At 62.8% G+C, this 57,490-nt stretch carries 51 protein-coding genes and 1 other RNA gene (1 of these 52 cut by a window edge); 12 read left to right on the top strand and 40 right to left on the bottom strand.

Features of this window, described 5'->3' with window-relative positions:
• The 5 genes from EPN80_RS04895 to tyrS all read right to left on the bottom strand — a co-directional run.
• Positions 1-1,849, bottom strand: the 5' portion of a protein-coding gene (locus tag EPN80_RS04895) for an RNB domain-containing ribonuclease (RefSeq protein ID WP_293024413.1). It extends 248 nt beyond the left edge of the window; 1,849 of the gene's 2,097 nt are visible here — the first part of the coding sequence; the start codon lies at positions 1,847-1,849; its stop codon lies off the left edge, out of view.
• 46 nt (positions 1,850-1,895) lie between these two features.
• Positions 1,896-2,591: a histidine phosphatase family protein gene (locus tag EPN80_RS04890; RefSeq protein WP_293024411.1), complete on the bottom strand. Its 696-nt coding sequence runs from the start codon at positions 2,589-2,591 to the stop codon at positions 1,896-1,898.
• Positions 2,592-2,658: 67 nt separating this feature from the next.
• A complete protein-coding gene (locus EPN80_RS04885; protein WP_293024409.1) occupies positions 2,659-3,285 on the bottom strand; it encodes a YbhB/YbcL family Raf kinase inhibitor-like protein in 627 nt (208 codons plus the stop codon).
• A gap of 193 nt (positions 3,286-3,478) precedes the next feature.
• On the bottom strand, positions 3,479-3,937 hold the full coding sequence (gene dtd, locus EPN80_RS04880) for a D-aminoacyl-tRNA deacylase (RefSeq protein ID WP_293024407.1): 459 nt from the start codon (positions 3,935-3,937) through the stop codon (positions 3,479-3,481).
• Positions 3,934-5,187 carry a tyrosine--tRNA ligase gene (gene tyrS / locus EPN80_RS04875; RefSeq protein ID WP_293024405.1) on the bottom strand — a complete coding sequence of 418 codons (1,254 nt, stop codon included), beginning with the start codon at positions 5,185-5,187 and terminating at the stop codon, positions 3,934-3,936. Before tyrS ends, dtd begins: the two co-directional genes overlap by 4 nt.
• A 142-nt stretch (positions 5,188-5,329) precedes the next feature.
• On the opposite strand from tyrS, the gene EPN80_RS04870 reads away from it, so the two are divergent.
• Together EPN80_RS04870 and EPN80_RS04865 are read left to right on the top strand one after the other, a co-directional pair.
• Positions 5,330-6,700 (top strand): M23 family metallopeptidase, encoded by a 1,371-nt coding sequence (locus EPN80_RS04870; RefSeq protein WP_293024403.1) that lies wholly within the window; start codon positions 5,330-5,332, stop codon positions 6,698-6,700.
• Positions 6,701-6,702: 2 nt separating this feature from the next.
• Positions 6,703-7,881 carry an anhydro-N-acetylmuramic acid kinase gene (locus tag EPN80_RS04865; protein ID WP_293024401.1) on the top strand — a complete coding sequence of 393 codons (1,179 nt, stop codon included), beginning with the start codon at positions 6,703-6,705 and terminating at the stop codon, positions 7,879-7,881.
• A gap of 73 nt (positions 7,882-7,954) precedes the next feature.
• On the opposite strand, the gene erpA is transcribed toward EPN80_RS04865, so the two are convergent.
• The 3 genes from erpA to rplM form a co-directional block, all read right to left on the bottom strand.
• Positions 7,955-8,320: an iron-sulfur cluster insertion protein ErpA gene (gene erpA, locus EPN80_RS04860; protein WP_047215007.1), complete on the bottom strand. Its 366-nt coding sequence runs from the start codon at positions 8,318-8,320 to the stop codon at positions 7,955-7,957.
• A gap of 179 nt (positions 8,321-8,499) precedes the next feature.
• Positions 8,500-8,892 carry a 30S ribosomal protein S9 gene (gene rpsI, locus EPN80_RS04855; RefSeq protein ID WP_293024397.1) on the bottom strand — a complete coding sequence of 131 codons (393 nt, stop codon included), beginning with the start codon at positions 8,890-8,892 and terminating at the stop codon, positions 8,500-8,502.
• A 10-nt stretch (positions 8,893-8,902) separates the two neighbouring features.
• Complete coding sequence (gene rplM / locus EPN80_RS04850) at positions 8,903-9,331, bottom strand: 50S ribosomal protein L13 (RefSeq protein ID WP_047215009.1); 429 nt, start codon at positions 9,329-9,331, stop codon at positions 8,903-8,905.
• Positions 9,332-9,933: 602 nt separating this feature from the next.
• On the opposite strand from rplM, the gene EPN80_RS04845 reads away from it, so the two are divergent.
• A complete protein-coding gene (locus EPN80_RS04845; RefSeq protein ID WP_047215010.1) occupies positions 9,934-10,356 on the top strand; it encodes an OsmC family protein in 423 nt (140 codons plus the stop codon).
• Between the two features lie 23 nt (positions 10,357-10,379).
• On the opposite strand, the gene rnpB is transcribed toward EPN80_RS04845, so the two are convergent.
• The 3 genes from rnpB to pyrC all read right to left on the bottom strand — a co-directional run bounded on the left by rnpB (position 10,380) and on the right by pyrC (position 12,665).
• An RNA gene (gene rnpB / locus EPN80_RS04840) (RNase P RNA component class A) lies at positions 10,380-10,789 on the bottom strand.
• Between the two features lie 11 nt (positions 10,790-10,800).
• Positions 10,801-11,631, bottom strand: a complete 831-nt coding sequence (locus tag EPN80_RS04835) for a DUF3025 domain-containing protein (protein WP_293024393.1) — start codon at positions 11,629-11,631, stop codon at positions 10,801-10,803.
• Entirely contained in the window at positions 11,628-12,665 is a 1,038-nt protein-coding gene (gene pyrC, locus EPN80_RS04830) for a dihydroorotase (protein ID WP_293024391.1), read from the bottom strand. The genes EPN80_RS04835 and pyrC overlap by 4 nt, the downstream gene beginning before the upstream one ends.
• A 170-nt stretch (positions 12,666-12,835) precedes the next feature.
• Between pyrC and EPN80_RS04825 the strand changes: the two genes are divergently transcribed.
• Complete coding sequence (locus EPN80_RS04825) at positions 12,836-13,666, top strand: class II glutamine amidotransferase (RefSeq protein ID WP_293024389.1); 831 nt, start codon at positions 12,836-12,838, stop codon at positions 13,664-13,666.
• 57 nt (positions 13,667-13,723) lie between these two features.
• On the opposite strand, the gene EPN80_RS04820 is transcribed toward EPN80_RS04825, so the two are convergent.
• The 4 genes from EPN80_RS04820 to EPN80_RS04805 all read right to left on the bottom strand — a co-directional run bounded on the left by EPN80_RS04820 (position 13,724) and on the right by EPN80_RS04805 (position 19,128).
• The gene (locus EPN80_RS04820; protein ID WP_047215013.1) at positions 13,724-14,449 is read right to left on the bottom strand and encodes an amino acid ABC transporter ATP-binding protein; all 726 of its coding nucleotides are present in this window, start codon (positions 14,447-14,449) and stop codon (positions 13,724-13,726) included.
• A 272-nt stretch (positions 14,450-14,721) separates the two neighbouring features.
• Positions 14,722-16,008, bottom strand: coding sequence for a Glu/Leu/Phe/Val dehydrogenase (locus EPN80_RS04815; protein ID WP_293024384.1), 1,287 nt, complete (start codon positions 16,006-16,008; stop codon positions 14,722-14,724).
• A gap of 174 nt (positions 16,009-16,182) precedes the next feature.
• Complete coding sequence (locus EPN80_RS04810) at positions 16,183-17,196, bottom strand: LysR family transcriptional regulator (protein ID WP_047215015.1); 1,014 nt, start codon at positions 17,194-17,196, stop codon at positions 16,183-16,185.
• Positions 17,197-17,220: 24 nt separating this feature from the next.
• Entirely contained in the window at positions 17,221-19,128 is a 1,908-nt protein-coding gene (locus tag EPN80_RS04805; protein ID WP_293024379.1) for an ABC transporter ATP-binding protein/permease, read from the bottom strand.
• 107 nt (positions 19,129-19,235) lie between these two features.
• On the opposite strand from EPN80_RS04805, the gene EPN80_RS04800 reads away from it, so the two are divergent.
• A complete protein-coding gene (locus tag EPN80_RS04800; RefSeq protein ID WP_293024377.1) occupies positions 19,236-19,637 on the top strand; it encodes an acyl-CoA thioesterase in 402 nt (133 codons plus the stop codon).
• A gap of 34 nt (positions 19,638-19,671) precedes the next feature.
• On the opposite strand, the gene EPN80_RS04795 is transcribed toward EPN80_RS04800, so the two are convergent.
• The 21 genes from EPN80_RS04795 to EPN80_RS04695 form a co-directional block, all read right to left on the bottom strand.
• Positions 19,672-20,103 (bottom strand): MAPEG family protein, encoded by a 432-nt coding sequence (locus EPN80_RS04795; protein WP_293024375.1) that lies wholly within the window; start codon positions 20,101-20,103, stop codon positions 19,672-19,674.
• Positions 20,104-20,151: 48 nt separating this feature from the next.
• Positions 20,152-20,916, bottom strand: a complete 765-nt coding sequence (locus EPN80_RS04790) for an enoyl-CoA hydratase (protein WP_293024373.1) — start codon at positions 20,914-20,916, stop codon at positions 20,152-20,154.
• Positions 20,917-20,990: 74 nt separating this feature from the next.
• Positions 20,991-22,190 (bottom strand): acetyl-CoA C-acyltransferase, encoded by a 1,200-nt coding sequence (locus EPN80_RS04785; protein ID WP_293024371.1) that lies wholly within the window; start codon positions 22,188-22,190, stop codon positions 20,991-20,993.
• Positions 22,191-22,212: 22 nt separating this feature from the next.
• Positions 22,213-24,645: a 3-hydroxyacyl-CoA dehydrogenase NAD-binding domain-containing protein gene (locus EPN80_RS04780; RefSeq protein WP_293024369.1), complete on the bottom strand. Its 2,433-nt coding sequence runs from the start codon at positions 24,643-24,645 to the stop codon at positions 22,213-22,215.
• Positions 24,646-24,717: 72 nt separating this feature from the next.
• Positions 24,718-26,502, bottom strand: a complete 1,785-nt coding sequence (locus EPN80_RS04775; protein WP_293024368.1) for an acyl-CoA dehydrogenase C-terminal domain-containing protein — start codon at positions 26,500-26,502, stop codon at positions 24,718-24,720.
• 89 nt (positions 26,503-26,591) lie between these two features.
• Entirely contained in the window at positions 26,592-27,185 is a 594-nt protein-coding gene (locus EPN80_RS04770; protein ID WP_293024367.1) for a TetR/AcrR family transcriptional regulator, read from the bottom strand.
• 148 nt (positions 27,186-27,333) lie between these two features.
• The gene (clsB, locus tag EPN80_RS04765) at positions 27,334-28,473 is read right to left on the bottom strand and encodes a cardiolipin synthase ClsB (RefSeq protein WP_293024365.1); all 1,140 of its coding nucleotides are present in this window, start codon (positions 28,471-28,473) and stop codon (positions 27,334-27,336) included.
• A gap of 18 nt (positions 28,474-28,491) precedes the next feature.
• Positions 28,492-28,953: a dihydroneopterin triphosphate diphosphatase gene (gene nudB, locus EPN80_RS04760; protein WP_293024363.1), complete on the bottom strand. Its 462-nt coding sequence runs from the start codon at positions 28,951-28,953 to the stop codon at positions 28,492-28,494.
• Between the two features lie 110 nt (positions 28,954-29,063).
• A complete protein-coding gene (aspS, locus tag EPN80_RS04755) occupies positions 29,064-30,866 on the bottom strand; it encodes an aspartate--tRNA ligase (protein WP_293024361.1) in 1,803 nt (600 codons plus the stop codon).
• Positions 30,867-30,917: 51 nt separating this feature from the next.
• A complete protein-coding gene (locus tag EPN80_RS04750; RefSeq protein ID WP_293024359.1) occupies positions 30,918-31,559 on the bottom strand; it encodes a DUF502 domain-containing protein in 642 nt (213 codons plus the stop codon).
• Positions 31,560-31,600: 41 nt separating this feature from the next.
• A complete protein-coding gene (locus tag EPN80_RS04745) occupies positions 31,601-31,912 on the bottom strand; it encodes an FmdB family zinc ribbon protein (protein WP_293024357.1) in 312 nt (103 codons plus the stop codon).
• 133 nt (positions 31,913-32,045) lie between these two features.
• A complete protein-coding gene (gene ltrA, locus EPN80_RS04740) occupies positions 32,046-33,740 on the bottom strand; it encodes a group II intron reverse transcriptase/maturase (RefSeq protein ID WP_293024355.1) in 1,695 nt (564 codons plus the stop codon).
• Positions 33,741-34,850: 1,110 nt separating this feature from the next.
• Positions 34,851-35,456, bottom strand: a complete 606-nt coding sequence (locus tag EPN80_RS04735; RefSeq protein WP_293024353.1) for a methyltransferase domain-containing protein — start codon at positions 35,454-35,456, stop codon at positions 34,851-34,853.
• Positions 35,453-37,012, bottom strand: a complete 1,560-nt coding sequence (gene ubiB, locus EPN80_RS04730; protein ID WP_293024352.1) for a ubiquinone biosynthesis regulatory protein kinase UbiB — start codon at positions 37,010-37,012, stop codon at positions 35,453-35,455. Before ubiB ends, EPN80_RS04735 begins: the two co-directional genes overlap by 4 nt.
• A gap of 5 nt (positions 37,013-37,017) precedes the next feature.
• Positions 37,018-37,668, bottom strand: a complete 651-nt coding sequence (locus tag EPN80_RS04725) for an SCP2 sterol-binding domain-containing protein (RefSeq protein WP_293024350.1) — start codon at positions 37,666-37,668, stop codon at positions 37,018-37,020.
• A 108-nt stretch (positions 37,669-37,776) separates the two neighbouring features.
• Positions 37,777-38,706 carry a Tim44 domain-containing protein gene (locus EPN80_RS04720; protein ID WP_293024348.1) on the bottom strand — a complete coding sequence of 310 codons (930 nt, stop codon included), beginning with the start codon at positions 38,704-38,706 and terminating at the stop codon, positions 37,777-37,779.
• Positions 38,707-38,759: 53 nt separating this feature from the next.
• A complete protein-coding gene (ubiE, locus tag EPN80_RS04715; RefSeq protein WP_293024346.1) occupies positions 38,760-39,491 on the bottom strand; it encodes a bifunctional demethylmenaquinone methyltransferase/2-methoxy-6-polyprenyl-1,4-benzoquinol methylase UbiE in 732 nt (243 codons plus the stop codon).
• Positions 39,492-39,522: 31 nt separating this feature from the next.
• On the bottom strand, positions 39,523-39,918 hold the full coding sequence (locus tag EPN80_RS04710; protein ID WP_293024345.1) for a DUF971 domain-containing protein: 396 nt from the start codon (positions 39,916-39,918) through the stop codon (positions 39,523-39,525).
• 44 nt (positions 39,919-39,962) lie between these two features.
• Complete coding sequence (locus EPN80_RS04705; protein ID WP_293024343.1) at positions 39,963-40,406, bottom strand: HIT family protein; 444 nt, start codon at positions 40,404-40,406, stop codon at positions 39,963-39,965.
• Between the two features lie 14 nt (positions 40,407-40,420).
• Entirely contained in the window at positions 40,421-42,076 is a 1,656-nt protein-coding gene (locus EPN80_RS04700) for a Na+/H+ antiporter (RefSeq protein WP_293024341.1), read from the bottom strand.
• A gap of 39 nt (positions 42,077-42,115) precedes the next feature.
• Complete coding sequence (locus tag EPN80_RS04695) at positions 42,116-46,108, bottom strand: FAD/FMN-binding oxidoreductase (protein ID WP_293024339.1); 3,993 nt, start codon at positions 46,106-46,108, stop codon at positions 42,116-42,118.
• Between the two features lie 400 nt (positions 46,109-46,508).
• Between EPN80_RS04695 and EPN80_RS04690 the strand changes: the two genes are divergently transcribed.
• Complete coding sequence (locus EPN80_RS04690) at positions 46,509-46,967, top strand: (2Fe-2S)-binding protein (protein WP_293024337.1); 459 nt, start codon at positions 46,509-46,511, stop codon at positions 46,965-46,967.
• Positions 46,968-46,983: 16 nt separating this feature from the next.
• Positions 46,984-49,218, top strand: coding sequence for a xanthine dehydrogenase family protein molybdopterin-binding subunit (locus EPN80_RS04685; RefSeq protein WP_293024335.1), 2,235 nt, complete (start codon positions 46,984-46,986; stop codon positions 49,216-49,218).
• A 7-nt stretch (positions 49,219-49,225) separates the two neighbouring features.
• On the opposite strand, the gene EPN80_RS04680 is transcribed toward EPN80_RS04685, so the two are convergent.
• Positions 49,226-49,798 carry a YqaA family protein gene (locus tag EPN80_RS04680; protein WP_293024333.1) on the bottom strand — a complete coding sequence of 191 codons (573 nt, stop codon included), beginning with the start codon at positions 49,796-49,798 and terminating at the stop codon, positions 49,226-49,228.
• A gap of 146 nt (positions 49,799-49,944) precedes the next feature.
• Between EPN80_RS04680 and EPN80_RS04675 the strand changes: the two genes are divergently transcribed.
• Positions 49,945-50,577: a nucleotidyltransferase family protein gene (locus EPN80_RS04675; RefSeq protein WP_293024331.1), complete on the top strand. Its 633-nt coding sequence runs from the start codon at positions 49,945-49,947 to the stop codon at positions 50,575-50,577.
• Between the two features lie 55 nt (positions 50,578-50,632).
• Here EPN80_RS04675 and EPN80_RS04670 read toward each other — a convergent pair whose 3' ends face one another.
• Positions 50,633-51,154, bottom strand: coding sequence for a YMGG-like glycine zipper-containing protein (locus EPN80_RS04670; protein WP_293024329.1), 522 nt, complete (start codon positions 51,152-51,154; stop codon positions 50,633-50,635).
• A gap of 26 nt (positions 51,155-51,180) precedes the next feature.
• Positions 51,181-51,525 (bottom strand): hypothetical protein, encoded by a 345-nt coding sequence (locus EPN80_RS04665; RefSeq protein WP_293024327.1) that lies wholly within the window; start codon positions 51,523-51,525, stop codon positions 51,181-51,183.
• A 372-nt stretch (positions 51,526-51,897) separates the two neighbouring features.
• Here EPN80_RS04665 and ilvA point away from each other — a divergent pair, with 372 nt between their 5' ends.
• The 4 genes from ilvA to EPN80_RS04645 are packed head-to-tail and all read left to right on the top strand — an operon-like array spanning position 51,898 to position 56,538.
• Positions 51,898-53,427, top strand: coding sequence for a threonine ammonia-lyase, biosynthetic (gene ilvA / locus EPN80_RS04660; RefSeq protein WP_293024325.1), 1,530 nt, complete (start codon positions 51,898-51,900; stop codon positions 53,425-53,427).
• Positions 53,428-53,487: 60 nt separating this feature from the next.
• Entirely contained in the window at positions 53,488-54,396 is a 909-nt protein-coding gene (locus EPN80_RS04655) for a 5'-nucleotidase (protein WP_293024323.1), read from the top strand.
• A complete protein-coding gene (queF, locus tag EPN80_RS04650) occupies positions 54,386-55,210 on the top strand; it encodes an NADPH-dependent 7-cyano-7-deazaguanine reductase QueF (protein WP_293024321.1) in 825 nt (274 codons plus the stop codon). Before EPN80_RS04655 ends, queF begins: the two co-directional genes overlap by 11 nt.
• 56 nt (positions 55,211-55,266) lie before the next feature.
• Positions 55,267-56,538, top strand: coding sequence for an amino acid deaminase (locus EPN80_RS04645; RefSeq protein ID WP_293024319.1), 1,272 nt, complete (start codon positions 55,267-55,269; stop codon positions 56,536-56,538).
• 30 nt (positions 56,539-56,568) lie between these two features.
• On the opposite strand, the gene EPN80_RS04640 is transcribed toward EPN80_RS04645, so the two are convergent.
• The coding region (locus tag EPN80_RS04640; RefSeq protein ID WP_293024317.1) for an AMP-binding protein at positions 56,569-57,490 on the bottom strand (922 nt) is incomplete at its 5' end.

Raw genomic sequence — 57,490 nt, 5'->3', positions numbered from 1 at the left:
TGACGTCGTCGACCGAGAGGATATCGAGCAATACCTGCGTGCCCCTGGCTTGCACGCCAAGCCCCGGCACAATCACGGTCAGTGGTATGTCGTTCAGGCGCACCAGATCGCCCTTGAGCACGCTTGCCTGGATCTGCCGCTTGTTTTCCTGTTGCAGCCAGCGCAGGCACCAGAACCGTTCCATGCGCCCCTGATGCTCCGCGTAGGCCGCATGCGCCGCCTCGAAATTGGAAACGGTCGCATACAGGTCGGCATCCTTTGGCTTGAAGGGTGCGGCAAGCTTGGCGGTGACGCCGTACTGCACGCAGGCGAGCAGTTGCCATTGATTGACCAGGTCGACGTAACGACGCAGCGGCGACGTGCTCCACGCGTACTGCTCCACGCCCAGCCCCTCGTGCGGCGCCGGCGTGGTCTGCATGCGCGTGCGATTCACGCCGTACGCGCGCTGCGCACGGTAGATGCCGGGCACGCCGCATTCGGCCAGCAACCGGCCCCAGGTACTGTTGGCCAGGATAGCCATCTCGGCAACGATCAGATCCAGCGGTGCGCCGCGGCGACGCGGCAGGATCGTCACGCGTTCGCCATCGACGTAAAAACTGTAATCCGTCTTGTTTTGCACTTCCGGCTTGAGACCGTACCCCTCGCGGGCGGCCTGCCGCTTGCCGTACAGCGCTTGCGCAAGCGGCCACAGGCAGGCGATCTGCTCTTTGTGCGGGTAGTCGCCCGTGCCGGCAGCCAGCGCCTCGGCCGTCACGATGTCGTCCAGCTCGTTATGGCGCAAATTCGTGGCGATCGGCACCAATTCGGCACGCGTCTCGGTGGCGATCACGTCATAGCTGGTCGCATCGACAATCACATACAGCGACAATGCCGGGCGGGGAGCGCCTTCCTTGAGCGTGTAGGCGTCGACTACCGCGTCCGGCAGCATGGTGATTTTGTCGCCCGGCACGTACACGGTGGACATGCGCTCGCGGGCGATCGCGTCGATCGGATCGCCCCGTACGATGCCAAGGCCGGGCGCCGCGATGTGAATGCCGATGCGCAGCCTGCCGTCAGCCAGCGCCTGTACCGACAGCGCGTCGTCGATCTCGGTGGTGGTCACGTCATCGATCGAAAACGCCGCCACGTCGGCCAGCGGCAGTTCGATGCCGGGCTGCGGGGGTTCTTCGATCGGCGGGAAAGCCGTGCCGCGCGGGAAATATTCGAACAGGAATCCGGCCTCGTGCAATGCCCGCGGCGATGCGATACCGCCGCACGCCAGCAGCACTTTGGCGTGGGTCGTGCCCAGCGCCGCGGCGGCGGCGTCCAGCGCCTTCCATTCGATGGTATTTTTGTCAGCCTTGAACAGCAGCTGCAGCTCCTTGCCGCGCAACGCATCCGGCAGACGATGCGCGACCAGTTCGGCTTGATATTGCGCCTGCAACTCTATCTGCTGCTGCTTGCGCGCCAGGCCCGCCAATGCCGCTTGCAGTTGCTCTTGCGGCGCGCGCTGATATTGACCGCGCCCCCGGCGCCGGAAGTACACCGGCGCGCCATGCAGACGCAACACCAGCGCAGCTTGCTGGACCGCCGATGCGTTGTCGCCGAAATACTCCGTCGCCAGCGCGGCGAAGGCAAACTCCTCGTCTGTGGCGCACTCCCACAAAAACGGCAGATCGATCTCTTCGCCCAGCGCTTCGGCCTGGTGCATAAACTCGGTCGGCGTCGGCGCCTCGAAGCGCAACAGCACGTCACGCCCCTTGATCTTGCTGCGTCGCCCGCCCGGCAGCTCGACCTGGTACGACTCCGCCTGCTGGCTCAGGATCGTACCCGCCTTGAAACTGCCGGATTCCTCAAAAAAAATATTCATGAAACTGCCATTATCCGCAAGAGGCGCTATTGTAAACCCGCCATACTCAAACGACGCGGGGATCGACCCGGTCGGCGACCGCGCACTCGTCCAGCTCGTCGCGGGCATCGCTCTCGAGGTGGGCAATATCGCCCCATTGCCTGACGCGACGAATCGCGCCATCCACTCCGATGCAGTTGATACTGGCATTGAGCAGCGGGTAGGTTCGCGGTGCATCGAGCGGCAGGCCCGCGGCCCAGCGGTAGAGACAGTCGAGCACCCCGCCGTGCGCCACGCAGGCGATGTGCGCGCCGACGTGGCGGTCCACCAGTTGCTGCACGCCTTCGACGATGCGCCGATAGAAGCCACTCAGCGACTCGCCGTCGGGCATCGCGTAATGAATGTCGCGGCTTTGCCAGCGCACGTAGGACTCGGGATACGCGGCATGAATTTCATCGGCTGTCAGCCCCTCGAACGCGCCGTAGGAGCGCTCGCGCAGATGTTTCGTCTGCACCACTGGCAAGCCGCACACATCCCCCAGCGGCGCTGCGGTCTGCGCGGCGCGCGACAGGTCGCTGCTGTACAGGACGTCGATGCGGCCCCCACCGGCCGTGCGCGCATGCTGAAACCGGCGTGCCAGTCGGGCCGCCTGTGCCAGCCCGACTTCGGACAACGGAATATCGAGATGCCCCTGGATGCGCTTGTCGCGATTCCAGGCGGTCTCGCCATGGCGAATCAGAATCAACGTTGTGGATGCTGGCATAACGGCAGAAAGTCGTTGCCGCGCCGCTTGCCCCGGCAGGCCAGGGAGAGTGACGCGGCAATAAGTGTCAAAGCAGGTTGGGGTTGAGCGTGTAGACGCCGGTCAGGTGAGCCTCGGCCAGCACATGGCCAGCCATTGCCTGGCGCACCTGCGCGCCGTCGAACCGCCCCTCGACCGGCAAGCGCTCGACATCCAGCGCGTACACGGTAAACACGTAATGATGCAGCAGCGTGTCGTTCCACGGCGGGCAGGGGCCGTCGTAACCGTAGTAATCGCCGGCCATGTCCGGATCGTTGGCGAACCACCCCGTGTAATCGTTGATCCCGTGCCTCATGTTGTGCAGCGCTTCAGGCCCGAACTTGCCGTGCGGCGTGATGCCATGACTGTGGCTGGTCGCGGCAATCTCGCGAACGTCGGCGGGAATGTCGATCAGCACCCAGTGGAAGAAGTCCACGCGCGGCAAATCGGCTGGCACCGTGCGCCCCTCCTGGTTGACGTCGTCGCCCTTGCTGGGCACGTCGACGTCGTGACAAATCACGACGAACGATTTGGCCCCGTCCGGCACATCGTTCCACGCCAGATGCGGGTTCTTGTTCTGCGATAGTTTGACGTGCTGTTCCGGGTCAATGACACCGAATGCGAATTCGCCGGGAATCGTGGCATTGTCGGCAAATGAATCACTCCAGATTTTCATACGGATCTCCTAAGGGAAAAGAGGGAGAATCGCGACGCCCCTGCAACGGCAAGAGCGGTCGATCAGCGCTGACAAACTACGGAAATGGCGGCAGGACACAAGCCGCGACGCACGCGTCGGGCGCCCGGCTTCATCCAGGACACCCCGTATTGTGACGAAATTCTTGAGAATTGTCCGGGAACCGCGCGAGAAGCTAACCGGCCGAGCGCAACCAGAACGTGACCGGCCCGTCATTGACCAGGCTGACTTGCATATACGCTCCGAATTCGCCCGTTTGCACGACCGGATGGCGCGCGCATGCCTGCGCGACGAAGTAATCGAACAAGCGCCGCCCCTCGTCTGGCGTTGCCGCGGGAGTGAAACTCGGTCGCGTGCCGCTGGTGGTATCGGCCGCGAGCGTGAATTGGGGCACCAGCAAAAGCCCGCCGGCCCGACCGGCGCCGTCGATATTCTGCACGCTCAGATTCATCTTGCCCTGTGCGTCGGAGAATACGCGATAGGCGAGCAATTTGTTCAGCAATTTGTCGGCCACTGCCTGCGTGTCGCCGCGCTCGGCACAGACCAGCGCCAGCAGCCCGGGGCCGATTTCGCCGACGGTGCGCCCGTCGACGTCGACCTTGGCCTTCAATACCCGCTGTATCAGTGCAATCATGCGCCCTGCGTCAGCGTCACGCGCGCGAAACGCCGCTTGCCGACCTGCACGACGTAGGTCCCCGCATCGATTTTGAGGCCTTTGTCGGTCACCACGGTGCCATCGATGCGCACACCGCCCTGCTCGACATTGCGCAGCGCCTCGGACGTCGACGGCGCCAGTCCAGCCTGCTTGAGCAACTGGCCAATGGCCAGCGGCGCGCCACCGAGCGACACCTCGGGGATGTCGTCCGGCACGCCGCCACGCGCGCGCAGATTGAAGTCTTCCAGCGCGTGCTCGGCATCGGCGATCGAGTGAAAGCGCGCCACGATCTCCTGCGCCAGCAGAACCTTGATGTCGCGCGGATTGCGGCCCTGGTCCACCTCCCGCTGCAATTGCGCGATTTCAGCCAGGGGGCGGAACGACAGCAACTCGTAATAGCGCCACATCAATTCATCGGAGATGCTCATCAATTTGCCGAACATATCAGCCGGCTTCTCGCTGATACCAATGTAGTTGCCCTTGGATTTGGACATCTTCTCCACGCCGTCGAGCCCCTCGAGCAGCGGCATGGTGAGAATGCACTGCGGCTCCTGGCCGTACTGCTTCTGCAACTCACGGCCGACCAGCAGATTGAATTTCTGATCGGTGCCGCCCAGTTCGAGATCGGCCTTGAGCGCGACCGAATCGTAACCCTGCATCAGCGGATACAGAAATTCGTGAATGGCAATCGGAATGCCGCTTTGAAAGCGCTTGGTGAAGTCCTCGCGCTCGAGCATGCGCGCCATCGTGTAATGCGACGCCAGTTTGATCATGCCGTCGGCGCCAAGCGCCATCGACCACTCGCTGTTGTAGCGGATTTCCGTTTTGCTGCGATCGAGCACCAGCGCAGCCTGCTCGAAGTAGGTTTTCGCGTTGGTCTCGATCTGTTCGCGCGTGAGCGGCGGGCGCGTGCTGTTGCGCCCGGAGGGGTCGCCGATCAACGAAGTGAAATCCCCGATCAGGAAGATCACGGTGTGGCCGAGATCCTGCAATTGCCGCATCTTGTTGAGCACGACCGTGTGGCCGATATGAATGTCCGGGGCGGTCGGATCCAGGCCAAGCTTGATGCGCAAAGGTACGCCAGTCGCTTCGCTGCGCGCCAGCTTTTGCAGAAACTCTTCCTCGACCAGCAATTCGTCGCACCCGCGCTTGGCCACCGCCAATGCGTCACGTGTCGCGTCGGTCACCCGGTAGGCCGCAGGTTTTGCCGGTGTGTGTTCAATCGTCATAAAAATCGCCCGCACTGATTTGGGATTTACCTTACCGGTCCCGGCGGCGACCCTTGTTACAATGCCGCCTGAACCTCGAGTTCGGGCCGCGCAAGGTGCGCGACCGAACGTTTTCTCCTTGAGTTGCGCAGAATTTTACGTGATGTGGCCAAAACTCCGTGATTTTTTTGCGCGCGAGCTGCTTATTCTGATCGACCCAACGCACGACCTGCATCGCCGCCGCAAGCGGCAGATCGTCAGCGTCGTCGGGTCGGTGTTGACCTTGGGAATGGTGACCGCGTTCGGCATCGCCCCGATGGTGCCCGACGCCGCCCTGCGCGGCGATCGCGTACAAATGCCCATCGCCTTCCCCGACCTGACACCGCAGATCCGCCAGATCGACGCGCACGAGCAAACCTTCGTCAGCCAGGCCAGCCTGCAGCGGGGCGATACCGTCGACGGCCTGCTGCAACGCCTGTCGATCAACGACCCACAGGCCGAGCGGTTCATCCAGGCGGACCGCCACGCTCGGGCGCTGTTTCGCCTGCCGTCGGAGCAGCTGATCAGCGCCGTGACCGACGATGCGGGCAAGTTGCTCTCGCTCACGGCGATGCTCTCGTTCGACGCCGAGCAGTCGCGCGAGCTAAAGATCTCCCGTAACGCGCAGAACAGGCTGGGTTCGAGTGTGAATGTGCTGCCCAACGAAACGCAATGGGATATGCGTTCAGGCACCATCGACGATAATTTTTTCCGCGCCATGGACGACGCCGGCGTACCCGAGAGCGTCGTGGCGCAAATGGTGCGCATCTTCTCCGGAGTCGTGAATTTTCACAAGGACGTGCGCCGCGGCGACCGCTTCCGGCTGGTATTCGAGAACATCCAGCAGCAGGGCCGTACGGTCCGATATGGACGCGTGCTGGCAGTCGAGTTCGTCAATCGCGGCAAGACCTATCAGACCGTCTGGTATGCCGAGCCCGGCCAGGCATCGAACGGCACCTACTATACCTTCGACGGCAAGCACCTCAGGCAGGCCTTCTTGCGCACCCCGGTCGAGTTTTCCCGCCTGACGTCCGGTTTCGGCACTCGCAACCACCCGCTTTTCCAGGACTGGCGGCAACACAACGGCGTCGACTTCGCCGCGCCGGTCGGCACGCGCGTGTTCGCCGCGGGCGACGGCACCGTGAGTTTCGTCGGCCAACAGAACGGCTACGGGAATATCGTCATGATCAATCATGCCGGCGGCTATTCGACGCGCTATGCTCATCTGTCGGGATTCGCGCCCGGTGTGCGCGCCGGCCAGCGCGTCGCCCAGGGCGCGGTGATCGGCTTCGTCGGGCAAACCGGTTGGGCTACCGGGCCGCATCTTCATTACGAGTTGCGCTATCGTGGGCAGCCGCTCAATCCGTTCGCGACGTCGTTCGCCGCCGCCCCGCCGCTGGATGGCAAGCGCCTGGAGCGGTTCAACCTGTACACTACGCATTTGCTCAAGCGCATCGATCTCATGCGCACCGTGCACATCGCGCAAATCAGCTGACCATGCCAAACGTCGACGAGTCTTCTGCCCCTCCGCCCGTATCGTCCGACGTCGGGCCCTGGTACATCGGACTCATGTCGGGCACGAGCCTGGACGGCGTCGATGGCATCCTGGTCCGATTCGACGCCCGTACCGGTCGGCAACAGATCGGCGCCGAAGCCTACGTGCCGTTTCCGCAGACGCTGCGGGCTGAATTGCTGACGCTACAGGCACCGGACGCGAACGAAATCCATCGAGAAGCGCTAGCCGCCAATCGACTGGCGCAACTATACGCCGCGTGCTGCCGCCAGTTGCTCGAGCGAGCACAACTCACCGCAGGACAAATTCGGGCGATCGGGGTGCACGGCCAGACGATCCGGCATCGACCTGGGGAATTCGACGGCATTGGTTACACCCGTCAGATCAACCAGCCGGCGCTGCTGGCGGAACTGACCGGGATCGACGTCGTCGCGGACTTTCGTAGCCGCGATGTCGCCGCCGGCGGCCAGGGGGCTCCGCTGGTGCCGGCTTTTCATGCGTCGGTCTTCGGCAGCCCCAGCGAGACCCGGGTTATCTGCAACATCGGCGGCATCAGCAATCTGACGATCCTGCCAGCGGCCAGCGCGAGCGCCGCAGGACACGCCATCGGCTTCGACTGCGGCCCCGGCAACGCATTGCTCGACGGCTGGGCCATGCAGCACCTCGGCACCCCTTACGATGCGAACGGTCAGTGGGCCGCCACCGGCAAGGTCGCTCCGTCACTGCTCGCCGACTTGCTGGCCGATCCTTATTTTGTCGCACCGCCGCCCAAGAGCACCGGACGCGACTTGTTCAACGCAACCTGGTTGACTGGCAAATTATCCGCTTTTGGGGCAGTCGCACCGGCCGACGTGCAAGCCACCCTGCTCGCACTGACCGTGCGCGGCATCGCTGACGCGACTCGGCGATACGCACCTGATTGCCGCACTCTTTTTGTTTGCGGCGGCGGCGCCCACAACACCAGCCTGATGGCGGCGTTGCGGCAAGACCTTGCGCCTTGCGCGATCGACACGACTGGCGCACTCGGTATTCCGCCCCAGCAGGTCGAGGCGCTGGCTTTCGCCTGGCTGGCGCAGCGCTGCGTCGAGCGGCAGCCCGGCAATTTGCCGCGGGTCACCGGCGCGTCGGGCCCGCGCGTGCTGGGCGCCATCTACCCCGCCTAGTGCGCCGCCTCGATACTCGGCGCCCATGAAAAAAGGACCCCGCGGGGTCCTCTCGATAGGCCGACAGTCGACTTCAGACGGAAAACGACGAGCCGCAACCGCATGTCGTCGTAGCTTGCGGATTCTTGATAACGAACTGTGCGCCGTTGATATCTTCCTTGTAATCGATTTCCGCGCCGACCAGGTATTGGTAGCTCATCGAATCGATCAGCAACTTCACACCGTTCTTGTCCATCACGGTGTCGTCTTCGTTGATATCCTCGTCAAAGGTAAAGCCATACTGGAAACCTGAGCAGCCGCCGCCTTGCACGAACACGCGCAGCTTCAGTCCAGGGTTACCTTCTTCGTCGATCAACTGTTTGACCTTGTCGGCCGCGCTGTCAGTGAACAGCAGCGGAGCGGGCATGTCGGTTACAGCGGTCTCTGCCAGAGCACTCATCAGCATTCTCCAAAAAACGTTTCGATCCTATTGTAGGCCTGATTCGAAGATCGTGCAGATACCCCTAAAGAATCAAGGCATTATCGGGATCGGCGGCAAACAGGCAGCCGCACCGCTCCACCGGGAAAAGAAAAAGCCGCACAAGGCGGCTTTTTCCAGGCGAACCAGCGCTCGCGCGATTAACGCTTCGAGAACTGTTTGCGCCGGCGTGCTTTGTGCAGACCGACTTTCTTACGCTCGACTTCACGCGCATCGCGGGTCACCAGACCAGCGCCGGACAGCGTGGGCTTGAGCGTCGCGTCGTAATCGATCAGCGCACGGGTGATGCCGTGACGCACCGCGCCGGCTTGACCGGTCTCGCCACCACCGGACACGTTGACTTTGATGTCGAACGTGGTGCCGTTGTTGGTCAGTTCGAGCGGCTGGCGCACGATCATCAGCGAGGTTTCGCGAGCGAAGTATTCGCTGATCGGCTTGCCGTTGACGACGATGTCGCCCTTGCCCGCCTTGATGAAGACGCGGGCCACGGCGCTTTTGCGGCGGCCGGTGCCGTAGTTCCAATTTCCAATCATGGCTGGCCCCTTAGATCTCGAGCGACTTCGGTTGTTGCGCTTCGTGCGGATGATTGCCGTCGGCGTAAACCTTCAGCTTCTTGATCATCGCATAGCCCAACGGACCTTTCGGCAGCATGCCCTTGACCGCTTTTTCCAGCGCGCGGCCCGGGAAACGCTCTTGCATCTTGCCGAACGTCGTTTCGTAAATACCCCCCGGGTAGCCGGAGTGGCGATAGTATTTCTTGTCGGTGACCTTGGCGCCAGTCACTTTCAATTTCGCCGCGTTGACGATGATGATGTAATCACCGGTATCAACGTGCGGGGTGAATTCAGGTTTATGCTTGCCGCGCAAACGGCGTGCCACTTCGCTGGCGACACGGCCGAGGACTTTGTCCGTCGCGTCAATCACGTACCATTCGCGCTTCACCTCATGCGGCTTTGCGGAAAACGTCTTCATGATCGATCCAAATTTGACCTGCCCAATCTTTTGTCTTCCTGCTTATTGGTTGCTGCAGGCTCTCCCAGTTCTTTTCCGCGGGCATTTCCGGAAAAGCCGTTGATTATACAGAAATTTGCTGCGACAAGGAAAACAAATGGGGCGCGGCTTGCAATTTCCGTTGGGGCTTTGGAAACGGCCATAAAAAAACCCGAACCGCCAGGGGTTCGGGTTAAATCCACCAAAGGAGGAGGGTGGAGGAGACACCTGCTGATTGCACTACCGCTGCAATCCATGAAAACCATTATAGGCACATCGTTTGTGCAATGCAAGAAATTTACACTGCGAAATGCAAGACCATATTGTGAAATTCCCGCCAGTTCCAACGATTTCGTCAATTTATTCAATGAATTAGCTATTCACTCCAGAATCGTCCATTTGGCTTTAGAGCCATTACTCTAACCGTGTTGGTGGATCTCGCAGGGAATATGCGGATATCAGCCCCTATTGCATCGCAGCATAATAGTCGCTGATCGTTGCTCTGACACGGACCAAGGCACGTCCGACCGACATCACGAATCGTCTGTACAATTTTCATTTAAGCAGCAAAATCGGAGCAAGCAATGGAATGCAAGGTAAGTTGGCTGGGGCAGGACGGCATGGGATTCGTGGCCGAAACCGGCAGCGGCCATATCGTCGCGATGGATGGCGCGCCGGAGGGCGGCGGGCATAACCTGGCCCCGCGTCCGATGGAAATGGTGCTGCTGGGTACGGGCGGCTGCACCGCCTACGACGTCGTCCTGATTCTGAAGAAGAGCCGCCAGGAGGTTCATGGCTGCAGCGTGGTGCTCAAGGCGGAGCGCGCGAGCGAGGATCCCAAGGTATTTACCAAGATCCATTTTCAATTTACCGTCACGGGCCGGAATCTGAATCCGGCGACGGTCGAACGAGCGATCAAGCTGTCCCACGACAAATACTGCTCAGCTTCGATCATGCTGAGCAAGACGGCCGAATTGACTCACGGGTTCGATATCGTCGACGCCTGAGTCCGCGTCGCGCGAGCTTAAAGTGGCAGAGCCGGCCGATAAGCCGGATTCTGTGCCCGCGCCGAAGCGCGGTTGACAGTCATTCCTCTAGGCGGCGCATTGCTGCGCCGCTCAAGCTTCCTACCCGCAAGCTCACGTGAGCCCCGTTGTGTCCCGCATCGCACGAAGCCATGCGGGACGCGCTTGCCTATTTGGAATTGCTCCGGGTGGAGGTTACCGTGCCGTGTGCGTTGCCGCACGCCGCGGTGCGCTCTTACCGCACCGTTTCACCCTTACCTGAGCCGCCGGCTTGCGCCGGGCGGCCATCGGCGGTTTGTTTTCTGTGGCCCTGTTCCGCGTGTCGCCACGGATGGCCGTTAGCCATCACCCTGCTCTGTGGAGTCCGGACTTTCCTCCCCTTTCCGAAGAAAGCGGCGACTGTCTGGCCGACTCTGCGGGCGTAGTCTAGCACGCAGCGACGGTGCGGCGCCGGCCGGTGCGGAACACCGACGTATCGGCGTAGAAACTGGCATCCTCGTTGGCCGGCCACCAGCCGGGAATCCCCAGCACGGGAAGCGGAGCGAACATTGCGCTGTGCAACGGCGAGTCTCGCAGGCTCGCCGCCACCCGTCGGTCGAGCTCGCTGATCCGCTCTGCCGGTGCGAGTGAAAAGAACTCGCCGTCGACCGGCACCACCCAGGCATGCGCGGTAATCGATTTATAGGGCCACACCAGCTTTTCCAATAACGCGTGGCCGAAAACCAGCGCCTCGCAGCATTGCCCCCAGTCGGCGCGCCGGCCAAGCATCAGGTCGTGCCAATCGAAGCGTCCCAATGTGTCGGCCATCGTCATATCGCTACAGGCAAACAACACGGCATTCTCGTCGAAGAGCGTTGCAGCATCGCGGGCCCGCCCGCGCTCGGCGCCGATGCCGGCGCGCGCGATCTCCGCTGCCTGACGGGCATTCAGGCATGCCTTGATGCGCGGAAAAGCCAACCAAATCAGAGCGTTGAAAAAGTCATGCGGGTTGATTCGCGTGGGCACTTCACCGCTCGCGTGGATGTGCGCCTCATAAGCGCATCCGGCCGGCAAGCTCGCCTGCGGCACGAATCGGATCGGTTTGCCGGCCGCGTTGCACAGGCTGCGGCGACCAGCCTCGAGATCAAGCGCCGCACGCCAATCGCTGGCGCCGGCGGCATATCGCCCGAGCGTCGCGGTGGTGGAAAACCAGGGGCGAGCCCAGTCGATGGCAGCCAGCACGGCACCGACATCCGTCTGATCGGGCAAAGACGTCAAGCCCGCAACTTCCACGGCAGAACTTCGCCACCTCGCAGCGGGACGACCGTCGCACCGTCGCCCAGCGGCAACTCCGCAGGTAACGTCCATGGTTCGCGGACCAGCACGATTTTGTCCGTATTGCGCGGCAACCCATAGAAATCAGGCCCGTGAAAACTGGCAAAGCCTTCGAGCTTGTCCAGCGCGCCGGCCGCCTCGAACGCCTCGGCGTAAAGCTCGATGGCGTGCAGCGCGGTGTAGCATCCGGCGCAGCCGCAGGCATGCTCTTTCAGGCCGCGCGGATGCGGAGCGCTGTCCGTGCCGAGGAAAAAACGCGGACTGCCGGAGGTCGCCGCCGACACCAATGCCTGGCGGTGCGCCTCGCGCTTGAGCACCGGCAGGCAATAATAATGCGGGCGGATACCGCCGGTGAAGATGGCATTGCGGTTGTAGAGCAGGTGATGAGCGGTGATGGTCGCGGCGATCGGCCCCTCGGCTTGCCGCACGTAGTCAGCGGCGTCGCGCGTGGTGATGTGCTCGAAAACCACCTTGAGTGCCGGAAACCGGCGCCGCAACGGCAACATCACCTGATCGATAAACACTTTCTCGCGATCGAAAATATCGATCGCCGAGTCGGTGACCTCGCCATGCATCAGCAGCGGCACGCCGACTTCCTGCATGGCCTCCAGCGTCCTGGCGCATTTGCCCAGATCGGTGACGCCGGCGTCGGAGTTGGTGGTCGCTCCGGCCGGGTAGAGCTTCACGCCATGCACGATGCCCGAGTCCCGCGCGCGCCTGATTTCGTCCGGCGGCGTATTGTCGGTCAGATACAGCGTCATCAGCGGCTCGAAAGCGCAGCCGGCGGGCAGCGCCGCCAGGATGCGCTCCCGGTATGCCTGCGCCTGGGCCGTGGTCGTCACCGGCGGCTTGAGGTTGGGCATGATAATGGCGCGGGCGAATTGACGGGCGCTGTCGGGCAGCACGCTGCGCAGCGTGGCGCCGTCGCGCACGTGCAAATGCCAGTCGTCGGGCCGCGTGAGAGTAAGCTGGGTCATGATCGGTACCAGTGAGGCCGGCTGCCGCCGGCGGCGGCCGGCGCCATGTACGGCGAGGAACGTGAGTGCTATGCTTGAACAGCCTTTTATTGTAACGGCTGTTGGCGCCGCCGCATCATTGCCGCGGCAGCAGGGGCGACACAGCCGGGATTCGCCTACCGGGTCAGCACATGTGCCAATTGCTGGGGATGAACTGCGCCACCCCAACCGACATCACGTTTTCGTTTACCGGCTTCGCCGCGCGCGGAGGCGTCACCGATCACCATGCCGATGGCTGGGGCATTGCCTTTTTCGAAGACAAGGCATGCCGCCTGTTTATCGATCATCAGTCAGCCGCGACGTCGCCCATCGCGGAGCTGGTCAAAAGCTACCCGATCAAATCGAAAAACGTCATCGCCCATATCCGCAAGGCAACGCAAGGCCGCATCGAGCTGGAGAATTGCCATCCGTTCCAGCGTGAGCTGTGGGGCCGGCACTGGATCTTCGCTCACAACGGTGATCTGAAGGACTACCAGCCCTTCCTGAGCGGCGTCTATCAGCCGGTCGGCACCACCGACAGCGAGCTGGCCTTTTGCGACATCATGCAGGGCCTGCGCAAGCGATTTCCCGGCTCGCAGCCGCCGCTCAACGAGTTATTCCATACGCTCGAGGAGATCACGCGCTCCATTACCCGGCACGGCGTCTTCAACTACATGCTGTCGAACGGTCAGGCCCTGTTTGCCCATTGCTCGACCCGCCTGCACTATATCGTGCGCCAATGGCCCTTTCAGGCCGCGCACCTGATCGACTCCGACATGACCATCGATTTCGCTCAGTACACGACCGAGGCCGACCGCGTGTCGGTCATCGCCACCGCGCCTCTGACCGACAATGAAACCTGGACCGGCTTTGCCCCCGGCGAACTGATCCTGTTCGAGGCCGGTCAGCCCACGCTGAAAACCGTGGTGCCGATACCCGACGAGGTCCGGCTGAAAAACGCGCAAAACGCCGCCTGCCTCTAGACCTTCCAAAATAAAAAAGCGCGCCGCGGCGCGCTTTGACGTTCGCTCACGTCCAGCTCAGTGCAGGATCTTGGCAAGGAAATCCTTGGCCCGGTCCGACTTCGGGTTGGCGAAGAAATCTTCCTTGCGGTCATCTTCGACGATTGCGCCGTGATCCATGAAAATTACGCGGTGCGCGACCTTCCTGGCAAAGCCCATCTCGTGCGTGACGACCATCATCGTCATCCCTTCCCTGGCCAGCTCCACCATCACATCGAGAACCTCGTTGATCATTTCCGGATCGAGCGCCGAGGTCGGCTCGTCGAACAGCATCGCAATCGGCTCCATGCATAATGCGCGCGCAATCGCCACGCGCTGCTGCTGGCCACCCGACAGTTGCCCCGGATATTTGCCCGCGTGCGCCTTGAGCCCGACCCGGTCGAGGAGCTTCATGCCCTTCTCCATCGCCTCGTCCTTGCTGCGCCCCAGCACCTTGATTTGCGCGAGCGTCAGGTTCTCGGTGATCGACAGATGCGGGAACAGCTCGAAATGCTGGAAAACCATGCCCACGCGCGAGCGCAGCTTGGCCAGGTTCGTCTTGGGCGCGCCCACGGAAATGCCGTCGACGATGATTTCCCCTTGCTGAAACGGCTCCAGACCGTTGACGGTTTTGATCAAGGTCGATTTGCCCGACCCCGACGGCCCGCACACCACGACCACCTCGCCTTTTTTCACTTCAGTGGTGCAATCGGTCAGCACCTGAAACTGACCGTACCACTTCGAGACGTTCTTGAGTGAAATCATTTCACAATCCTTTGTTGAAGACTTCTCGTCCGCCGCGTATCCCGCCGGTCCGGACGATCCCGGCATGATACGCCGCCTGTGCCCGCATGCAGGCTGAGGGCGGCATATCTGTCGGCCCGTGGCACACACGAACGGCTCGGATCGCCCTTCAACAAACACAGAGGGGGCTGTGAAAGCCCCCTTGAATGATCATTCAAAGTCCGCCGCAACACGCAATTCTCGGACGGAGCCAACGCTGGGGCGATGGCTCCGGCATGCCGGCGAAATACAACTCAGGGATACAGGCCGCGCATCTGACGCGCCTGCAGGATTCGTGTACAGGCCACGATAAAGGCAGCGGTACGCAGCGATACCTTGTGGTCCTGGGCCACGTGCCACACCCCGTCGAACGCTTCACGCATGATGCGCTCCAGGCGGTGGTTGATCTCCTCTTCGGTCCAGAAGAAGCTGGAGAAATCCTGCACCCATTCGAAATAGCTGACCGTGACGCCCCCCGCGTTGGCGACCACGTCCGGCACCACCAGCGTGCCGTTTTCGTGCAGGATGTCGTCCGCCTCGGGCGTGGTCGGGCCATTGGCCCCTTCGACCACGATCTTGGCGCGAATCTGCCCGGCATTATGTCGGGTAATCTGCCCTTCGAGCGCGGCCGGAACCAGAAACTCGCAGTCCAGCCCCCAAAATTCGCTGTCCGGAATCTTGTCGGCGCGAGCGAAGCCGCCGACCCCGCCGGTCTCGGCCACGTGCGCGAGCAGCGCCGGCACGTCGAGGCCGCCGCCGTTGTAGATCGTACCGGTGTGATCCTGCACGCCGACCACCTGCGCCCCGGCCTCATGGAACAGGCGGGCGGCAATGCCACCCACGTTGCCGAAGCCCTGCACGATGACGCGCGCACCCTTCACTTCCAGGCCAATATGCCGGGCCGCCTCGCAACTCACCACGAACACGCCGCGGCCGGTCGCTTCACGACGCCCCAGGCTGCCGCCCAGCGAAATCGGCTTGCCGGTGACGACCCCGCTGGCGGTGGATCCCTCGTTCATCGAATAGGTATCCATCATCCACGCCATGATCTGCTCATTGGTGTTGACGTCGGGCGCGGGAATATCCTTGGTCGGCCCGATGATGATATTGATTTCGCTGGTGTAGCGGCGCGTCACGCGCTCGAGTTCGGCCATCGACAGCTTGCGCGGATCCAGCCGGATGCCGCCCTTGGCGCCGCCATACGGCACGTTGACCGCGGCATTCTTGACCGACATCCAGGCCGACAGCGCCATCACTTCCGACAGCGTCACATCCTGGTGAAAGCGCACGCCGCCCTTGCCCGGGCCGCGCGAGGTGTTGTGCTGCACTCGATAGCCTTCGAAGTGGGCGATCGTGCCGTTGTCCAGCTCGATCGGCACATCGACGATCAGAATGCGCTTGGGACGCTTGAGGGTCTCGACCCAGCGCGACAACGAACCAAGATAGGGGGTGACGCGATCGACCTGTTGCAGGTAAATCCCCCACGGACCCAGGTCGTCGGGTCGCAGGTAGGAAGGCAAGGCATGGGTGGTTTGGGACATCGGTGATCTCCAGCATCTGGGTTACCGCGACAGCCCCCGCCATCCAGGAGATGGCAAAGGGCCGGGACTCGTGATCCTGATTCGCGTTGCCGCATCGACGCTGTGTTTGTCGATACGACTGGGCGCACTTTAAAAAAACCCAGCCCAAGAATCCAATGCCAATTTCACATGCTTTTATGCAATTTTTGCATAATCATTCGACGATTCCGCGCTACCGGCCATGCCGCTAACGGCTTCCCATAACGCCTGCATTGCGTCGCGCTTGGCGCGATCGCGCCGGCTGCGCGCTTCGCCGAACGCCAGGCGGTCCCGATACAGGCGAATCTCCATCTCCAGATGCAGGTCGCCAGCGTTCGCTGTCCGTTCTTTAGGTGCGATGCGCGTCGCGCCATCGAGCCGTACCAATTGGCCCTGTTTCACCTCATCGGTCACGGCACTGTGCGGCAGGAAGGCCACGCCGTGTCCGGCCAGCGCCATCGATTTGAGCGCTTCGGCCATATCGGTTTCGTAGCACTTGTCCAGATGCGGCGCCGCGGCCGCATCGGCCAGCAACAAATCGGCCATGCGCCCCAAATACGCGTTCGGCGTATAGGCCAGATACGGCACCGGCGCGGCGGACGTACCCGGCAGACGGTACAAGGGCTTGCCTTGCGCATTCGTTGCGCTGTAGGGGTCGAAGGACTCGGCGCCGAGGATCAGCTTGTCGTAGCGGGCCGCATCGAGCTGCAGCGGCTGGCGCGGGTGGTAGTAGCACATCAGCAGATCGCACCCGCCGTCGGTCAGCGACATTGCCGCGTCGTGCACATTCAGCGCCCGCAGCCGGCAGCGCAGCTTGCCTACGCGCTGTTCCAGGGTCTCGAGCCAGCGGGGGAAGAAGGTCAGCGACAGCGTGTGCGGCACGGCAAAATCGATCACCGAGGCATCGGCCGAGCGCTGCTCGCGCAGCAGCGCTCGTGCCTCCTGGGCCTGCGCCAGCAGGGTGAGCGCCTGCTCGTAGAACACTTCGCCGGCTGGCGTCAGATTGGTCGGGTAACTGGAGCGATCGATCAATTCGCTGCCAAGCCATGCCTCGAGCGCCTGGATGCGCCGCGAGAACGCCGGCTGAGTCACGTGCCGAAGTTCGGCAGAGCGGCTGAAACTGCGTGTCTTCGCCAGCGACACGAAATCCTCTAGCCATTTGATTTCCATGGTGCCCCTTCCCCGGTTGCAGGCTCAAGCCGATGCGGCTACCGCCGGCGCTACATCGGCTGCCATCTCGTCATCCCGATCGTCGCGCCGTTGCTGCAGCCACCACATTTGCGCATACAGCCCGCCGGCCTGCAGCAATGATTCGTGCGTGCCGCGCTCGACAATGCGCCCCTTGTCCAGCACGAGAATCTGCTGGGCATGCACCACGGTCGAGAGCCGATGCGCAATCACCAGCGTGGTGCGCTCTTGCGCGATTTGCCGCAACTCCGCCTGGATCGCCTGCTCCGAGCGCGAGTCGAGCGCCGACGTTGCCTCATCGAAAATCAGGATATGCGGGTTCTTCAGGATCGTTCGCGCGATCGCGACCCGCTGCTTTTCGCCTCCGGAGAGCTTCAGGCCGCGCTCGCCGACCATTGACTCATAGCCGGCGGGCAGGCTCTCGATAAAGTCGTGAATGTGAGCAGCGCGCGCCGCGGCGATGACCGCCTCGCGATCGGCCGCCGGATTGCCATAGGCGATGTTGTAGTAGATCGTGTCGTTGAAGAGCACGGTGTCCTGAGGCACGATCCCAATCGTCGCGCGCAGCGAATCCTGCGTCACTTCGCGAATATCTTGCCCGTCGATCGTGATGCGGCCGGCGTTGGCCCCGCCGGCGTATCCGACATCGTAGAAGCGGAACAACAGCCGCGACAGCGTCGACTTGCCCGACCCGCTGTGACCGACCACCGCCGTGGTGGTGCCGGCCTGGATCCTGAAATCGACGTCGAACAATATCTGCCGTGCCGGCTCATAACCAAAATTGACATGCTCGAAACGCACCTCTCCGCCGCGGCAAATCAGCGGCTGCGCGCCGGGGGCGTCCGCCACCTCGCGATTGGCGTCGAGCAGCGAAAACATCCGATCCATGTCGGTCAAAGCCTGCTTGAGCTCGCGGTAGATCACACCCAGAAAATTCAGCGGGATGTACAGCTGCAGCATGAAAGTATTGACCAGCACCAGGTCGCCCAGCGTCATGCGCCCGCTCATCACCTCCCCGGTCGCATGCCAGAGAATCAGCACCAGTCCGCCGGCAATGATCACCTGCTGGCCAAAATTGAGCACCGACAGGGAATTCTGCGAGCGTATCGCGGCGTTGCGATAACGCTTGAGATTTTCGTCGTAGCGGCGCGCCTCGAAGTCTTCGTTACTGAAATACTTGACGGTCTCGTAGTTGATCAGCGAATCGATCGCCCGCGTATTGGCCTTCGAGTCGAGTTCGTTCATGGTGCGGCGAAAATGCGTGCGCCACTCGGTCACCCGCACGGTGAAAGCAATATAGAGCGCCAGCGCCACCAGTGTCACCACGACATAAAAAATGTCGTAATGAATAAAAAAGTAGCCCAGCACCAATCCGACTTCGATCAAGGTCGGCAAGATGCTGTAAAGCGAATAGGAAATGATCGATTGGATGCCGCGCGTGCCCCGCTCGATATCGCGGCTCATGCCGCCGGTCTGCCGCTCCAGATGAAAGCGCAGCGAGAGCGAATGCAGATGCCGGAATACCTTGAGCGCGATTTGCCGCACCGCGCTCTCCGTGACCTTGGAAAATAGAATTTCCCGCAATTCAGTAAACAGCGAAGTCGACAGCCGCAGCACGCCGTAAGCGACCACCAGCAGCCCGACACCACCGACCATCACAAGGGCCGGCGTTTGCTGTGCGCGCGCCAGCGTCGACAGTTGGGCGAAGCCGGTCAGATGATCGACGATGTGCTTCATAAGCACGGGCACGCCGAGATTGGCAACCTTGGCCCCAATCAGGCACAGTAAAGCAAAGCCTACCCGCCCCTTGAAATCGATCAGGTAGGGAAACAGCGAGCGAAGAATCTGCCAATCGCTGCGCGACTTGCTACGCGACGAGGGAAGCGGCGAATCGGCGTGGGCGTACCGGCGCATGGATTTATCGAGTCGGGATTTTGAGATGAGAAACGGGTATATTCTCGCAGAAGCCGGAGCCTCGCGCTGACGGCCCCCGCAACCGCCTCTGAATCAGGATCCCCCCTATGGAATCGACCAACCTCCCTTCCCTGCCCGAGAACAAGCTGCCCACGCTGCGAGTCATGCCGATGCCGGCCGACGCCAACGTCCATGGCGACGTTTTCGGTGGTTGGATCATGGCCCAGGTCGACATCGCCGGCTCGATTCCGGCCACCGAACGCGCCAACGGACGCGTCGCGACGATCGCGGTGAATTCATTTCTGTTCAAGCAGCCGGTCTTCGTCGGCGACCTGCTCAGTTTCTACGCGCAAATCATCAAGACCGGCACCACCTCGATTACCGTCGACGTCGAGGTTTATGCGCAGCGCACCCGTTTGTCGCATGAAATCGTCAAGGTAACCGAAGCCACCCTGACCTATGTCGCCACCGACGAGCACCGCAAGCGCCGTCCGCTGCCGCCGCTGTAACGCCGCTATAAGCCCGCACCCGGCGCGGTGGCGACTAGCTCGCCGCGTCCGACAACCAGTGCAGCGCCAGTGTCGCCCACATCGCCCATAGCACCAGCATGCTGGTGCCGTACGCCCAGAAGCGGTGCATCACATTGTTGTAGGTGAGGTGAATCGCGCTGTGCGCATAGCGCAGCGCTACATACAGCCACGCCATCAGCAACAGCCAGTGATCGGCCTGATGCGTTACATAGGCCGCCAGCGCTGCGGCGATGAACAATACCGGTGCTTCGAACAGATTCTGGTAGTTGTCGGCAGCCTGGGTGTGGAGCATTGCCTTGGCCATATTGGCGCGACTTGCCGCCGTTTGCGGGTTCAACCGACGCGCGGCGAACTCCGTGAAGCGCTCGCGCAACAGCGCTGCGCAAACGATCATATTGAGCAACACGAGGGCGGCCACCGGCCACAATATCGCTTGATGATTCATCGAGTGATTCCCGGTCAGGTTCAGGTATGCCGCTATCGGCAAACGCATTCAGACAAAACGCGAGAAATCAGGCCGGCGCTTTTCGAAAAATGCCGTGAATGCCTCGCGCGCCTCGGGTGCCTGCAAGCGTCGGCCGAACTCCAGCGCCTCCTCGGCGATGCGCTCGTCCACCATGGCGTGCTGATCGCCCTTCATAAGGCGCTTGGTCGCGCGCAGCGACGCGGCTGGCAGTTGGACCAGTTTGGCCGCCTGGGCCTGGGCAAACGACAGCAGGTCGGCAGCCGGCAGGATGCGATTGACCAGCCCCATCGCATGCGCGTCGAGCGCATCGAAGGGCTCGCCGAGCAGGAGTTTTTCGGCGGCGCGCTGGTAGCCCGTCAAGCGCGGCAGCAGCAGGCTCGAGGCGGCTTCGGGGCATAACCCGAGTTGCGTGAACGGCAGCGAGAATCTGGCGTTGTCGGCCGCATAGACCAAATCGCAATGCAGCAGCAACGTAGTGCCCACGCCGACCGCCGGGCCTGCCACCGCGGCGACGATCGGCTTGCTGGCGTGACTGATGTGATGCAGGAACTGGAATACCGGAGCATCCTGGCTGGTCGGCGGGTGCTTCATGAAATCTTCCAGGTCGTTTCCCGCGGTAAAGACATCCGCCTGGCCCTGGATCAGGATCGCGCGTATGTCGCCGTCGGCCTCGGCCTCGGTCAGCGCGTCGGCCAGGGCCTGGTACATGGCGGCGGTGATGGCGTTCTTCTTGTGGGCCCGGTTGAAGGTCATACTCAGCACGTGATGGCTGCGCTCGATAAGGATGTCCATGCTGTCCCTCGTTATTGTTCCAGAAGCGTCAACGGCCCGCGCGAGCGAGCCGTTGACGTCGATGCGAAATGCGCTCAGACGCGCTCGAAAATACCGGCGGCTCCCATGCCGGTTCCCACGCACATCGTCACCATCCCGTATTTGAGGTTATGCCGCCGCAAGGCGTGCACCACGGTGGCCGAGCGCACCGCACCCGTGGCGCCCAGCGGATGCCCCAATGCGATGGCGCCACCGACCGGGTTGACTTTGCTCGCATCGAGGCCGAGGTCCTTGATCACCGCCAGCGACTGCGCGGCAAACGCCTCGTTCAACTCGATCCAGCCCATATCATCGAGCGACAGGCCGGCGGCGCGCAGGGCGGCGGGGATTGCCTCCTTGGGGCCAATGCCCATGATCTCCGGCGGCACGCCCCGCACCGCGAACGAGACGAAGCGCGCCAGCGGCGTCAGATTGAATTGCTTGAGGATTTTTTCGCTGACGATAATCAACGCGCCAGCGCCGTCCGACGTCTGCGAGCTATTGCCCGCCGTGACCGAGCCTTTGTTGGCGAACACCGGCCGCAGCTTGGCCAACCCTTCGAGCGAGGTATCCGCGCGCGGCCCCTCGTCGAGCGACAGCAGCCGTTTCTTGAGATCGATCTGCCCGCTGGCCAGATTGGGGAATTTCTCGATGACTTCGATCGGCGTGATTTCGTCGTTGAATTCGCCCGCCTGCTGCGCCTTGAGCGCTTTCTGGTGGGAGGCCAGCGAAAACTCGTCCTGCGCCTCGCGGCTGATCTGCCATTGCTGCGCCACCTTCTCGGCCGTCAGGCCCATGCCGTAGGCAATGCCGACGTTCTCGTCGCGCTCGAAAATCGACGGCGACAACGACGGGGTATTGCCCATCATCGGTACCATGCTCATGCTCTCGACGCCGGCCGCGATCATCACGTCGGCCTGGCCGACGCGGATGCGGTCTGCGGCCATCGCCACGGCCGTCAAGCCGGAGGCGCAAAAGCGATTGACCGTGACACCTGCCACGCTGGTCGGCAAGCCCGACAGCAACGCGCCGATGCGCGCCACGTTCAGGCCCTGCTGCGCCTCGGGAATCGCGCAGCCAACGATGATGTCCTCGATCAGCTTGGTGTCGAGCTCCGGCACCTGGCCGACGGCGCTGCGCAAAATCGTTGCCAGCAGGTCGTCCGGACGCAGATGCTTGAAGCTGCCCTTGGGGGCCTTGCCGATCGGCGCACGCGTGGCGGCAACGATATAGGCGTCTTGCAGTTGTTTGCTCATGACTGTCTCCAATGGGCGGGGCTCAGTTGCGCACCGGCTTGCCGGTCTGCAACATGCCCATGATGCGTTCCTGGGTTTTGGGCATTCCCAGCAAATCGATAAAGGCACGGCGCTCCAGGGCGAGCAGCCAGTCTTCGTCGACCAGGCTGCCGGCCTCGACGTCGCCGCCGCATACGATTTCGGCAATGCGCGAGGCGATCAGGAAGTCGTGCGCCGAGATGAAATTGCCGTCGCGCATATTCACCAGTTGCGCCTTGATGGTAGAGATGCCCGAACGCCCCGCCACCGGAATGCCGGCGGGCTTAAGCGGCGGGCGGTAACCGCTCGCTGCCAGCGCGCGCACTTCGTTACAGGCCACCGACAGCAACTCGTGCACGTTGAATACGACGGTGTCGGACGGTTTGAGGTAACCCATCTCGAGCGCCTCGAGCGCCGAGCCGGAGACCTTGGCCATCGCAGCGTTTTGAAAGGCGTTCTTGACGAATTCCAGATAGTTGGTGCTGCCGGCCGCCTCGGCTGCCGCCGCGGCGCGCAGCGCCGCTTCCTTGAGGCCGCCGCCGCCCGGCACCAGGCCGACGCCGACTTCGACCAGGCCGATATAGCTCTCCAGCGCGACCACCCGCTTGGCACTTTGCAGCATCAGCTCGCATCCGCCGCCCAGCGCGATACCCGACACGGCGGGAACCACCGGCACCTGCGCATACTTTATGCGCATCATGCAATCCTGGAACTTCTTGAGGAACGGCTCGATCCCCTTGGGGCCGCCCATCATGAATGCCGGCATCGCCGAGGCCAGGTCGGCGCCCGCCGAGAAGGGCCCGCCGGGCGCGCCGAGCTTGAGCGAGGTCGGCTGCCACACGACCAGGCCCCTGTACTGCTGCTCGGCCAGCGTCACGGCCTTGAGCAATCCATCGATCACGTCCGGCCCGATGGTGTTCATCTTGCTCTTGAACGACACGATGAGTACGTCGCCCTCGCCCGCCCGGTCATCGACCCACAGGCGAACCGAGTCGTTCTCTTCGATGGTCTTGCCGAAGCTGCGCGGATCCGCGCCCGCTTCGCCATATAGCGACGCCTGGAATACCTGGCGTCGATAGACCGGCAGGGTACTGCGCGGCACGAATGCCTGCCTGGCCGGCGACCACGAGCCTGCCGCACCATGCACGCCGCCTTGCTCGGCAACCGGCCCGTCGATCACCCAGGCTGGCAGCGCGGCGTTGCTCAGTGCTTTGCCGGCATCGATATCTTCCTTGACCCATTGCGCCACCTGGGTCCAGCCGGCTGCCTGCCAATCCTCGAAAGGCCCGCTGTTCCAGCCGAAGCCCCAGCGGATCGCGAAGTCGACATCGCGTGCGTTGTCGGCGATCTGCTCCAGATAGACCCCGATGTAATGAAACACATCGCGGAACACCGCCCACAGGAATTGCGCTTGCGGGTGGGTCGACTCACGCAGCAACTTGAAGCGCTCGGCCGGCTCTTTCTTGAGGATGCGCAGCACCAGCTCGTCGGCCTTCTTGCCGGCCTCGACATAGTTGCCGCTGACCGGGTCGAGCACCTTGATCGCCTTGCCTTCCTTTTTGTAGAAGCCCGCACCGCTTTTCTGTCCGAGCGCGCCCTTGTCCACCAGCGCCTGCAGCACCGGCGGCGTGGCGTAGACGGGATAGAAGGGATCGTCCTTCAGGTTGTCCTGCATCGTCTTGATGACGTGCGCCATGGTGTCCAGGCCCACCACGTCGGCGGTACGGAACGTCGCCGATTTGGCGCGGCCAAGCTTGCTGCCGGTCAGATCGTCGACGACGTCGAACGGAATGCCGTACTTCTGTGCCTCGGCGAACACCGCCAGGATCGAGAAAATCCCAACGCGATTGGCAATGAAGTTCGGCGTGTCCTTGGCTCGCACGACGCCTTTGCCCAATGTGCTGGTGAGAAACGCTTCGAGTTGATCGAGAATGGCCGGTTGGGTCGAAGGCGTCGGAATCAGCTCCACCAGGTGCATATAACGCGGCGGATTGAAGAAGTGGACACCGCAAAAGCGCGCCTTGAGTTCGGCGTCGAATCCTTCCGAGAGTTCGGTGATCGACAGCCCCGAGGTGTTCGACGCGAAAATCGCGTGAGGTGCCAGATGAGGCGCAACCCTCTTGTAAAGGTCGTGCTTCCAGTCCATGCGCTCGGCGATCGCCTCGATCACCAGATCGCACTCCTGAAGTTTCGCCAAATCGTCTTCATAGTTGGCGGCTTCGATAAACTGCGCGCTGCGTTTGACCCCGAACGGTGCGGGATTGAGTTTCTTGAGCGACTCGACTGCTTTGAGAACGATGCCGTTCTTCGGGCCTTCTTTGGCGGGCAGGTCGAACAGCACCACCGGCACTTTGGCGTTAATCAGGTGCGCCGCGATTTGCGCCCCCATCACACCGGCGCCGAGTACGGCGACCTTGCGGATAATCAGATTGCTCACAGTTTCCTCCTGAAATTGGCGTGTCTGGCCCGGCGGCGCGGCGCATGTGTGCCGCGCCGGCACGTTCACCGATCAAAACAGCTCGGCGTCGAGTTCCATCAGCGATTTGGCGCCGGCGCGGGCCGCACGGATGTGATAGGCGGTCTCGGGCAGCAACTTGGCAAAATAGAAGCGGGCCGTAGCCAGCTTGCTTGCGTAGAACGTATCGCCGCCGCCCTGCTTGTCGAGGGCGATGCGCGCCATGCGCGCCCAGAAATAGGCGAATACGAGGTGACCGACCACACGCATATAATCGACCGCGGCGGCACCCGCCTCATCCTGGTTGCTCATCGCTTTCATGCCGATTTCCATCGTCAGCTTCTGCACCTTGTCACCAAGATCGGCGAGCGGATTGACGAACTCCTGCATCTCTTCCCTGGTGCCTTCGCGCTCGACGAAGTCCTGCACCAGTTGGCCGAATTTCTTCAACTTGGCGCCCATGTCGCCGAGCACCTTGCGGCCCAGCAGATCGAGTGACTGGATCGTGTTGGTTCCTTCGTAGATCATGTTGATGCGCGCATCGCGCACGTATTGCTCCATGCCCCATTCGGCAATGTAGCCGTGGCCGCCGAACACCTGCATGCCGAGGTTGGTGCAAAGGAAGGCGTTGTCGGTGAGAAAGGCCTTGATGACCGGCGTGAGCAACGCCACGAGGTCGGCAGCTTCCTTGCGCGCACTTTCGTCGGCATGCGAGAGTTCGCGGTCGATTTGCAGCGCGGTCCAGTAAGAGAAGGCACGCGCGCCCTCGGCATACGCTTTCTGGGTCAGCAGCATGCGCCGCACGTCCGGGTGCACGATAATCGGATCGGCAGGTTTGTCGGTCGCCTTGGGCCCAGTGAGCGACCGCATCTGCAAGCGCTCTTTCGCATAGACGAGCGAATTTTGATACGCCACCTCGGTCAGCCCCAGGCCCTGCATGCCGACGCCCAGACGCGCGGCATTCATCATGATGAACATCGCGTTCAGGCCTTTGTTCGGCTCGCCGACCAGCCAACCCTGTGCGTTATCGAGATTCATCACGCAGGTGGCGTTGCCGTGGATGCCCATCTTGTGTTCGATCGAGCCGCACCGCACCCCGTTGCGCGCCCCCGGATTGCCGTCGGCATCGGGAATGAACTTGGGCACCACGAACAGCGAAATGCCTTTGGTTCCGGGCGGCGCATCGGGCAGACGCGCCAGCACGAGATGGATGATGTTGGCGGCCATGTCGTGCTCGCCAGCCGAGATGAAGATCTTGGTGCCGCTGATCGAATACGAGCCGTCCGCCAGCGGTTCGGCCTTGGTCCGGAGCAAACCCAGGTCCGTTCCGCAATGGGGTTCCGTCAGGCACATCGTGCCGGTCCATTCGCCGGAGACGATCTTGGGCAGATACAGACGCTGCTGCTCGGGCGTGCCATGCGCATGCAGGCATTCATAGGCGCCGTGCGACAGGCCCGGGTACATGGTCCAGGCCTGGTTCGCCGAATTCAGCATCTCGTAAAGCGCGTTGTTCATCAACATCGGCAGACCCTGTCCGCCGTGCGCCGGATCGCATGCCAGTGCCGGCCAGCCGGCTTCCACATACTGGCGATAGGCCTCCTTGAAGCCGGTCGGCGTTTTCACCTCGCCGTCGTGATATTGGCAACCTTCACGATCACCGACCTGATTCAGCGGGAACACGACTTCGCTGCAAAACTTCCCGGCTTCCTCGAGAACCTGATTGATGGTGTCAGCGTCGACATCGGCATGCGCCGGCAACGCTTTCAGCTCTTGTTCGACATTCAGCAATTCATGCAATACGAACTGCATATCGCGCAGCGGCGCCGTGTACTTTCCCATAACAGTCTCCGAACTAAATAAAGCTACCTGTTTCGCTCAACGGGATCGGTATCGGCCTGCCGCACCAGCAATTGCGCGGCGCCGAAGCCTCACCCGCTTTGATATGACAAAATCAATTTCTCCAGCGCGATCCTGGCTATTTCGACCGCGCCTGGCTCTCGCAAAAACCGTGCGTCGTGGTGCAAGCCCAGCGTCAGGCTGTACATCTCGAACAGCATCAAGTGCGGATCGGCGTCCCGCCGCAAATGACCGACTTCCTTGGCCTGTGTAATCGCTCGCAACAACGCTCGCCGCCAGGCCTGCACACTGGCGACCAACTGGTCGCGCACCGCGCTCTCGGCGCGATCGTCGTACTCGACCGCCCCGCTGATGTAGATGCAGCCCGTCGTCACCTCCCGGATGCGCTTGTCCATCCAGCGACTCACCAGCGCTCGCAAACGCGGCAGGCCGCGCGGCAATATCACGCTGGGGAAAAACACCTCTTCCTCGAAGCGTCGGTGATATTCCCGGATGACTTCGACCTGCAGGTCCTCACGGGATCCGAAATGCGCGAACACGCCGCTCTTGCTCATTTGCATGCGATCGGCCAGCAAGCCGATGGTCAATCCCTCGAGTCCATCGCGGCCCGCCAGTTCAAGCGCGGCATTCAGGATCGCAGCCCGTGTTTGTTCGCCTTTTCGCATAACTTTTAACCGCTCGCACACGTTGAAATAAAATCGAACGGCCGTCCTATTATTGTGTGAGGCCGTATGCCAAACAAGCAATTTATTAGAAATCGTTTTCTAAATCCATCGAAGTTCGGTCATGTCTCCGACATATCGATCACGTCGTTTACTCGTACTTGCCATTTGTAATTATTTTCATGCTGAGGCGATAAAACAGATACGCGCCCCAGCTGACCAGACGCCGGGATAGCCCACGCCCGGCAAAACGGGCTGGCTCGATCCGGCGCGCCTGCTCGAACGCCGCGGCAATGCGCTGGCGCAACTCCGGGACCAACGGATGATTGAGCATCACCACATTGGCCTCGTGATTGAGGAACAAACTGAACGCGTCGAGATTCGACGACCCGACCGTTGCCCAGTAGTCATCGACCACCGCGACCTTGCCGTGCAACGGAGTCCTGTCATACTCGGCGATGCACACCCCGGCCCTCAGCAGCTTGCCGTAAAGCGAAGGGACGGCAAGATCCAGCAGAGGAAATTCCTTGCGGCCGATCAGCACGTTGACCTGGATGCCGCGCCCGGCGGCAGCGATCAGCGCACGCCGCACGCGCCGGCCCGGCACGAAATACGGATTGGCCAGCCAGACGGTCTCACGGGCATGGCCAATGGCCATCAGATAAGCTTTCTCTATCGCGCGCCGGTTTCGGATGTTGTCGCGCGCCGCGAACGCCGCCATCGGCGCGTCGCTCGGCTTCAGGCGATAGCGGCGCCGCCGGATGAACGGCCCGATGTCGCCAGGCGACAGGCGCTGCCACTGGGTGTCGAATGCCTGCCAGATATCGCGCACGATCGGGCCCTGGCATCGTACGGCGAAATCCCAGCGCGCCTCGGGTAGTTTGGCGCCATGCGCGTCGACGTCGTCGATGATATTGATGCCGCCGACGAAGCCGCACAGGCGATCGATCACTGCGAGCTTGCGATGGGTGCGCGAGAAGCCCTGCTTGCCGAACAGATGCGGATTGTAGATACGGTGCGCGATGCCGCCGGCCGCCCAGTCGGCAAATAGCGGCATGCCGCCGGTACCGATGCCGTCGGTGATGATTCGCACCGTCACGCCACGCTGCACGGCCAGCAGCAGTGCCGCCGAGACCCGTTGTCCAACGGCGTCGTTGGCAAAAATATACGACTCCAGTACGACTTCCTGCCTGGCCTGCTCGATCGCGCCGATCAAGGCCGAAAAATAGGCCGGCCCCTGAAACAGCAAATCCAGCTCGTCGCCTTGCCTGAAATGCAGTCGGGTCTTCATTCCGTCTCCCGGGCCGCGTCAGCGGACCCGTTGCGGCAACTGCCGGATCGCCTCGGCGTTGGACGGCGAGAAGCATTGCGCCGCAGCCTCCTGCCAGGGCATCCACCGGTAGCTGACATGCTCGCGCGCTGACAGGCTCACAGCCGTGCCCGCCGGCACCTGCAGGCCGAACCAGTGCTCGGTGTTGCGCGTGACACCTGGCGCATAGCGATAACGCCAGTGGGGATAGATGCTGTATTCGATCGTATGATGCCAGTCGCAAAGATTCTCGCCCGGCACGGCGGCGCTGCCAACGACGATGCCGGTTTCCTCCCGTACCTCGCGTGCCGCGGTCTCGTGCAACGGCTCGTCCTGCGCATCCTTGCTGCCCGTGACGGACTGCCAGAAGCCGGTGGGCTCGACCCGCTCCAGGATCAGCACGTCAAGCGCGGGCGTGTAGATGACCACCAGCACGGATTCGGGAATTTTGAACGGTTTCATGCTGTGCCAACTGTCGGAGAACAGACTCCATTGTAAAAGCCCCTGGCGCAATGCTCAAAAAACAAACGCCCCAGCCTGGGCTGGGGCGCGTTGACCACAGAAAGCTCGCCTCAGACCTTGGGCGCCTCGGCTTGCCGCAGACGAATGTGCAGCTCGCGCAATTGCCGCTCATCGACCGGCGAGGGTGCCTGCGTGAGCAGGCATTGAGCACGCTGGGTCTTCGGGAACGCAATGACGTCACGAATCGAATCGGCGCCGGCCATCATGGTCACGATGCGATCGAGGCCGAAGGCGATACCACCATGCGGCGGCGCGCCATATTGCAGCGCATCGAGCAAAAAGCCGAATTTCGCACGGGCTTCTTCGTCGCTGATCTTGAGCGCACGGAAGACCTGGCTTTGCACGGCCTCCTGGAAGATCCGCACCGACCCGCCGCCGATTTCCCAGCCGTTGAGCACCATATCGTAGGCCTTGGCCAGGCACTTGCCGGGATCTGTCTCCAGGTAGGCGATATGCTCGTCTTTCGGGCTGGTGAACGGATGGTGACTCGCCACCCAGCGAGCATCTTCCTCGTCGTATTCGAACATCGGAAAATCGACAACCCACAGCGGTTGCCAGCCCGCTTCGAACAGGCCATTGCTGCGGCCGAATTCGGAGTGCCCGACCTTGAGACGCAACGCGCCGATCGCATCGTTTACGATCTTGGCCTTGTCGGCGCCGAAGAAAATTATGTCGCCGCCCTGCGCGCCGGTACGCTCCAGAATTGCCGAGATCGCGGCGTCATGCAGATTCTTGACGATCGGGCTTTGCAGGCCGTCGCGCCCCTTGCTGACGTCGTTGACCTTGATCCACGCCAACCCCTTGGCGCCATAGATCTTCACGAATTCGGTATAGCTGTCGATCTCGCTGCGCGACAACTCGGCGCCGTGCGGCACGCGCAGCGCGACCACGCGTCCGCCCTCGGTGGTCGCGGGCGTCGAAAACACCTTGAAGTCGACGTCAGCCATCACGTCGGTCAGCTCGGTGAATTCCAGCTTGACGCGCAAGTCGGGCTTGTCCGAGCCATACCGGCGCATGGCTTCGCTGTGCTGCATCACCGGGAACTGCGCCGCGAGTTCGACATCGATGGTGTTCTTGAATACGCGTCGAATCATGTTTTCGAACAGATCGCGAATTTCCTGTTCGTCCAGGAACGCCGTTTCGCAATCGATCTGGGTGAATTCAGGCTGGCGATCGGCACGCAGGTCTTCGTCGCGGAAACACTTGGTCACCTGGTAATAGCGATCGAACCCCGCCACCATCAACAGCTGCTTGAACAGCTGCGGCGATTGCGGCAGCGCGAAGAAATGACCGGGATTGACGCGCGACGGCACCAGGTAATCGCGAGCGCCTTCCGGCGTGCTCTTGGTGAGCATCGGCGTTTCGATGTCGATGAAGCCCTGCTCGTCGAGGTATCGGCGCGCTTCCATCGCTACCTTGTAGCGCAGGCGCAGGTTGTACTGCATTTGCGGGCGCCGCAGATCGAGTACGCGATGCGTGAGGCGGGTCGTTTCCGACAGGTTCTCGTCGTCGAGCTGGAACGGCGGCGTCACCGACGCGTTGAGCACGTTGAGCTCATGGCAGAGCACCTCGATCTTGCCGCTGGTCAGATTGGCATTCTCGGTGCCGGTAGGCCGAGCGCGCACCAGACCGACGATCTGCAGGCAGAACTCGTTGCGCACGCTTTCGGCCGCCTTGAACATCTCCGGGCGATCCGGGTCGCAAACGATCTGCACCAGACCTTCGCGGTCGCGCAAATCAATGAAAATGACCCCACCGTGATCGCGGCGGCGCTGTACCCAGCCGCACAATTTGACGGTTTGACCGAGCTGCTGCTCGGTCACCAGACCACAGTAAGAAGTTCGCATCGACATGTTGGTATTCCGTTCTTAAAAATCAAAGCATCACAGCACGCCCGACGACCGCTACATGGGCGGGCCGGGCCGGTGACGCGGGTTGTGCAGGGGGGCAACCACCCCCATCGACACAATATATTCGAGCGCCGCATCCACGCTCATGTCCAGCTCGATCACATCGGCTCGCGGCAGCATCAGGAAAAAACCCGACGTCGGATTCGGTGTGGTCGGCACATACACGCTCACGTAATCGCCCTGCAGATGATTGACAACGTCGCCACCGGGCACGCCGGTCAGGAACGCGATGGTCCAGGAGCCCGCGCGCGGATACTGTACCAGCAGGGCTTTGCGAAATGCGTTTCCGTTGCTTGAGAGTAGCGTATCGGAGACCTGTTTGACGCTGCCGTAAAGCGAGCCGACCACGGGAATGCGCCGCAGGATCGCCTCCCACCATTGCACCAGCTTCTGACCGATGAAATTGTGGGCCAGCAGCCCGACGACCAAAATGAATGCCAGTGTCAGGATCGCGCCAAGTCCGGGGATATGCATGCCGACCAGCCGCTCGGGCTGCCAGCCCTGCGGCAACAGCAGCAGGGTCTGGTCCATGGTGCCGATGATCAGCCCGAGCACCCACAGGGTGATGGCCAGGGGCACCAGCACCAGCAAGCCGGTCAGGAAGTAGGTTTTCAGCGCGGTTTTCTTGATGGACATGGCAAAACCCGTTTAAGCGGCGAAAACAGTGCGACGCGGCATCAATGGCATGCGCAGGAACCGCCGCATCCGCCACCAGCATCGCCGCCGGATTTGCCGGCGCTGTCGCTGGCGCTGGCCGACGTCGAATCGCTTTTGGTGGCGGAATCGGCAGCGGGCGATTTGCTGCCCCCACCCTTGAAATCGGTTGCGTACCATCCCGAGCCCTTGAGCTGAAAACCAGCCGCGGTGAGCTGCTTCTTAAAGGTCGGACGACCGCATTCGGGACACTCCGTCAATGGAGCGTCGCTCATTTTTTGCAGAACATCTTTGGCGAAACCGCAAGATTCGCAACGATAGGCATAAATAGGCATGGCTCTTTCCAGTTGGAAAATCACGGTAGGGTAGCCCCTCTTCCTCTCGGAATTGGGGCCCCCTAAGAACCGTACGTGCGAGTTTCCCCGCATACGGCTCAAGTCTACTTAACAATTACCGTTCAAAGCCTCATCAATGCATTGATGAAACCGGCTTCGTTACGTCCAAATTACTAGCGTGTACTTGTCGATGACAGTCAGGGTGAAGCAGAACCCTATTCGAGAGAGCATCTGACCCGCCATACATCCGATACACCAGATGATGATCGTGCCAGCCAGTCTCTGCCGTTAGGGCGCAGCCACAGTGCGCGCATAACCCGCCTTGTGACTTAAACAACGAAACCCATTGCTGTCGGTGACGCATAGAAAACTCCGCGCGTTCTTGACGCAACTGCTCGCCGTATTGCTCCATCGTCGGATCGAAGGGATTGAACTCCCCTTTCACCTTCTTGTGTCGCTTAATTGCTGTGCCACTTACTTGGTACAGCTCAAGCATCCCTTTACTGCCGTCTTTCCGTACAACAGGAGCAGCAAACACCCAATTCCGCTCACCCACTGTGTGAAAGTACTTCTTCTTCACCCAGTCGGCGTTCTTGTTCGGATGCCGCCTCTTCGCCCACCGCCAGAGTCTCTGGAAGATCAGATACTCCATACGGCTATACGCCTGCTTGGCTACGACGGGACTGTGATATTGCGCCCAGCCCCGTAGCATCGGATTTAGCAATCGAATCAGATCCTCTTGCCTCACCGTTTTATTACCGCTGATCGTTTCCGCAACCTTGCGATAAAACGCCTGCGCGTTCTTCTTGCTCGGTTTAATGAGCAGTTTTCCCGAGTATTTCCGAAAATTCCACCCTAGAAAGTCGAAGCCGTCATTGATATGGACAACTCGCGTTTTCGCCTCGGACAGCTGCAACCCTCGGACCGCAAGGAAGGCTTCTACCCAAGGCTTGATTTCCCCTTCCAGCGCCTCTTTCGAGGCACCGGTGATGACGAAATCATCCGCGTATCGCACCACATGTACTTTCAGCTTCTTCGCTTTCGCAGACCCCAGGTATTCACCCAGTTCCCGCTCCAGCCCGTTCAGCGTTATGTTTGCCAGCGTCGGGGAGATAATGCCTCCCTGCGGCGTACCGGCCTCAGTCGCCTGAAGCTGCCCTTTATAAACCAGGCCAGCTTTCAACCACTTTCGCAGGATTACTCTGTCCATTGGGACATTGCGCTCCAGCCAGTTGTGATTGATGTGGTCAAAGCATCCCTTGATATCCGCCTCCAGCAGCCATTGAACCGAGGTTCTTTTGGACATGCTGAGGAATAGCTGGGACATGGCGTCAGCCGTCGAGCGGTTGATCCTGAATCCATAAGAATTCGGGTCGCTCGTTGACTCTGCCACAGGCTCCAGGGCTAGCAGGTAGAGAGCTTGCATAGCTCGATCCCGCATGGTCGGAATGCCCAAAGGGCGCTCCTTCCCGTTCGCCTTCGGGATAAAGACCCTCCTCAACGGCAGAGGTCGATATCCGCGCCGCTTCAACCCGCCGACTGCTGCCAGCCGGCGCTCAGGCGTCTCCCACAGTTCGCGATCGACTCCAGCCGTTCGCGCGCCAGTGTTTTGGGTAACCCGTCGTACCGCATACAACTTTGCGGACAACGTGCGAGTCAACATCCTTTGCAGGGCCTTCACCCTGCGCCAGTTGCCTTCCCGCGTCGCCTTCGCAATTCGAATCTGCATTCCCCTCACATTCCGTTCAACTCGCCGCCAATCGATGGCATGCCAGTCATCCGGCGCGTGGGAAAGCGCAGATCTGTCCTTTTGGACAAATACTCCCATGCTGCTCTCCTTATCTGGAAAAAGAAATCCCCAGACAGAAGACGCATCTTCCCCAGCCGGGGAGCGATACGCCCCCCGCTGGGGAAATTTCAAATGCCTCGGACGCGAGCGCCCGAAGCATGCCAAGTTTCAAGGGTCAGTCAGCCATCTTGCGACGGTAGACCAGACGGAAGTCTGCCTGCTTTCGCACGAGATAATGTCTCAATCCCTATTCGAACCATTACAGTCCGACCTTCGCTTTTTCCGTCCTCCCATACCCGCACAGCCAACAGTGTCCCTTACGGTTCACCTGCCTATCCAATCACGACAGGCAGCTATACGGGCTTACCACGTTCCCGGCATGTCACACGACTGATTTAGGTTCCGCCTCTTCCCCGGTGGTCTAACGACGACGTAACTCGAGCTTTGAGCGAGTTATCCGACCACATACCATTTTGGTTAGTGCCTATCAGCAGCTTTGGCACATCAATTCTTACGAGGTTTATCAGCAGTTCACTTCCATTAACCATGTCAGCCAGCCTAGGCTCTCAACCCCTTTGCTGCTAGGAGTATCCGAATGAAAACCTCACGATTGTCATCCGCCAAAACATATGGGGACCTATTGTCAGAAGAGCTTCACACCCCACCGTTACCAGTGACGCATGTCTTCCTAGGCTACTGCTAGTCGTACAGCAGGTTCTCTACCTCCACCCCAACTACTGATGGGGCCGAACAATGACACACCGAGCTTTCGCTCGTATCCTCAAAGTAACTCCCTCACCAAAGGTGTGGGAATTGCAAACCTCTATTCCGCTTTGTCAGCGGAAAAAAGACCGCTAACTCGGCGGAGCCTGACGGTAATCAGACCATTGCAATGCGCTGCCCGGCATAACTATTTACCGGGTTTCGCCATTGGCGACATCCGGCCCACCTACTCCGGACTTCGCCTCACCACTTCATGCTGGTCGCCCAGGACCAGTTTGCCACTCATGCGTTCACAGGACGCCACCGGACACGAGCGTGCGTGTCGCACCAAAGCCTTGAATTATAACCCCTTGTTTGGCTTTTCGGGGATCGTCTCGCGAACCCGCGGCAAGATTCGCGCAGGCGTGCATGAACGGCCCGTGCTCGTTAGCGGCGCCGCCAAACCATCCATCGCTCCCGCCCGGCGAAAACCGGTAATGAGTCGTCGACCGGCGTTTCCTGCACGAGTGAGAACGCCGGCGATAACAGGGCCAGCAACGTCGCGCGATCCATCCCGAAGGGCGGCCCGCCGGGCGTCTCGCCGAGAAAGAAAAAGCCCGCCAATCGCCCCCCGGCCGGGAGCAGTTCGCCGACGCGCTGCGCGTATGCCGCGCGCAGGTGCGGCGGCAACGCGCACAGAAACGCCCGCTCGTACACCCAATCTACGGGCTCTGCCGGCTCGAAAGTAAAAAAATCGGCTTGCCGCACATGCGAGCCATAGGGGCCAAGGCCGGCTCGCGCAGCCGCCACCGCCGCAGCGGAGAAATCGATCGCGCTGACCGGCCAGCCATGCTCGGCCAACCAGCCGACCTCGTGCGCGGCGCCGCAGCCGGGAATCAGCGTCGCCAGCGGGGCCGGCTCGGCGTTGACGAAGTCGCGCACCGCCCGCGGCACGCCGCCGGCGTCCCAGGGCATGAAGGCGTGCTCGAAGCGCTCGTCCCAAAAAGCAGGATCGCCCGGATCACGATTGGCGAATTGCGGTTTGTCGCTCATGCCAGGGACATCCACAGGAAGGTCAGGATCACGCCGACGGCGACGCCGCCCAGCAGGAACAAGGTGCTGTTGATCAAGCGATTGGTGCGGCGCTGCTCCTCCAGCAGCGCACGCAGCAGCGCGTCGCTGGGCGGCGTCGTGTGAGTCGAGAGCGCCTGGTGCACCAGGCGCGGCAACTGCGGCAGCGTCTTGCTCCATTGCGGAATCTCGGCCTTCAGGCGGTCCAGCCACCCCCGCAGGCCGAGCTGCTCGCTCATCCACCGCTCGAGATACGGCTTGGCGGTTTTCCAGAGATCGAGATCGGGGTCGAGCTGTCGCCCGAGTCCTTCGATATTGAGCAGCGTCTTTTGCAGCAGCACCAGTTGCGGCTGAATCTCGACGTGAAATCGGCGCGATGTCTGGAACAATCGCATCAATACCATCCCGAGCGAAATTTCCTTGAGCGGGCGATCGAAGTAAGGTTCGCACACGGCCCGAATCGCCCCCTCCAGCTCTTCGACGCGGGTGTCGGGCGGCACCCAGCCCGATTCAAGGTGCAACGCGGCGACCCGGTGATAATCGCGCCGGAAGAATGCCAGGAAATTTTGCGACAGGTAGTTTTTGTCGAACTCGGACAATGCCCCGACGATGCCGCAGTCGAGCGCGATGTAGCGGCCGAAAGTGGCCGGATCGATGCTCACGAGAATGTTGCCCGGATGCATGTCGGCATGGAAAAATCCGTCGCGCAGGAACTGCGTGAAGAATATCTCCACGCCCTCTTCAGCGAGTTTTTTCAGATCGACGCCGGCTTCACGCAGCACCTCGACCTGACTGATCGGCACGCCGTGCATGCGCTCCATCACCAGTACGTTGCTGGAACTGTATTCCCAGTACATCTCGGGCACCAACAGCAGGTCCGAGTCGGCGAAATTACGACGCAACTGGGCCGCGTTGGCCGCCTCTCGCATCAAATCGAGTTCGTCGTGCAGGTATTTGTCGAATTCCGCGACCACCTCGCGCGGTTTGAGGCGCTTGCCGTCGGCCCACAGCCGCTCGATCCAGCCAGCGACATCGCGCATCAGCGCCAGATCGCTGTCGATCACCGACAGCATGCCCGGGCGCAAGACTTTGATCGCGACCGCCTTGCCGGCGTGCGACCCCACTTTGAGGCGCGCAAAGTGCACTTGGGCGATCGATGCGCTGGCCACCGGAACTCGCTCGAATTCGTCGAATGTGTCCTCCAGGGGCCCGCCCAGCGATTTCTCGATGAGCCGCACCGCGGTGTCGGAGTCGAATGGCGGGACCTGATCCTGAAGTCGGGCCAGTTCGGCCGCGATATCGGCCGGCAGCAGATCCCGGCGGGTGGAGAGCACTTGTCCGAATTTGACGAAAATCGGCCCCAGACTCTCGAGCGCCAGGCGCAGGCGCTCGCCGCGTGGGGCATCGAGCTTGCGGCCAAAAGTGCCTAGTTTGACCAGCAGGCGTATGCCGCGATGACGCACGCCTGACAAGGCGACCTCGTCCAGCCCATAGCGAAATATCGTCAGCCCGATTTTGGCGACACGGAAAATGCGCATCGTTCTTATTGCTCCTCGTCGGGTCGGGACGAACGGGACGATGCCCGTGCAGGCATCTCGCGATTCAGTCGCTCGAGGCGCTTTTCAAGGCGAGCAAGATCGTCACGCATGCGCGTGACCTGCGCGGAAAACTCATCCAATTCGGGGCGTCGCACCAATTGAGGGTTCTCCTCGACCAGGTAGTCGACCAGCGACTCCACAGCGGTCCTGCCGGTGCGTTTGGCATGGTCGGCCGCGGCGCGTGCGGTCTCGGTCAAGCGATGGGCAGCGGTGTCGCCGATCAGCCGACTCAGATCCTCCGCCACTTCCCAGCGCAAATGCTGCGCCAAATAGGAAATGGTGTTGGCAAACTCCGCGTCGCCCTCGATTTTCACATGCTTCATGACGGCGGCTTGGCCGCCCGCGGCAAAGTCACTCAGTGCGGAGAGCGGCACTTCGATGCGCACATTGCTCGCGGACTGTGCCGGCACCTCGTCCTGAGCCCGAACATAGCCGTCCTCCGTGACTTGCAGGTGCAAGGTGATTGGCGTGACAGTCAACTGGGCGGTGTGGCCGGCATGCTGGCTTAGCCGTTCGCGCGCCCACGATTCACGCGCGAGCAGGTGATTTATGGCAGCAGCAAATGGCCTGGCGGCAGGTTTGGCGGCAACGGTCATGGGAATACTGGCAGGAATAAGAAAGCCCGCGCTGGGCGCGGGCTCTCATTGTACGGCAGGTAAGCCGATTCGACGGCGGATTCGCTCACGCGAACATGCGAGGCACCGTCAGTTCAATTGCTGGATACCGGCCAAGAGCCAGCCACCGCCGCCCGCAATGGGCTTGGTGAGATTCCAGACCTCGTTGAACGGCTCCGCCGGCGCCCCCTCGCTCTCCCGCAGAAGGCCGGAAAAGCGCACGCTGGCCATATGCTCCGCACCGGCCTCGTCGATGCCAAGCAGCTCGGCGTCGAGCTTGACGACGTCGGTGCGATTGACTCCAGGCGCACGCTCGTCGAGATCCATCTTGATTTCCGCGTACATCTCGGGCGTCGTGAACTCCCGGATGTCCGCCATGTTGCCAGCGTCCCAGGCCGCTTGCAGACGGACAAAATTGACCTTCGCGTGGCGCAGGAACACGTCGGTGTCGAAATCCGCGGGCACGCCCCACGGCTGGCCTGCGGCCAGGCTGCCGGCCCCGCCGGGCAGCGGACTCACCGCCGGCGACGCCGAGGCCTCGCGCAGCGCCGGTTGTGTGTTTGCCCCGTTGGCATAGGCACCGTTGGCGGCGTACGCCGGTTCAACCGGTTTGCTGCCACGCAGGCGGCGAATCAGCCAAATCACCGCGAAGGCAATCAAGGCGATCACGATCGCGTTGGCCAGCATTTGCGCCGCGGCACCGGCCAGGCCGAAGTGGGACAGGAGCGCGGCAATGCCCAGGCCAGCGGCGATGCCGGCGAGTGGTCCGAGCCAGCGATTACGGGGCTGGGTCTGAGCCCCGGCCGCGGCCGGCGTCGCGGCCGAACGGGGTTGCTGCGCCTGCGCCGGCGCTTGCGTCGCCTGTGGCGCTTGCTGACGCTGCGTCACGGTCGACGACTGCTTGCCGATGCTGCGGCTGCCGCCCATGCGCCGCGCTTCGGCATCATTGGCCACCAGTCCCAGGGTCAACACACCGGCGACGAATCCCAGCAGAACTTTGCTTCGCACGAACTGCAGCATAGACTCCGATTTCTCCATAACTTGTCGATAGATGGCGTTTTGGCGCGATGCCGTCAATATTTCGTCCCAACGTGCAGTGCCACCACCCCTGCCGTTAGATTGAAGTATTCGACCCGCTCCAACCCTGCTTGTTCCATCATTTCTTTCAACGCTTCTTGATTAGGATGCATCCTAATCGACTCGGCCAGGTAGCGATAACTTTCGGCATCCTTGGCGATACGCTCGCCCAGCCACGGCAACACCTTGAAGGAATACGTGTCATAGGCCTTTTCGAGCGGTTGCCAGACCTTGGAAAACTCGAGCACCATGACTTTGCCGCCCGGTTTGATGACACGTCTCATCTCAGCCAGCGCGGCGTCCTTGTGCGTCATGTTGCGCAGGCCAAAGGCCACCGTGACGACATCGAAATAATTCGATGGAAACGGAATTTTCTCCGCGTCGCACAGCAACGTGGGCGTCACGACGCCATGATCGATCAGGCGATCGCGCCCGACCCGCAGCATCGATTCGTTGATATCGGTCAGCCAGACTTCCCCGGTCGGGCCGGCCCGCTTGGCAAAAGCGCGCGCCAGATCGCCGGTGCCGCCGGCGATATCGAGCACCTTGAAGCCGGGCCGCACCGCCGCACGGGCGATCGTGAACGCCTTCCATGCGCGATGCAGGCCGCCCGACATCAGATCGTTCATTACGTCGTACTTGGCAGCCACCGAATGAAACACGCCGGCCACTTTCTCGGCCTTCTGAGTTTCGTCGACAGTTTTGAATCCAAAATGCGTCTGTGCCATGCCCTTCTCCCAAATTCCCCGCCACGCAGCGTCAGTGCCGTCCGGCCGTCATCGGCGCATCGCGCTCGACGCCGGCGGCGACCAGTTTATCCAGATATGCCTGCCACAGCGCGGCTTGCCGCACGCACAGGTCGAACAGGTAGTCCCAGGAATAGATGCCGGTGTCGTGACCATCCGAGAACACCGGCTTCACAGCGTAATTGCCCACCGGCTCGAGTGCGGTGATCTCGACCTCCCGCTTGCCGGTTTGCAGCGTCTCCTGCCCCGGGCCGTGACCGCGCACTTCGGCCGAGGGCGAATAGACTCGCAGCAGCTCGAACGGCAGTCGGTACGAGTGACCATCTTCGTAGGCCAGCTCCAGCACACGCGACTGGCGATGCAAGGTCAGGGAAACCGGAATGGGGGTGTCTCGTTCAAGGCCGCTCATGCGCCGCTCCGCAAGTATTCAACAAAAACCGGGTCGACAGGGTATCACGCCGGCGTGCCGCCGAAGGTGTTCTGCAATTCTGCCACGACCGCTTCGCGCAGCGCCGGCAACAGGGACTGCCGCGCGCTCAGCGCCGACGGCGCGATTTGCCGCTGGGGCGTGCTCCACACCGAGCCCGGGAAATGCGCATCATCGCGGTAACGCGGAATTACGTGCCAGTGCACGTGGGGCACCTGATTGCCCAAACTGGCCAGGTTTACCTTGTCGGGGGCCAAAATCCTGCGCTGGGCTCGCTCGAGCGCGAACACCGCCTGCATCACATGTTGCTGCCCGGCGGCGCCCAGATCGGACATCTCCGCGACATGGGCATGCCAGATCACCCGGCAGAATCCCGGGTAACCGGCTTCGTCGGCCAGCACCACCCGCAGCGAGGCATCGCGCCACAGCAGCTCGCCGCCGTCAGTTTGGCAAAAGGGACAATTCTTCATGGAAAGGTTCAGGGTCAAGGATTGATGCGGCCCGCGCCAAGGGCAATTTCAGCATAGTCGATTTCGCGCAGGATCTCGCGCAGGGTCTCGTCATTGATACGATGCGTGACGCGCAAGCGCGCCAGTTCGGTGCGCTCGGCCTGCAAGGCGCTGCGCCGCAGCGCCCGCTCGACATCCACCACACGCCGCGCGTGCGCACGCGTCTCGTCGGCGCCGACGGCTGCCTCCATGCGTGCGCGGTAGCGCACCATCACGCGTGCGGCAATTTCCGCGCATAACGCCCGGTCGGCCTCGTCGCCGCTCAGTGCAATCTTTTCCTGCGCCTCGTCGATGGCGCGAATCGCCGCCTCGGCGGCACTCGCCCTGGCCTCGCGCGCCTCGCGCTGGAGCGGATCCTCGTCCCGCGCGCGCATGCCGCGCAACAGCCATGGCAAACCGACACTGCCGCCCAGCAGCGACAGCAGGATCACGCCGGCAGCCAGAAAAATCAACAGATCCCGGCCTGGAAAAGGCTTGCCGTCGAGCATCGTCAGCGGCACCGACAGCGCGGCGGCCAGCGTCACCGCGCCGCGCACACCGGACAGCGAAATCAGGCTGATCATCCGCGTACTCACTCGCAGCGGCTTCTCATTGCGGAATCGGCCGAAGAAATTGATCGCACGCCAGGCCACGAAGACCCAGCAAAAGCGCAAAACCACCAGCGCCAGCGAGATGGCGACAACGTAAAACAGCAGTTGCCCGACACGCATGACGGTCGCGAGGTGTCCGTCCGGCTGCACCGCGGCGCGCACGATATCCGGCAATTGCAGCCCGAGCAGCACGAAAATCATGCCGTTAAAGACGAATTCCTGCATCGACCAAACGCCCGTGCCCATCACGCGGGTGGCGCTGCGACTGGTCAGAAAATCGGTATAGTTGACCGTCATGCCGGCGGCCACCGCCGCCAAGATGCCGGAGAAGCCGAAATGCTCGGCCAGCAGATACGCGGCGAACGGCAGCAGCAGGAGCAACAGAATCTCGGTGGCGGGCTCCTCGCTGTTGATCGAGAAAAATCTCCGCCGCAAAAAGGAAAAGAGCCAGGTCAGCGCCCAGCCGGTGGCCAGGCCGCCGAGCGCCACCACGAAAAAGCTGAGCGTCGCCGCGCGCCACGAAAACACGCCGGTGAGAGCGGCGGCCAGCGCAAACTTGAACGCCACCAGGCCCGATGCGTCGTTCATCATCGCCTCGCCCTCGAGCAAATGCATCAGGCGCGAGGGCATCGTCAGTCGGCCGGTCAGTGCCGACACGGCGACGGCATCGGTGGGCGAGAGTACCGCCGCCAGCGCGAAAGCCACGGCCAGCGGCGTCGCCGGAAGCAGCCAGTGAATGAACCAGCCGACGCCGGCCACGGTAAATAGCACCAGGCCGAGTGCCATGGTCAAGATCGGTACGCGCAGACGCCAGAATTCACGCTTGGGGATGCGCCAGCCGTCGACAAACAGCAGCGGTGGAATGAACAGCAGGAAGAAGATGGCCGGATCGAGCGACACATGCAGGCCCCAACCCGGCCACGCGAGCGCCGCGCCAACGGCGATCTGCACCAAAGGCACCGGTACCCTCACAAAGCTGACCAGCACGCCCGTCAGGCCGACGGCCACGAGCAGGATCAGCGACGTCAACACCGCATCCATCGGGGTACCTACGCCGCTCGGCGCCGCTGCACGCGAACCCTACACCAGCACGCGCTCGATGCCGCCATTGTTTGCCTGACTCACGTAGTTTTCCAGCCAGCTGGCGCCGAGCACGTGCTTGGCCATTTCGACGACGATGTAGTCGGCCTCGACGTTGACATCCTCGCTGTAGCGGGACAGCCCTTGCAGGCACGACGGGCAGCTCGTCAGAATCTTCACGTCGCTGCCGTTGCCCTCGCGCAGCTTGGCCGCGCCCCGGCGCATTTCCTCTTCCTTGCGAAACCGCACCTGCGTCGAAATATCCGGCCGCGTGACCGCCAGCGTGCCCGATTCGCCGCAGCAACGATCATTCTTCGCAATCCGGTAGCCATTTTGCTCGGCGCCCATCAACTGATTGACCAGCTTGATCGAGTCCATCGTCTTGATCGGCGTATGGCAGGGATCGTGGTACATATAGCGCACCCCTTCCACGCCTTGCAGGCGCACGTCCTTCTCGAGCAGGTACTCGTGAATATCGAGAATCCGGCAACCAGGGAAGATCTTCTCGAATTCGTAGCCGGCCAGCTGATCGTAGCAAGTGCCGCACGAGACGATCACCGTCTTGATATCGAGATAGTTCAGCGTGTTGGCCATGCGGTGAAACAGCACCCGGTTGTCGGTGACGATCTTCTCGGCCTTGTCGAACTGGCCCGAGCCACGCTGCGGATAACCGCAGCACAGATAGCCAGGCGGCAGCACCGTCTGCACGCCGGTGTGCCACAGCATCGCCTGCGTCGCCAGACCCACCTGCGAGAACAGCCGCTCCGAACCGCACCCCGGGAAATAGAACACCGCCTCCGAATCGGCCGTGGTGGTCTTCGGATTGCGAATGATCGGCACGATCTTGTCGTCTTCGATATCGAGCAAGGCGCGCGCGGTCTTTTTCGGCAAGTTGCCCGGCATCTTCTTGTTGACGAAGTGAATCACCTGCTCCCGCACCGGCGGCTTGCCGACCGTGGCCGGCGGATGCTCGGTCTGCTTGCGGGCGAATTTCTTCAGAAAATCATTGCCGAAACGCTGCGCCTTGTAGCCCCATTCGATCATGACCTTGCGGGTCAGGTTGATCGTCTCGGGATTGGTCGCATTCAAAAAGAACATGCTCGCGGCCGAGCCTGGGTTGAATTTCTTCTTGCCCATCTTGCGCAACAGGTTGCGCATGTTCATCGAGACATCGCCGAAGTCGATTTTCACCGGGCACGGCGTCACGCACTTGTGGCACACGGTGCAGTGGTCTGCCACGTCGTTGAATTCTTCCCAATGCTTGATCGACACGCCGCGCCGCGTCTGCTCCTCGTAGAGGAACGCCTCGATCAGCAGCGAGGTCGCCAGAATCTTGTTGCGCGGGCTGTACAGCAGATTGGCGCGCGGCACGTGGGTAGCGCACACCGGCTTGCATTTGCCGCAACGCAGGCAATCCTTGATGCTATCGGCGATCGCGCCGATATCCGACTGCTGCATGATGATCGATTCGTAACCCATCAAGCCGAAGCTCGGGGTATAAGCATTGCGAAGATCGGCCGGCAACTCCGGCAGATGCAGCAGCTTGCCCTTGTTGAAGCGCCCTTGGGGATCGATGCGCTCCTTGTAGACGCGGAACTCGGCAATCTCGTCATCGGTGAGGAATTCGAGCTTGGTAATACCGATGCCATGTTCTCCGGAAATCACGCCGTCGAGCGAGCGCGCCAGCTTCATGATGCGCGCCACGGCCCGGTGCGCATCCTGCAACATCTCGTAATTGTCGGAATTGACGGGGATGTTCGTATGCACGTTGCCGTCGCCGGCATGCATGTGCAGGGCCACGAAAACGCGCCCGTGCAGCACCTTTTTGTGAATCGCCTGGCATTCGGCCAGAATCGGCTCGAACTCGCCGCCATTGAAAATCTTGCGCAACTCGCCGCGCACTTCGCTCTTCCACGAAATGCGCACCGTGCGGTCCTGCAGGATGTCGAACAGCGTCGCCGCGGGCTGCCGCTTCAGGCGTTCTCCGAGCACCATGTTCAACTCGCGAATGCCGTGCCGATTGAGCAGCGGAATCGCGTCGGCCAGCGGCGCATCGAAATGATCGCGCAGATACAGCCAGCGCTCGCGCACCTCGCGCAACAGGGTCAACGCCTGTTGCACGCGGTCCTCCAGCAACTCGGCCGACGGAATCTCATTGGCGTCGTCGCTCTTGCCCAGCGGCAGATTGCCCGCCTCGAAGAACGTCTCGAGCGCGTCGATCAGCTGGAGCTTGTTCTTCAGCGAGAGTTCGATATTGATGCGCTCGATACCGTCGGTATACTCGCCCATCCGGTCGAGCGGAATCACCACGTCCTCGTTGATCTTGAAGGCGTTGGTATGCTTGGCGATGGCCGCCGTGCGCGAGCGGTCCAGCCAGAATTTCTTGCGCGCCTCGGCCGACACCGCGACAAAGCCCTCGCCGCTCTTGCCGTTGGCCATGCGCACCACCTCCGAGGCGGCCTGCGCCACGGCAGCATCGTCGTCGCCGACGATGTCGCCGATCAGCACCATCTTCGGAAACGCATTACGCTTTGACTTGGTCGCATATCCGACCGCGCGCAGATAGCGTTCGTCGAGGTGCTCAAGCCCCGCCAGAATCGCGCCGCCCTGTTGCGTCTGGGCGAACATATAGTTCTTGATGTCGACGATGCTCGGGATCGCTTCGCGCGCCTGGCCGAAAAACTCGAGACAGACCGTGCGCGTATGCGCCGGCATCTTGTGCAAAATCCAGCGCGCGCTGGTAATCAGGCCGTCGCAGCCTTCCTTCTGAACGCCCGGCAGGCCGGCCAGGAATTTATCGGTGACATCCTTGCCGAGCCCTTCCTTGCGAAAGCGCTGCCCCGCGATCTCGAGCATTTCGCTGCGCAGCAGCTTGATGCCGGGGGCATGATTGCCGTCGAACCACTTGAGCTCGAACCTGGCCACCGGCACGTCGTGAATTTTTCCGCAATTGTGTTCCAGCCGCGTGACTTCGAGCCAATTGCCCTCCGGATCGACCATGCGCCACCAGGCCAGGTTATCCAGCGCCGTGCCCCACAGTACGGCCTTCTTGCCGCCCGCGTTCATGGCGACGTTGCCGCCCACGCAGGAGGCGTCGATCGAGGTCGGATCGACCGCGAACACATAGCCGGCCTGCTCGGCCGCGTCGGCCACCCGCCGGGTGACCACGCCGGCGCCCGAGAAAATCGTCGGCACAGGGCTCTCGACGCCGGGCAACGAAGTCAGCTCGACCGCTCCCAGCATCTCCAGCTTCTCGGTATTGACCACCGCCGACAGCGGCGTGAGCGGAATCGCGCCGCCGGTGTAGCCGGTGCCGCCGCCGCGCGGAATCACGGTCAGGCCAAGCTCGAAGCAGCCCTTGAGCAGCGCGGCGATTTCCTCCTCGCTGTCGGGCGTGAGCACCACGAACGGGTATTCCACCCGCCAGTCGGTCGCGTCCGTCACGTGCGAGACGCGCGACAGACCGTCGAACTTGATGTTGTCACGTGCGGTCACCCGTCCCAGCACGCGCTGCGCGCGGCGGCGCAAGTCGCTCATCTGGGCAAACTCGGCGGCAAACGCATCCACCGCGCGGCGTGCGGCAGCGGTCAGCTGCTCGACCCGGCTGGCGCGCTCCTGGCCGTGAGTATCGTCGTGCTCGGCCACGTCGGCGCGCCGCCGCTTCTCGATTTCGCTCAGACGGTGGTTCAGCGCATCGATCAGCAGGCGCCGGCGTTTCGGGTTATCGAGCAAATCGTCCTGCAGATACGGATTGCGACGGACCACCCAAATATCGCCCAGCACCTCGTACAGCATGCGGGCAGACCGGCCGGTGCGGCGTTCCGCGCGCAGCTCGTCCAGGATATGCCAGGCCTGCTCGCCCAGCAGGCGAATCACGATTTCCCGATCGGAGAACGACGTGTAGTTGTACGGAATCTCACGCAGGCGCGGCGGCATGGCGGCCACCGCCTGTTTGGCATCGTGCGGATCGAAGGCGGGCTGGGGAGCATTCATCTTGTCGGTCTCGTGGTTGCGGCGGGATTAACGCCGTCGGCGAGCGTCTCACGGGACGCGCCGGAAATCAGGTCGGGTTGCGTTCGAGCGAGCAGCCATGGCGGCGTTTGCGCGCGCCTTGGCCGTCATCCTGGATAGTCAAGATCGCCAGTTGCCGCAAGCGCCGTGCAGACTCGCACGGGCAGCCCGGTTGCGGCGACAGGGACGTGCCGGCCAGCACGTGAATGTACGGAGGTCGAAGCGCATGCCCAACTCTTTCTTCCGGCTGATAAGGGAAATTTTTATCGGATGTTCGGATTGTACTGCATCGCACTGCAACATGCGGCGCGCCGCTCAGGCGCATGCAAGATCGTTCGAGCTGGGGTATCGTAAGCCGCTCATCCCCACCAAGAGGCGCTCCATGATCTCATTCCAACTCAACGGCCGGGCCGTTCAGGTCGATGTCGATCCCGCCACCCCACTGCTCTGGACCTTGCGCGACAACCTGTCGATGACCGGCACCAAATTCGGCTGCGGCATGGCGCTGTGCGGCGCTTGCACGGTCCACCTCGAAGGCCAGGCGATTCGCTCGTGCGTGACGCCTGTCTCGGCGGTCGCCGGCAAGCACATCACCACCATCGAACACGTCGGGGAAGACCCCGTCGGCCATGCCGTGCAAACCGCCTGGGTCAAGCATGACGTGCCGCAATGCGGCTATTGCCAGAGCGGTCAGATCATGAGCGCCACCGCGCTGCTCAAGAGCAACCGCAAACCGAGCGATGCCGACATCGACAATGCCATGGCCGGCAATATTTGCCGCTGCGGCACCTATGCCCGCATTCGCGCCGCCATCAAAGACGCCGCCGCGTCACTGGCCTGACCTCAAGGAGACGCTCATGCAGCCATTTCGCTTTCAACTGCCGGCCGATCCCGAGACCCATGCCGGCGACGCAGCCCGTGCGTCGCGCCGCGCGTTCCTCAAGACTTCCGCCGTCGCCGCCGGCGGCTTCCTGCTCGAATTGAGCGTGCTGCCCGGCAGCCAGGGCGCGGCTGCCGCAGCCACGAGCCCACCTTCCAAAGGCCTGGCACCGGCCGCTTTCGTCCATATCGCGCCGGACGAGACCGTCACCATCCAGGTCAACCGGCTCGATTTCGGGCAAGGCGTGCAAACCGCCCTGCCGATGCTGATCGCCGAAGAACTCGACTGCGACTGGCAGCACGTGCGCGGCGAGCTGGCGCCGGCGGCCGACGTCTATAAGGATCCTGTCTACGGCATGCAAATGACCGGCGGCTCGGGCTCGGTGGCCCACTCATGGCTGCAGTACCGCCAGATCGGCGCGACCGCGCGCGCCATGCTGGTATCGGCCGCCGCAGCCCGCTGGAAAGTGAAGCCGGCGCAATGCCACACTGAATCCGGCGCGGTGATCGGCCCGCACGGCCAGCGCGCGAGCTACGGTTCGCTGGCGGCCAGCGCGCAACGCCAGCCGGTGCCTGCCGAGGTCGTGCTCAAGGATCCACGCGAATTCCGCCTGCTGGGCAAGCCCACGCCGCGACTCGATGCACGTGCCAAGTCCACCGGCGTGCCGATGTATGGCATGGATTTCAAGCTGCCGGACATGAAAGTTGCCGTGCTGGCGCGCCCGCCGGTCTTTGGCGGCAAGGTCGCGCATTTCGATGCGAGCGCCGCAAAAGCGATCAAAGGCGTGCATGAAATCTTCGAAATCCCCTACGATCGGGGCGGCACGGCAATCGCCGTGGTGGCCGACGGCTACTGGCCGGCCAAAACCGCGCGCGAGGCGCTCAAGATCGAATGGAGCCACGCCGGGCTCACGCCGGCCGACACCGACGCGATGCTGGCCGAATACCGGAGCCTGGCCAACAATCCCGGCACCGTGGCGCGCCCCGGCGACCTCTCGAAACTGGCCTCGGCGCCCAGGAAAATCGTCGCCGAATTCACCTTCCCCTATCTGGCGCACGCGCCGATGGAGCCGCTGAATTGCACCGTGCGATTGAGCGAGCATGGCTGCGAGGTCTGGGCCGGCACGCAATTCCAGACCGTCGACCAGCAAGCGGTCGCGCGCGTGCTCGGGCTCAAGCCCGAGCAGGTCAAGCTGCATACGCTGATGGCCGGCGGCGGCTTCGGGCGGCGCGCGGTGCCCACCTCCGACTACACCGTGGAAGCCGTGCAGGTCGCCAAGGGCTGGCGCGCGCGTGGCCGCCATGAGCCGGTCAAGTTGATCTGGAGCCGCGAGGACGGCATCCAGGGCGGCTATTACCGGCCGGTGTACCTGCATCGCGCCGAAATCGGGCTGGACGCGCACGGCCAGGTACTCGGGTGGGACCACCGCATCGTCGGGCAATCGATCCTGAGCGGCACGCCTTTCGAGAAATTCGCGGTGAAGAACGGCGTCGACAGCACTTCGGTCGAAGGTTTCGCCAACACGCCTTACGCGCTGCCGCTGCAGGTATCGGTGCACAACACCGAAGTCAATGTCCCGGTTCTGTGGTGGCGCTCGGTGGGCAACACCCACACCGCCTACGTGATGGAGACACTGATCGACGAACTGGCCCAGGCCGCAAAGCAGGATCCGGTCGCCTATCGGCGTGCGTTGCTGGGCGACAAGCATCCGCGCCACCTGGCCGCGCTGGAACTCGCCGTGGCCAAATCCGGCTACGGCACGAAAACCCTGCCCAAGGGCCATGCCTGGGGCGTCGCGGTGCACGAGTCGTTCGGCTCGGTGGTTGCTTACGTGGTCGAGGCGACGCTGGTCGATGGCAAACCGAAGCTGCTGCACGCCACTGCCGGCGTTTGCTGCAACTTTGCCGTCAATCCGCTCACCGTGGAGGCGCAGGTTCAGGGCGCCGCGCTCATGGGGCTGGGCACCACGCTGCCCGGGGCCGCCATCACGCTCAAGGACGGCATCGTCGGCCAATCCAACTTCGACCGGTACATCGTCGCGCGCATGCCGGACATGCCTCGCATCGACGTGCATCTGGTGCCGTCGGCCGCAGCGCCCACCGGCATGGGCGAGCCCGGCCTGCCGGCCTTGGCGCCCGCCTACGCCAACGCGATCGCCGCGCTCACCGGCAAGCGCCTGCGCGCCCTGCCGTTCGATCTGGAGAAAGCATGATCCGGCGCTAACCGGCCAGCGCCCGCAGCGGAGCGAGGATGCCCGACCAGAAGCTGTCGGGCACCCACAGCAGCAAGCCGGTCACCGCGAGATAGCGCAGCAGCTTGCCGATCGCCATGTAGAGCAGGCAGGCGCCCCACGGCAGGCGCAGCCAGCCGGCCAGCGTGCAAAGCGGATCGCCGATGACCGGCAGCCATGACAACAGCAGCGTGGCCGGCCCGTAACGCCGCATCCAGGCGAAGTATTTGGCCCCGAGCGCCGGCTGGCCGTTGCGGCGCGCGCGATACGCGGCGCCGGCACCCGCACCGTGCAGGCGCCGGCGCTCGCGCAACCGCACCACGGCGAGCTTGGCGCCGTACCCCATCCACCAGTCGATCATGCCGCCGATCGTATTGCCAAGCGTAGCGACCACGATGGTGGGCCACAGCATCTCCGGATTGAGCTTGACGTAGCCGAACACGGCCGGCTCCGAGCCCATCGGCAGCAGGGTGGCCGACACCAGGCTGATCAGGAAGACGGCTGGCAGGCCAACCTTCGGCAGTGCCAGCACGCCGAACAACCAATTGATGAAATGTTCCATGTCGTGAAGAAATTCCGGCGCCCGGCCCCGTGCCGGCACCACGCGCGCACGGCGAGCCCGAAGCGATAAGTCCCGCGATGCGGCGCAAGGTTCCGCCAGGGCGCCACGCATGGCGGCGCCCTGGCGCGCAGCGCATAATACCTCGTATGTCACGACACTCCCTTCTGCCCGTAGCCGTTCTGCTGGCCGGCGGCATCGGCAGCCGCTTCGACGCCAGTGGCCGGCGCAACAAGTTGCTGCAACCGCTGCCAGGCGACGCGCCCGGACGCAGCGTCGCGGCGGCCAGTGCGCACGCATTGCTGGCCGTGCTGCCGCGTGTGATTGCCGTGGTGCGGCCCGATCGCCCCGAACTCATGGCGCAGTTGCGCGCCGCCGGCTGCGAGATCGTATCGAGCGAGGCGAGCTTGCGCGGCATGGGCGCCAGCCTGGCGGCAGGCGTTCGGGCCTCGCTCGCCAGCGCGCCGCCCGCCGCCCTGGGCGCAGCGCAAGGATGGCTGGTGGCACTGGCCGACATGCCGTTCATCCGACCCGCCAGTATCCGCGCGGTGGTCGATGCGCTCGATGATCCCCAGGCTGTGGTCGCGCCGCGCTACCTGGGCCAGCGAGGCCATCCGGTTGCCTTCGGGCAGGCCCACGGCGCCGTGCTGGCCGAACTCGATGGCGATCTCGGCGCGCGCGCGCTGCTGCGCGACAGCGCCCGCGTGAGCTGGGTCGATCTCGACGATCCCGGCGTCGTGCGCGACATCGACACACCGGCCGACCTGGATTTGCAGCAATAAAAAAGCCGGATCCCCCGGCGGGAGATCCGGCAATGTCCGGCAAGCCGGCGCGGCATCAATAGACGCCCGGCGGCGGCGGCGGGGGTGTACCCGGTGGAGGCGGAGGCGGCTCATCGGCCGGCGGGGGCGGCGGATTGTAGCGCTGCATCACGCCGCCGCGCACCGGCACCTGGTTGCCCCGGGCGTACATGCACTGGACGTAGGCGTAATCGTAGCGGCGCTGCGAGCCATAGCCGGAGACCGCCGCACTATCGGCGCCGATCGCGCTGCCGGCCAGCAGGCCGGCCCCGGCGCCGACCGCCGCGCCGCGTCCGCCGCCGAATGCCGCGCCCGCGAGCGCGCCGACCGCGGTACCCAGCGCGGCGCTGCCAACTGCACTATCGGTGACAGCCTGCTGCGCCGCCGGACCGCCGATCTGCTGGTATGCATACTGGCGACAGATGGCATCATCGGTCCTGAATTGATCGAACGTCTTGCCGTTGCCCGGCAGGGCCAGCACGGTCGGCCCCACCGGCATCACCGTGCAGCCGCTGAGCACGGCCGCCGCCACTGCTGTCAAGCAAACCCATCGTTTCATGACATTTCCTCCGCGTTACCGGCGCCCTAGCGCGGGCGGGCCGGCACGGTCTGCCAACCTTCCGGACACGTCTTTACATACGGATAATAGGCACGGGACGAGCGGCAGTAGTACCAGTTGCCGCCCTGGTCCTGCGTATCGGTCGGTTCTTGCTGAATATAGACCGGCGGGCTGGGAGGCGCCACCATCACTGGCGGCGCATAGTAGTACGGCGCGGGTGCATACGGATAATAGGGGTACGGATAAGGGTAGCTGTAGATCGGCGGTCCGATAAACACGCCGACGTGCGTGCGCGCCATGGCAGCGCCCCCGGCACTGCAGAGCACGGCTGCCAGGGTCATGGCCACGCCTAGATGCCTGGATATTTTCATGCAACTCTCCCAACGGATCGCATCGAAGACCCGCCGATTCATTCAATCGGCTTTACCTATGACGGCCGCGACGCTTTATTGATTCCCGCTTCTGCGCGAATACAGGGAAAGCCTAGGTTTTATGCTGCCCGGCAGTCTTGATCGACGTCATGCCCGACACAGTTTGCGCACACGCGAACACCATGCGCACACATGTCCGGCAAAGACGGCGTCGGTATTTTCGACGCGTCCGGCGCGATTGAACCAAGGCACTCGCCAGCCAGGCTTCGGCTCGGTTCACCGGAATGGGTCCGCTCTCGCGCGCCCCCCGGTTGCCGGCGATGCTCTATCATTGAGGCTTTTTCCTGCTTTCGGCGCCGCCCGCCCGACACCATGTCCGCCTCTGCCCTCGATTATTTGAAAAAGGTTCTCACCGCCAAGGTCTACGACGTCGCCCGCGAGAGCGAACTCGAACTGGCGCGCACGCTGTCGATGCGACTGCACAACCGCATCTACCTCAAGCGCGAAGACAACCAGACGGTGTTTTCCTTCAAGCTGCGCGGCGCCTACAACAAGATGGCCAACCTGCCCGAAGCCGAGCTCGCGCGCGGCGTGATTACCGCCTCGGCCGGCAATCACGCACAAGGGGTCGCGCTGTCGGCCGCCAAGCTCGGCTGCAAGGCGGTGATCGTGATGCCGGTCACCACCCCGCAGGTCAAGATCGACGCGGTGAAAACCCACGGCGGGCGGGCCGTCGAGGTTGTGCTGGCGGGCGATTCCTACAGCGACGCCTATCAGAAAGCGGCCGAGCTCCAGCAGGAGCGCGGCCTGACCTTTGTGCACCCATTCGACGACCCGGATGTGATCGCCGGCCAGGGCACCATCGCGATGGAAATTCTGCGCCAGCATCCCGGGCCGCTGCACGCGATTTTCGTGCCGATCGGCGGCGGCGGCCTGATCGCCGGCGTGGCGGCCTACGTCAAGGCGCTGCGCCCGGAAGTGCGCGTCATCGGCGTGCAGACCCAGGACTCCGACGCCATGGCGCGCTCGATGCACAGCGGCCAGCGCGTGCAGCTGCACGATGTCGGCCTGTTCGCCGACGGCACCGCCGTCAAGTACGTCGGCGCCGAAACGTACCGGCTGTGCAAGCAGCACGTCGACGAGGTGATCCTGGTCGATACCGACGCGCTGTGCGCGGCCATCAAGGACGTCTTTCAGGACACCCGCAGCGTGCTGGAGCCTTCCGGCGCGCTGTCGGTGGCCGGCGCCAAGCGCTACGCCGAACGCGAAAAGCTCAAGGGCGAGACGCTGGTGGCGATCACCTCCGGCGCCAACATGAATTTCGACCGGCTGCGTTTCGTCGCCGAGCGGGCCGAGGTCGGCGAGGCGCGCGAAGCGGTGTTCGCCGTGACGATTCCCGAGGAACGCGGCAGCTTCAAGCGCTTTTGCGAGCTGGTTGGCAATCGCAACGTCACGGAGTTCAACTATCGCATCGCCGATGCCACCCAGGCGCATATCTTCGTCGGCGTCCAGACGCACAATCGCGACGAGGGCGCGAAGATCGCCGCCAACTTCCAGCGTCACGGCTTTGCCACGGTCGACCTGTCGAACGACGAGCTGTCCAAGCAGCACATCCGCTACATGGTCGGCGGCCATTCGCCGCTGGCGCGCGACGAACTGCTGTACCGCTTCGAATTTCCGGAGCGGCCCGGCGCGCTGATGAAGTTCCTCTCGTCGATGAATCCGAACTGGAACATCAGTCTGTTTCACTACCGGAACCAGGGCGCCGACTACAGTAATATCCTGGTAGGCATTCAAGTGCCGAAGGACGAAAAGCGCGTGTTCCAGGAATTTCTCGACACGCTTGGCTACCCTTACTGGGACGAAAGCGAAAACCCGGTGTACCGGCTGTTTCTCGCCTGAAGCCCGCACCGCGGCCCGGCGCCAGGCGGCGCCCGGCCCAACCGCCCGGGAACCGCAGTCATGTCATTCACGCTCAACGATAAGCTGGTGGTCGCCATCTCCTCGCGCGCGCTGTTCGACTTCGAAGAAGAGAACCGCGTCTACGAGCAGGGCGACCCCGCCGCCTATGAAAAACTGCAGCGCGAACGCCTGGACGTGCCGGCGCAGCCCGGCGTCGCGTTCGGGCTGATCCGCAAGCTGCTCGCGCTCAACACCCAGCGAGAGCACCGCGTCGAGGTCGTGATCCTCTCGCGCAGCGACCCGATCAGCGGCCTGCGCGCATTCCGCTCCTGCCGGGAGCAGGAATTGGCGATCGAGCGCGGCGTGTTCACGCGCGGCAGCCCGCCGTTTCGCTACCTGAAACCGCTGGCCGCGCACCTGTTTCTCTCGGCCAATCGCGACGACGTGCAAGAGGCGCTGGCCGCAGGCTTTCCCGCCGCGCACGTCTACCCGCGCTCGACCGCGCAAGCGGAACTGCGGCCCGATGAGATCCGCATCGCTTTCGACGGCGACGCCGTGCTGTTCTCCGACGAGGCCGAGCAGGTCTACCAGGCCCGCGGCCTGCCGGAATTCATGCGCCACGAAGTGCAAAAGCGGGATATCCCGCTCGCACACGGCCCGCTCAAGCCGCTGCTCGAAGCGCTGCATCGGCTGCAGAAGCTGGCCGACGACGCCGCGACCATGCGCATTCGCACGGCGCTCGTCACGGCACGCGCGGCCCCCGCCCACGAGCGGGCGATCCGCACGCTGATGGCCTGGGAAATCGAAGTCGACGAGGCGATGTTCCTCGGCGGACTCGACAAGGGCACCTTCCTGCGCGAATTCCAACCCGACTTTTTCTTCGACGACCAACTGCGCCATTGCGAATCGGCACGCGAGGTCACCGCGACCGGCCACGTGCCCATTGGAATCACCAATCATGCAAGCTGAACACTCGCCGCTGGGCAAACCCGTCAATTACACCGAGCAATACGATCCCGCGCTGCTGTTCCCGATCGAGCGCCAGCCGGCGCGCGAGGCGATCGGCGTGCCCGCGCCGCTGCCCTTCTTCGGCGCCGACCTGTGGAATGCCTACGAGTTATCGTGGCTCAACCCGAAAGGCAAGCCGCAGATCGCGCTGCTCACCGCCATCGTGCCGGCCGATTCGCCCAACATCGTCGAATCGAAGTCCTTCAAGCTCTACCTGGGGTCGTTCGCGCAAACGCGCCTGGCCAATGCCGAGGCGGCGCGCCAGCTGATCCAGCAAGACTTGAGCGAGGCGTGCGGTGCGGCCGTACAGGTGCGGCTTACCGAAGCCACGCGTTTCGATCAACTGCGCCTGGCCGAGCTGGAAGGGCTGTCGCTCGACCGGCTCGACATCGAGACCGACATCTACACGCCGGACCCGACCCTGCTGCGCGCCAATCACGACGAAGCGCCCGTAGAAGAGACGCTGGTGTCGAACCTGCTCAAATCGAACTGCCCGGTGACCGGCCAGCCGGATTGGGGCAGCGTGCAGGTCCGCTACGTCGGCGCGCCGATCGACCAAGCCGGCTTGCTCAAGTACCTGATCTCGTTTCGCAATCACACCGGTTTTCACGAGCAATGCGTCGAGCGCATTTTCATGGATATCCTGCGCGCCTGTGCGCCCGGCAAGCTGGCGGTCTACGCGCGCTACACGCGCCGCGGTGGCCTCGACATCAATCCGTTTCGCACCAACTTCAATCTGCCGCTGCCCGATAATCGGCGCAACGCACGGCAATAGAGCGTTACGGCGGCATCGCTGCGGCTGCGCCACCGGCATCAACACGACCCATCGAGATGAACGACACCCCCCATCAAAGCGGCATGATCGATATCGTCGACAAAGGCCTCGGGCCGCTCGAGACGCCTTTGCGTCCGGACGACACTGCCGGGCTGCGATGGCAATTGCTGCGCGAAGACCTCAGCCTGCCCGCCGCGGTGCTCTACGAGACGCGCCTGGCCCACAACCTGGACTGGATGCAGCGGTTCGTCTCCGAATACGGTCTCAAACTGGCGCCGCACGGCAAGACCACCATGGCGCCCAAGCTGTTTGCCCGGCAACTCGCCGGCGGCGCCTGGGGCATCACGCTGGCCACCGCGCCGCAGACCCGCGCGGCTTACCAGCACGGCGTGAGGCGCGTGCTGATGGCCAATCAGTTGGTCGGCAAGCAGAACATGACGCTGATCGCCGAGCTGCTCGAAGACCCCGCCTTCGAATTTTTCTGCCTGGTCGATTCCGCCGCCGGCGTCGATCATCTTGGCCGCTTTTTTCGGGCGCGCGGGCAGACCATCCAGGTCCTGCTCGAACTCGGCGTGACCGGCGGGCGCACCGGCGTGCGCGACGATGTGGGCCTGCGCGCGGTGCTCGAAGCACTCGCGCAATGGCACGACTGCGTGGCGCTGGCCGGTGTCGAATTGTATGAAGGCGTACTCACGGATGAGAGCGAGATTCGTGCGCTGCTGCAGCGCGCCGTCGCCATTACCGGCGAACTGGCGCAAGCCGGGCGCTTCGCGCGCCAGCCGGCCATCCTCTCCGGAGCGGGCTCGGCGTGGTACGACGTGGTCGCCGAAGAATTCTCCAGGGCCGATACGGGCGTGCCGCTCGATATCGTGCTGCGTCCGGGTTGTTATCTCACGCACGACGCCGGTATTTACCAGGCCGCGCAAACGCAAATCCAGGCTCGCAATCCGATCGCTCACAAGATGCGTGCCGGCCTGTTGCCGGCATTGCAGGTCTTGGCCTACGTGCAATCGATTCCGGAACCGGACCAGGCCATCGTCGCCCTGGGCAAGCGCGATACCGCGTCCGATGCAGGCATGCCTCGCCCGGCCAGCCACTTCCGCCCCGGCATCCAGGCACAGCCATCGCCCGCGCCCGCGCACTGGGAAGTCACTCGCATGATGGATCAGCACGCATTCCTGCATATCGCCCCTGGCGACGACCTGCAGGTGGGCGACATGCTCGCCTTCGACATATCGCACCCCTGCCTGACGTTCGACAAGTGGCGGCAGATTCCCGTGCTCGACGACGCCTACCAGGTCATCGACGTGGTCCAGACGTTCTTTTGACCGCGCGTGCGGACCACGCACTCCCACGCCTCAAAGGGACTGCTTGAGCTGCTCGAGGATGGCCGGGTTCTCCAGGGTGGAAGTGTCCTGGGTGATCTCCTCGCCCTTGGCGATCACGCGCAGCAGGCGCCGCATGATCTTGCCCGAGCGGGTCTTCGGCAGGTTCTCGCCGAAGCGGATGTCGCGCGGCTTGGCGATCGGCCCGATCTCCTTGGCCACCCAGTTGCGCAGACCGGTGGCGATCTGCTTGGCCTCCTCGCCAGTCGGACGCGTGCGCTTGAGCACCACGAACGCGACCACCGCTTCGCCGGTCGTGTCGTCCGGGCGTCCCACCACGGCCGCCTCGGCCACCAGTGGATTGGCCACCAGCGCCGACTCGATCTCCATCGTGCCCAGCCGATGTCCCGAGACGTTGAGCACGTCGTCGATGCGACCCATGATCGTGAAGTAACCCGTCTGCCGGTCACGAATCGCGCCGTCGCCGGCCAGATAGATCTTGCCCCCCAGCTCCGCCGGGAAGTAGCTGTTCTTGAAGCGCTCCGGGTCGCCCCAGATGGTGCGCAACAGCCCCGGCCACGGCCGCTTGATCACCAGCATGCCGCCCTGCCCGTTCGGTACATCCTGCCCCGTCTCGTCGACGATCGCCGCGGCCACCCCAGGCAACGGCAATGTGCACGAGCCCGGCACCTGCGGCGTGACCCCCGGCAGCGGTGCGATCACGTGCCCGCCGGTCTCCGTCTGCCACCACGTGTCGACGATCGGGCAGCGCTCGCCGCCGACGTTCTTGTAGTACCACATCCAGGCTTCCGGATTGATCGGCTCGCCCACCGACCCCAGAATGCGCAGCGACGACAGGTCGTACTGGGTCGGGTAGATGCTCTTGTCCGACTCCGCCGCCTTGATCAGCGAGCGGATCGCCGTGGGCGCGGTGTAGAAGATCGACACCTTGTGG

The sequence above is a fragment of the Pandoraea sp. genome (assembly GCF_004297875.1).
GTDB lineage: Bacteria > Pseudomonadota > Gammaproteobacteria > Burkholderiales > Burkholderiaceae > Pandoraea.
Note: the sequence above shows the minus strand (reverse complement) of the source record. Positions and strands in the feature narration are given on the sequence as shown.

Excerpts from the sequence above, each read along its gene's own strand:
- EPN80_RS04885 (WP_293024409.1), bottom strand. The coding sequence starts at position 3,285 with ATGAAAATCTGGAGTGATTCATTTGCCGACAATGCCACGATTCCCGGC.
- EPN80_RS04665 (WP_293024327.1), bottom strand. The coding sequence starts at position 51,525 with ATGAAAATATCCAGGCATCTAGGCGTGGCCATGACCCTGGCAGCCGTG.
- rplM (WP_047215009.1), bottom strand. The coding sequence starts at position 9,331 with ATGAAGACGTTTTCCGCAAAGCCGCATGAGGTGAAGCGCGAATGGTAC.
- EPN80_RS04720 (WP_293024348.1), bottom strand. The coding sequence starts at position 38,706 with ATGCTGCAGTTCGTGCGAAGCAAAGTTCTGCTGGGATTCGTCGCCGGT.
- rpsI (WP_293024397.1), bottom strand. The coding sequence starts at position 8,892 with ATGATTGGAAATTGGAACTACGGCACCGGCCGCCGCAAAAGCGCCGTG.
- nudB (WP_293024363.1), bottom strand. The coding sequence starts at position 28,953 with ATGAAACCGTTCAAAATTCCCGAATCCGTGCTGGTGGTCATCTACACG.
- EPN80_RS04805 (WP_293024379.1), bottom strand. The coding sequence starts at position 19,128 with ATGCGCCGGTACGCCCACGCCGATTCGCCGCTTCCCTCGTCGCGTAGC.
- aspS (WP_293024361.1), bottom strand. The coding sequence starts at position 30,866 with ATGTCGATGCGAACTTCTTACTGTGGTCTGGTGACCGAGCAGCAGCTC.
- dtd (WP_293024407.1), bottom strand. The coding sequence starts at position 3,937 with ATGATTGCACTGATACAGCGGGTATTGAAGGCCAAGGTCGACGTCGAC.
- EPN80_RS04795 (WP_293024375.1), bottom strand. The coding sequence starts at position 20,103 with ATGAATCATCAAGCGATATTGTGGCCGGTGGCCGCCCTCGTGTTGCTC.
- EPN80_RS04815 (WP_293024384.1), bottom strand. The coding sequence starts at position 16,008 with ATGTCCCAAACCACCCATGCCTTGCCTTCCTACCTGCGACCCGACGAC.
- queF (WP_293024321.1), top strand. The coding sequence starts at position 54,386 with ATGCAAGCTGAACACTCGCCGCTGGGCAAACCCGTCAATTACACCGAG.
- EPN80_RS04820 (WP_047215013.1), bottom strand. The coding sequence starts at position 14,449 with ATGATTTCACTCAAGAACGTCTCGAAGTGGTACGGTCAGTTTCAGGTG.
- ubiB (WP_293024352.1), bottom strand. The coding sequence starts at position 37,012 with ATGCGCATTTTCCGTGTCGCCAAAATCGGGCTGACGATATTTCGCTAT.
- EPN80_RS04890 (WP_293024411.1), bottom strand. The coding sequence starts at position 2,591 with ATGCCAGCATCCACAACGTTGATTCTGATTCGCCATGGCGAGACCGCC.
- EPN80_RS04705 (WP_293024343.1), bottom strand. The coding sequence starts at position 40,406 with ATGAAGAATTGTCCCTTTTGCCAAACTGACGGCGGCGAGCTGCTGTGG.
- EPN80_RS04700 (WP_293024341.1), bottom strand. The coding sequence starts at position 42,076 with ATGGATGCGGTGTTGACGTCGCTGATCCTGCTCGTGGCCGTCGGCCTG.
- EPN80_RS04770 (WP_293024367.1), bottom strand. The coding sequence starts at position 27,185 with ATGCGAAAAGGCGAACAAACACGGGCTGCGATCCTGAATGCCGCGCTT.
- ubiE (WP_293024346.1), bottom strand. The coding sequence starts at position 39,491 with ATGGCACAGACGCATTTTGGATTCAAAACTGTCGACGAAACTCAGAAG.
- EPN80_RS04670 (WP_293024329.1), bottom strand. The coding sequence starts at position 51,154 with ATGAAACGATGGGTTTGCTTGACAGCAGTGGCGGCGGCCGTGCTCAGC.
- EPN80_RS04825 (WP_293024389.1), top strand. The coding sequence starts at position 12,836 with ATGTGCCAATTGCTGGGGATGAACTGCGCCACCCCAACCGACATCACG.
- EPN80_RS04710 (WP_293024345.1), bottom strand. The coding sequence starts at position 39,918 with ATGAGCGGCCTTGAACGAGACACCCCCATTCCGGTTTCCCTGACCTTG.
- EPN80_RS04645 (WP_293024319.1), top strand. The coding sequence starts at position 55,267 with ATGAACGACACCCCCCATCAAAGCGGCATGATCGATATCGTCGACAAA.
- EPN80_RS04685 (WP_293024335.1), top strand. The coding sequence starts at position 46,984 with ATGCAGCCATTTCGCTTTCAACTGCCGGCCGATCCCGAGACCCATGCC.
- EPN80_RS04735 (WP_293024353.1), bottom strand. The coding sequence starts at position 35,456 with ATGAGCGACAAACCGCAATTCGCCAATCGTGATCCGGGCGATCCTGCT.
- EPN80_RS04800 (WP_293024377.1), top strand. The coding sequence starts at position 19,236 with ATGGAATCGACCAACCTCCCTTCCCTGCCCGAGAACAAGCTGCCCACG.
- EPN80_RS04810 (WP_047215015.1), bottom strand. The coding sequence starts at position 17,196 with ATGGAAATCAAATGGCTAGAGGATTTCGTGTCGCTGGCGAAGACACGC.
- EPN80_RS04750 (WP_293024359.1), bottom strand. The coding sequence starts at position 31,559 with ATGTCCATCAAGAAAACCGCGCTGAAAACCTACTTCCTGACCGGCTTG.
- EPN80_RS04870 (WP_293024403.1), top strand. The coding sequence starts at position 5,330 with ATGTGGCCAAAACTCCGTGATTTTTTTGCGCGCGAGCTGCTTATTCTG.
- EPN80_RS04865 (WP_293024401.1), top strand. The coding sequence starts at position 6,703 with ATGCCAAACGTCGACGAGTCTTCTGCCCCTCCGCCCGTATCGTCCGAC.
- tyrS (WP_293024405.1), bottom strand. The coding sequence starts at position 5,187 with ATGACGATTGAACACACACCGGCAAAACCTGCGGCCTACCGGGTGACC.
- pyrC (WP_293024391.1), bottom strand. The coding sequence starts at position 12,665 with ATGACCCAGCTTACTCTCACGCGGCCCGACGACTGGCATTTGCACGTG.
- EPN80_RS04690 (WP_293024337.1), top strand. The coding sequence starts at position 46,509 with ATGATCTCATTCCAACTCAACGGCCGGGCCGTTCAGGTCGATGTCGAT.
- EPN80_RS04845 (WP_047215010.1), top strand. The coding sequence starts at position 9,934 with ATGGAATGCAAGGTAAGTTGGCTGGGGCAGGACGGCATGGGATTCGTG.
- EPN80_RS04745 (WP_293024357.1), bottom strand. The coding sequence starts at position 31,912 with ATGCCTATTTATGCCTATCGTTGCGAATCTTGCGGTTTCGCCAAAGAT.
- EPN80_RS04655 (WP_293024323.1), top strand. The coding sequence starts at position 53,488 with ATGTCATTCACGCTCAACGATAAGCTGGTGGTCGCCATCTCCTCGCGC.
- EPN80_RS04785 (WP_293024371.1), bottom strand. The coding sequence starts at position 22,190 with ATGAGCAAACAACTGCAAGACGCCTATATCGTTGCCGCCACGCGTGCG.
- ltrA (WP_293024355.1), bottom strand. The coding sequence starts at position 33,740 with ATGGGAGTATTTGTCCAAAAGGACAGATCTGCGCTTTCCCACGCGCCG.
- EPN80_RS04725 (WP_293024350.1), bottom strand. The coding sequence starts at position 37,668 with ATGACCGTTGCCGCCAAACCTGCCGCCAGGCCATTTGCTGCTGCCATA.
- EPN80_RS04775 (WP_293024368.1), bottom strand. The coding sequence starts at position 26,502 with ATGGGAAAGTACACGGCGCCGCTGCGCGATATGCAGTTCGTATTGCAT.
- ilvA (WP_293024325.1), top strand. The coding sequence starts at position 51,898 with ATGTCCGCCTCTGCCCTCGATTATTTGAAAAAGGTTCTCACCGCCAAG.
- erpA (WP_047215007.1), bottom strand. The coding sequence starts at position 8,320 with ATGAGTGCTCTGGCAGAGACCGCTGTAACCGACATGCCCGCTCCGCTG.
- EPN80_RS04695 (WP_293024339.1), bottom strand. The coding sequence starts at position 46,108 with ATGAATGCTCCCCAGCCCGCCTTCGATCCGCACGATGCCAAACAGGCG.
- EPN80_RS04790 (WP_293024373.1), bottom strand. The coding sequence starts at position 20,916 with ATGGACATCCTTATCGAGCGCAGCCATCACGTGCTGAGTATGACCTTC.
- EPN80_RS04675 (WP_293024331.1), top strand. The coding sequence starts at position 49,945 with ATGTCACGACACTCCCTTCTGCCCGTAGCCGTTCTGCTGGCCGGCGGC.
- clsB (WP_293024365.1), bottom strand. The coding sequence starts at position 28,473 with ATGAAGACCCGACTGCATTTCAGGCAAGGCGACGAGCTGGATTTGCTG.
- EPN80_RS04680 (WP_293024333.1), bottom strand. The coding sequence starts at position 49,798 with ATGGAACATTTCATCAATTGGTTGTTCGGCGTGCTGGCACTGCCGAAG.